The organism is Pelomonas dachongensis (genome assembly GCF_043555865.1).
In the GTDB taxonomy this organism is placed as follows: domain Bacteria; phylum Pseudomonadota; class Gammaproteobacteria; order Burkholderiales; family Burkholderiaceae_C; genus Pelomonas; species Pelomonas dachongensis.
In genome coordinates this window covers 1-57671 of sequence record NZ_JBIGHY010000008.1, presented here as the reverse complement: position 1 = coordinate 57671, position 57671 = coordinate 1, and the positions used below count along the sequence as shown (strand labels likewise).

At 67.1% G+C, this 57671-nt stretch carries 39 protein-coding genes and 4 pseudogenes (1 of these 43 running past the window's edge); 19 read left to right on the top strand and 24 right to left on the bottom strand.

Annotated features, from left to right (window positions below):
* From ACG02S_RS20010 to ACG02S_RS19960, 11 genes are all read right to left on the bottom strand, one after another.
* Positions 1–739, bottom strand: the 5' portion of a protein-coding gene (locus tag ACG02S_RS20010; RefSeq protein ID WP_394472251.1) for a type II secretion system F family protein. It extends 485 nt beyond the left edge of the window; the window shows 739 of its 1224 coding nt (coding positions 1–739); its start codon is at positions 737–739; its stop codon lies beyond the left edge, outside the window.
* A gap of 19 nt (positions 740–758) precedes the next feature.
* The gene (pilB, locus tag ACG02S_RS20005) at positions 759–2426 is read right to left on the bottom strand and encodes a type IV-A pilus assembly ATPase PilB (RefSeq protein WP_394472408.1); all 1668 of its coding nucleotides are present in this window, start codon (positions 2424–2426) and stop codon (positions 759–761) included.
* A 524-nt stretch (positions 2427–2950) separates the two neighbouring features.
* Positions 2951–4291, bottom strand: a complete 1341-nt coding sequence (locus tag ACG02S_RS20000; RefSeq protein WP_394472250.1) for a type II toxin-antitoxin system HipA family toxin — start codon at positions 4289–4291, stop codon at positions 2951–2953.
* Complete coding sequence (locus tag ACG02S_RS19995) at positions 4291–4527, bottom strand: helix-turn-helix domain-containing protein (protein ID WP_394472407.1); 237 nt, start codon at positions 4525–4527, stop codon at positions 4291–4293. Before ACG02S_RS19995 ends, ACG02S_RS20000 begins: the two co-directional genes overlap by 1 nt.
* Before the next feature lie 909 nt (positions 4528–5436).
* Complete coding sequence (locus ACG02S_RS19990) at positions 5437–7338, bottom strand: D-apionate lactonase family protein (protein WP_394472249.1); 1902 nt, start codon at positions 7336–7338, stop codon at positions 5437–5439.
* A complete protein-coding gene (locus tag ACG02S_RS19985; RefSeq protein ID WP_394472248.1) occupies positions 7325–8362 on the bottom strand; it encodes a Gfo/Idh/MocA family protein in 1038 nt (345 codons plus the stop codon). The genes ACG02S_RS19990 and ACG02S_RS19985 overlap by 14 nt, the downstream gene beginning before the upstream one ends.
* A 71-nt stretch (positions 8363–8433) precedes the next feature.
* Positions 8434–9498 carry an ABC transporter permease gene (locus tag ACG02S_RS19980; protein WP_394472247.1) on the bottom strand — a complete coding sequence of 355 codons (1065 nt, stop codon included), beginning with the start codon at positions 9496–9498 and terminating at the stop codon, positions 8434–8436.
* A gap of 29 nt (positions 9499–9527) precedes the next feature.
* Positions 9528–11060, bottom strand: a complete 1533-nt coding sequence (locus tag ACG02S_RS19975; protein ID WP_394472246.1) for a sugar ABC transporter ATP-binding protein — start codon at positions 11058–11060, stop codon at positions 9528–9530.
* Positions 11060–11731, bottom strand: coding sequence for a DUF2291 family protein (locus tag ACG02S_RS19970; protein WP_394472245.1), 672 nt, complete (start codon positions 11729–11731; stop codon positions 11060–11062). Before ACG02S_RS19970 ends, ACG02S_RS19975 begins: the two co-directional genes overlap by 1 nt.
* A 63-nt stretch (positions 11732–11794) precedes the next feature.
* Positions 11795–12736, bottom strand: coding sequence for a D-ribose ABC transporter substrate-binding protein (locus ACG02S_RS19965; RefSeq protein ID WP_394472244.1), 942 nt, complete (start codon positions 12734–12736; stop codon positions 11795–11797).
* A 188-nt stretch (positions 12737–12924) separates the two neighbouring features.
* The gene (locus ACG02S_RS19960) at positions 12925–13635 is read right to left on the bottom strand and encodes a transcriptional regulator NanR (protein ID WP_394472243.1); all 711 of its coding nucleotides are present in this window, start codon (positions 13633–13635) and stop codon (positions 12925–12927) included.
* A gap of 261 nt (positions 13636–13896) precedes the next feature.
* Here ACG02S_RS19960 and ACG02S_RS19955 point away from each other — a divergent pair, with 261 nt between their 5' ends.
* From ACG02S_RS19955 to ACG02S_RS19940, 4 genes are read left to right on the top strand one after another with little or no spacing between them, the layout of a single operon-like run.
* Positions 13897–14727, top strand: a complete 831-nt coding sequence (locus ACG02S_RS19955) for a phosphogluconate dehydrogenase C-terminal domain-containing protein (protein ID WP_394472242.1) — start codon at positions 13897–13899, stop codon at positions 14725–14727.
* Positions 14728–14748: 21 nt separating this feature from the next.
* On the top strand, positions 14749–15993 hold the full coding sequence (locus ACG02S_RS19950) for a ribulose-bisphosphate carboxylase large subunit family protein (RefSeq protein WP_394472241.1): 1245 nt from the start codon (positions 14749–14751) through the stop codon (positions 15991–15993).
* An 11-nt stretch (positions 15994–16004) separates the two neighbouring features.
* A complete protein-coding gene (gene oiaK, locus ACG02S_RS19945; RefSeq protein WP_394472240.1) occupies positions 16005–17369 on the top strand; it encodes a 3-oxo-isoapionate kinase OiaK in 1365 nt (454 codons plus the stop codon).
* On the top strand, positions 17366–19462 hold the full coding sequence (locus tag ACG02S_RS19940) for a hypothetical protein (RefSeq protein WP_394472239.1): 2097 nt from the start codon (positions 17366–17368) through the stop codon (positions 19460–19462). Before oiaK ends, ACG02S_RS19940 begins: the two co-directional genes overlap by 4 nt.
* Here ACG02S_RS19940 and ACG02S_RS19935 read toward each other — a convergent pair whose 3' ends face one another.
* From ACG02S_RS19935 to ACG02S_RS19910, 6 genes are all read right to left on the bottom strand, one after another.
* Positions 19463–20923: a DUF1593 domain-containing protein gene (locus ACG02S_RS19935; protein ID WP_394472238.1), complete on the bottom strand. Its 1461-nt coding sequence runs from the start codon at positions 20921–20923 to the stop codon at positions 19463–19465.
* Positions 20920–23691, bottom strand: coding sequence for an alpha-L-rhamnosidase (locus ACG02S_RS19930; protein ID WP_394472237.1), 2772 nt, complete (start codon positions 23689–23691; stop codon positions 20920–20922). Before ACG02S_RS19930 ends, ACG02S_RS19935 begins: the two co-directional genes overlap by 4 nt.
* The gene (locus ACG02S_RS19925) at positions 23688–24971 is read right to left on the bottom strand and encodes an MFS transporter (RefSeq protein WP_394472236.1); all 1284 of its coding nucleotides are present in this window, start codon (positions 24969–24971) and stop codon (positions 23688–23690) included. Before ACG02S_RS19925 ends, ACG02S_RS19930 begins: the two co-directional genes overlap by 4 nt.
* A 151-nt stretch (positions 24972–25122) precedes the next feature.
* The gene (locus tag ACG02S_RS19920; RefSeq protein WP_394472235.1) at positions 25123–26550 is read right to left on the bottom strand and encodes a DUF1593 domain-containing protein; all 1428 of its coding nucleotides are present in this window, start codon (positions 26548–26550) and stop codon (positions 25123–25125) included.
* Between the two features lie 8 nt (positions 26551–26558).
* Positions 26559–27851 (bottom strand): nucleoside hydrolase-like domain-containing protein, encoded by a 1293-nt coding sequence (locus ACG02S_RS19915; protein WP_394472234.1) that lies wholly within the window; start codon positions 27849–27851, stop codon positions 26559–26561.
* A gap of 18 nt (positions 27852–27869) precedes the next feature.
* Complete coding sequence (locus ACG02S_RS19910) at positions 27870–29381, bottom strand: glycoside hydrolase family 140 protein (protein ID WP_394472233.1); 1512 nt, start codon at positions 29379–29381, stop codon at positions 27870–27872.
* A gap of 142 nt (positions 29382–29523) precedes the next feature.
* On the opposite strand from ACG02S_RS19910, the gene ACG02S_RS19905 reads away from it, so the two are divergent.
* The 3 genes from ACG02S_RS19905 (at position 29524) to ACG02S_RS19895 (ending at position 37558) form a co-directional block, all read left to right on the top strand.
* Positions 29524–32451 carry a TonB-dependent receptor domain-containing protein gene (locus tag ACG02S_RS19905; protein ID WP_394472232.1) on the top strand — a complete coding sequence of 976 codons (2928 nt, stop codon included), beginning with the start codon at positions 29524–29526 and terminating at the stop codon, positions 32449–32451.
* A gap of 466 nt (positions 32452–32917) precedes the next feature.
* Positions 32918–35851 carry a TonB-dependent receptor domain-containing protein gene (locus ACG02S_RS19900; protein ID WP_394472231.1) on the top strand — a complete coding sequence of 978 codons (2934 nt, stop codon included), beginning with the start codon at positions 32918–32920 and terminating at the stop codon, positions 35849–35851.
* A 306-nt stretch (positions 35852–36157) separates the two neighbouring features.
* On the top strand, positions 36158–37558 hold the full coding sequence (locus ACG02S_RS19895) for a pectate lyase family protein (protein ID WP_394472230.1): 1401 nt from the start codon (positions 36158–36160) through the stop codon (positions 37556–37558).
* 138 nt (positions 37559–37696) lie between these two features.
* On the opposite strand, the gene ACG02S_RS19890 is transcribed toward ACG02S_RS19895, so the two are convergent.
* From ACG02S_RS19890 to ACG02S_RS19880, 3 genes are all read right to left on the bottom strand, one after another.
* Positions 37697–38494 carry a rhamnogalacturonan acetylesterase gene (locus ACG02S_RS19890; RefSeq protein ID WP_394472229.1) on the bottom strand — a complete coding sequence of 266 codons (798 nt, stop codon included), beginning with the start codon at positions 38492–38494 and terminating at the stop codon, positions 37697–37699.
* A gap of 91 nt (positions 38495–38585) precedes the next feature.
* The gene (locus ACG02S_RS19885) at positions 38586–39968 is read right to left on the bottom strand and encodes a pectate lyase family protein (protein ID WP_394472228.1); all 1383 of its coding nucleotides are present in this window, start codon (positions 39966–39968) and stop codon (positions 38586–38588) included.
* A gap of 5 nt (positions 39969–39973) precedes the next feature.
* Positions 39974–41617, bottom strand: a complete 1644-nt coding sequence (locus tag ACG02S_RS19880; protein WP_394472227.1) for a DUF5060 domain-containing protein — start codon at positions 41615–41617, stop codon at positions 39974–39976.
* A 118-nt stretch (positions 41618–41735) separates the two neighbouring features.
* Here ACG02S_RS19880 and pelA point away from each other — a divergent pair, with 118 nt between their 5' ends.
* From pelA to ACG02S_RS19840, 8 genes are all read left to right on the top strand, one after another.
* Complete coding sequence (gene pelA, locus ACG02S_RS19875; RefSeq protein WP_394472226.1) at positions 41736–42959, top strand: pectate lyase; 1224 nt, start codon at positions 41736–41738, stop codon at positions 42957–42959.
* Positions 42956–44419, top strand: a complete 1464-nt coding sequence (locus ACG02S_RS19870; RefSeq protein ID WP_394472225.1) for a DUF1593 domain-containing protein — start codon at positions 42956–42958, stop codon at positions 44417–44419. The genes pelA and ACG02S_RS19870 overlap by 4 nt, the downstream gene beginning before the upstream one ends.
* Positions 44420–44500: 81 nt before the next feature.
* Complete coding sequence (locus ACG02S_RS19865; protein WP_394472224.1) at positions 44501–45976, top strand: FAD-linked oxidase C-terminal domain-containing protein; 1476 nt, start codon at positions 44501–44503, stop codon at positions 45974–45976.
* Entirely contained in the window at positions 45973–47043 is a 1071-nt protein-coding gene (gene glcE, locus ACG02S_RS19860) for a glycolate oxidase subunit GlcE (protein ID WP_394472223.1), read from the top strand. Before ACG02S_RS19865 ends, glcE begins: the two co-directional genes overlap by 4 nt.
* Entirely contained in the window at positions 47043–48290 is a 1248-nt protein-coding gene (gene glcF, locus ACG02S_RS19855; protein WP_394472222.1) for a glycolate oxidase subunit GlcF, read from the top strand. Before glcE ends, glcF begins: the two co-directional genes overlap by 1 nt.
* Positions 48291–48352: 62 nt before the next feature.
* Complete coding sequence (locus ACG02S_RS19850; RefSeq protein ID WP_394472221.1) at positions 48353–49411, top strand: DUF1593 domain-containing protein; 1059 nt, start codon at positions 48353–48355, stop codon at positions 49409–49411.
* Between the two features lie 76 nt (positions 49412–49487).
* Positions 49488–49898: a GlcG/HbpS family heme-binding protein gene (locus ACG02S_RS19845; RefSeq protein WP_394472220.1), complete on the top strand. Its 411-nt coding sequence runs from the start codon at positions 49488–49490 to the stop codon at positions 49896–49898.
* A 700-nt stretch (positions 49899–50598) separates the two neighbouring features.
* Positions 50599–52044 (top strand): Fic family protein, encoded by a 1446-nt coding sequence (locus ACG02S_RS19840; RefSeq protein WP_394472219.1) that lies wholly within the window; start codon positions 50599–50601, stop codon positions 52042–52044.
* A 72-nt stretch (positions 52045–52116) separates the two neighbouring features.
* On the opposite strand, the pseudogene ACG02S_RS19835 reads toward ACG02S_RS19840, so the two are convergent.
* Positions 52117–52377 (bottom strand): annotated as a pseudogene (locus ACG02S_RS19835) (integrase core domain-containing protein); the annotation flags it as partial.
* Positions 52378–52442: 65 nt separating this feature from the next.
* Here ACG02S_RS19835 and ACG02S_RS26460 point away from each other — a divergent pair.
* Positions 52443–52728, top strand: a pseudogene (locus tag ACG02S_RS26460) (IS30 family transposase); the annotation flags it as partial.
* Positions 52729–52797: 69 nt separating this feature from the next.
* Here ACG02S_RS26460 and ACG02S_RS19830 read toward each other — a convergent pair.
* Positions 52798–53943: a Fic family protein gene (locus ACG02S_RS19830; RefSeq protein WP_394472218.1), complete on the bottom strand. Its 1146-nt coding sequence runs from the start codon at positions 53941–53943 to the stop codon at positions 52798–52800.
* 329 nt (positions 53944–54272) lie between these two features.
* Between ACG02S_RS19830 and ACG02S_RS19825 the strand changes: the two are divergent.
* The 3 genes and pseudogenes from ACG02S_RS19825 to ACG02S_RS19815 form a co-directional block, all read left to right on the top strand.
* Positions 54273–54575 (top strand): annotated as a pseudogene (locus ACG02S_RS19825) (ATP-binding protein); the annotation flags it as partial.
* A gap of 53 nt (positions 54576–54628) precedes the next feature.
* Positions 54629–54826, top strand: coding sequence for a hypothetical protein (locus ACG02S_RS19820; RefSeq protein ID WP_394472217.1), 198 nt, complete (start codon positions 54629–54631; stop codon positions 54824–54826).
* Complete coding sequence (locus ACG02S_RS19815) at positions 54826–55899, top strand: IS3 family transposase (protein ID WP_394472216.1); 1074 nt, start codon at positions 54826–54828, stop codon at positions 55897–55899. The genes ACG02S_RS19820 and ACG02S_RS19815 overlap by 1 nt, the downstream gene beginning before the upstream one ends.
* A 70-nt stretch (positions 55900–55969) precedes the next feature.
* Here ACG02S_RS19815 and ACG02S_RS19810 read toward each other — a convergent pair whose 3' ends face one another.
* Together ACG02S_RS19810 and ACG02S_RS19805 are read right to left on the bottom strand one after the other, a co-directional pair.
* On the bottom strand, positions 55970–57070 hold the full coding sequence (locus ACG02S_RS19810; protein WP_394472215.1) for a Fic family protein: 1101 nt from the start codon (positions 57068–57070) through the stop codon (positions 55970–55972).
* 109 nt (positions 57071–57179) lie between these two features.
* A pseudogene (locus ACG02S_RS19805) lies at positions 57180–57671 on the bottom strand (hypothetical protein); the annotation flags it as partial.

Genomic DNA, 57671 nt, shown 5'->3' with positions numbered 1-57671 from the left:
GCTTCCAGCTCTGGATGAAGAAGTAGCCGCCGCCGCCCACAACAATGGCGATCGCCCACCACCAGGCGACAAAGAACTCCGACATCGCGATGACCATCAGCGTCGGGGCGGGCAGGTCGGCGCCGAAAGACTGAAACACGTCTTTGAATGACGGCACGACGAAGATCATGATGACCGCGACGACGATGAAGGCGACCACCATGACCGCGATGGGGTAGGTCAGGGCCGACTTGATCTTGTTCTTCAGCGCGACCGTCTTCTCCTGATAGATCGCCAGCCGATCCAGCAGCGCCTCCAGAATGCCGCCTGCCTCGCCGGCCTCGACGAGGTTGCAGTACAGCGCATCGAAGTAGATCGGATGCTTGCGAAACGCGGAAGACAGGCTCGTGCCGGTCTCCACGTCCTGGCGGATGTCATTCAGCAGCCGTGTCAGGCGCGGATTGGTCGCGCCACGGGCCACGATGTCGAAGGACTGCAGCAGCGGCACGCCGGCGCGCATCATGGTGGCGAGCTGGCGCGTGAAGATGGCGATGTCTTTTTGCTTGATCGCCGAGCCGCCGCTGGCGCGACGCTTCTTGACCTTGTTGACGAGAATGCCCTGGCGGCGCAGCGTCGCGCTGACCATGGCCTCACCCCCCGCACGCAGTTCGCCCTTGACGATCTTGCCGTTGCGGTCCTTGCCCTCCCACTCGAAGACAAAGTCCTTGACGCCTTTTGCTGCAGCGGTGGCTGTGGCCATGCGCTCTCCTCGCGACTGATTATTCGTTGGTGGCCGACAGGACTTCTTCCAGCGTGGTCACGCCGACGCGCACCTTCACCAGCCCTGACTGGCGCAGATCACGGACGCCTTCCTTCCCGGCTTGCACGGCGATATCCATCGCCGTTCCCTCAGCCAGGATGATGCGCTGGATGGCCTCGGTAATGGGCATCACTTGGTAAAGGCCGACCCGGCCTCGGTAACCATTTGTGCAATTGCTGCAACCAACGGCGCGGTAAGGTTTCCAACTGCCATCGAACTCATCCTCGCGAAAGCCCGCCTTCAACAAGGCGTCTCGAGGATATTCGGCCGGCGCCTTGCAGTTCTCGCACAGGCGGCGCACCAGCCGCTGGGCCGTGATCAACAGCACGCTGGACGCGATGTTGAACGGCGCCACGCCCATGTTCAACAGGCGGGTCAGCGTCTTGGGGGCGTCGTTGGTGTGCAGCGTCGACATCACCATGTGACCCGTCTGCGCTGCCTTGATCGCGATGTCGGCCGTTTCCAGGTCGCGGATTTCGCCCACCATGATGATGTCGGGATCCTGGCGCAGGAACGACTTCAGTGCCGCCGAGAAGTTCAAGCCGGCCTTGTCGTTGACGTTGACCTGGTTGATGCCGGGCAGGTTGATTTCGGCTGGGTCTTCGACGGTCGAGATGTTGACGCCCGGCTGGTTCAGGATGTTCAGGCAGGTGTACAGCGACACCGTCTTGCCCGAGCCGGTCGGGCCTGTGACCAGCACCATGCCATAGGGCCGGTAGATGGCCGCCAGCAGGCGGTCCTTCTCAATCTTCTCGTAGCCCAGGGCCTCGATGCCCAGCTTGGCCGACGAAGAATCCAGGATACGGATGACGATCTTCTCGCCGAACAGCGTGGGCAGCGTGCTGACGCGGAAGTCGATGGACTTGCTGCCGAACTTCAGCTTCATGCGCCCGTCCTGGGGCACGCGCTTCTCGGCGATGTCCAGGCGTGAAATCACCTTGATGCGGGACGACAGCTTGTCCTTGATCGCAATGGGCGGCTGTGTGATCTCGCGCAACTCGCCGTCGACGCGGAAGCGAACGCGATAGTGGAACTCGTACGGCTCGAAGTGCAGGTCGGAGGCGCGCAGGTTGATGGCGTCGACGAGCATCTTCTGCAGGAAGCGCACCACCGGCGCATCCTCGACATCGGCCAGTTCGGCCGCTTCCTGCTGAGGGCTGGCGTCCTCTTCGGCAATGTCGAAATCGAAGTCGCCGCCAGCGATGCTCTCCAGCGTCTCGGTGGCCGTTGCACCGGTGCTGGACAGAATCTTGGCGAGCTTGTCGTGTTCGACGATGACCCACTCGGGCTGCAACTGGGTCGCGAACTTGATCCGCTCGATGACCTCAAGATCGGTGGGATCGGCGCCGCCCACGAACAGACGGCTGCCACGCCTCGACAGCGCCACCACTTGGTATTGCTGAGACAGCTTGGCATCGATGACGTTCTGCGGCATGCGCTGGGGGTCCATGGCGGACAGGTCCAGCAGCGGCAGCGCCAGGGCGCTCGACAACGTGTGCGCCAGATCCGACGGCGTCACCTGTCCGCTCGCGATCAACGCGTTGACGAAACTGATCTTCTTCTCGCGCGCCAGCTTGACGAGGTCTTCGGCGGCTTTGGCCTGAAGCTTCCCGGCATGCACCAGCATGCGTGCGACCCCGGATAGGGCGGATTGCGGCGGCTCGGCGAGCGTGGTTTCCACGAATGGTGACGTCGGCGACGGCAGGAGTGAGGTCGACTGATTGTGCCAGCGACACGCGAGCCGTGACCGAGGAAGAGCCCGGGTGACCGTGGCGGCGTTTCCAGGCGAATCTGACGCCAAATGCAAAGAAGCCGCGGAGTTCGCGGCTTCTTTGCATCCCTGGTGCAAGGGAAATTCCTGGTCGGGGTGAGAGGATTTGAACCTCCCGCCTCTACGTCCCCGAATGGCACCTCAGGGCTTCCAGGAGCTTGGGCGGACCTGCCCGCCTCCATATGAATCAACAGCTTAGCACAGGCTTCCAATGGCTTCGTGCGGTGTCCTGAGGTTTTCTGCTGCCGCGAGATTGCCGCATTGCCGCAAATTTGCCGCACGGAGGACCCTGAAAAGTGAGCTTTTGAGGCGGGTCGAGCCCCCTTCTTCTGGGGCGATTCGGCAGCTAGTTTTGAGGGCAGGCGCGTCGGATGTGAACCTCAGTTCGCAGGCATTTCTGCCAGTCGTTGTGCGGCTGCTTTCAGCCCGTCGAGGATGGCGTCCGCGACGGGTTGGTTGAAGCCTTCGGGGAGCGCGTTGCGCACTTCGGCGATGACGGCGGGCGTGCGTTCCAGGATGTGTTGGATGAGGGGCTCCGCACTGTCCCCATAGCCGACCTTGCGTGCGGTGCTGTTGAAGTGCCTGCGCTGGATGCTCCTCACGCTGTAGTGCTTGCTCTTGTCATGCAAGGCCATCGCCAACTTCAACTCGTACGCGGACCAGCGGTTGGGGCCTTCGCCGAGGACCGGGTAGGCCGACATCACGTCGTAGAACTTGGTCAGTTGAAAACGTCCGCCCGGCAGCAACTGGATGCTGAAGTTCTTTGCATGGCCGTCCGGCGCGCGCAGCAGCCAGAAGAGGATTTGCGAGGTCAGCAGGGTGGCCTGGTCTTCCGGACGGACCGACTGCCGCAGGATGTCGAACAATTGGACCAGGCCGGGACCACCCTGGTTCTCGTACTTGATGAGCGGGGAGACGCCGAGGGCTTGGCAAAAGTCTTCCTGTGGCAGACGCAACAGCCAGCCGCCATCGGGATGCTCGCGGCGGTCGAAGCGCTCGACCACCAGCACACGTTGCTTGCCGAACGTCCCGATGCTGGCCTCAGCGGTGTCGAGGCCGTAGGCCCGCAGGATGCGCAGGCACAGCCACTCGTTATCGACCGAGGTTCTGAAGTCGGCCTGGCGTCCTCCGACAAAGCCGAGGGGGAGCTTGAAGATGTGCGTCGTTGGCGTGGCGCCGTGCGGGCGCAGCCACTGGCCCTTCCAACGCAGGAACGCATCTTTCTCTTGCGCGCCTGCAAGCGAAATCCTGAAGTCGTCTTCAGCGTTGTGACCCGCGTTGAACTTCTCGTCGCTCACGGTGTTAAGCAGATGCCGCTCGACCTCCTCGTCGGACAGCGGTGTGCCCTCTACCTGGTCGTAGCCCTCCGGCGTTCCATCTTCCGCAAGAAGCTGCACGGCACCGACGCAGTCTCTACCAATGGCCTCAAGCAGGTCGAAGGCTTCGATGGAGCCCGTTTTGAAGCGGGTCGCAATGCGCTTGCGGATGGCATCGCTGTCCGGCAACAGGTTGTCGAAGAAGTTGTGAACCGCGGCACCTTTGTGGGACAGGTTGCCGAACTGGAAAGGCAGCGACAAGGACAGAGGTCGGCCTACTTGCGAGCTCATCCAGGCTGCGTCGTACTGCAGTTCCATCTCGCCCCGTGCGGGCATGGCCCAGGTGCCGACCCGGACACCGTTCGTCCAAATGGAGAGAGCTCGGCGATGTGACTTGCGACCCATCACCACACCGAAGTCGAGCTGGAGGCCGCTGGGGCGCCTCGGTGACCAATGCTGACTTCGAGGCCAAGCGCAGCGCACCACGCCATCAACTGAGCCACGCTCATTTCCTCAGCATGTTGCTCAAGGTGAGAGACGCGGCTTTGGCCTACGCCGACCTTGGCGGCTAGGTCGTTCTGCGAGAGTCCTTTGGCTTTGCGTGCCGAGTTCAGCAGCCTGCCTAGCTGCAGGGCTGTCATCAGAGGCTGTTGGGCGGCGGTCATGGGCGTATCTGGTATTCGGATATTTTGACAATATCTCAATGTCAGATATATTGCAAAGATCTCTATTGGAGATAAATTGCAAATATCTGATTCTGCGATATTTCACCGTAAATCGGGAAGTTGGGCGGTATTCCGCCGGATACGAGGGAATCTGCTTCGATGTCTTGCTGCAGCGACTGACAGCAGTAGCCGTTGATGTCTTGCGCCGTGATGGCATTGAGCCGCTTATGAATTCACTCAAGCTCCGTGATGGACTCGCGCATGGTGTGCTTGAGTTGGGGTAGGGGCTTGTCCTCTGGCTTGCGCTCGATCCGAAACTTCTCGAGCAACCTCTGGCCGTGCGGCCCGCTGTCGTTCAGCCAGGCGGCAATTTTGTAGAAGTCGCGCGTTCGACCCTGGTTCTTGCTTGGTGGCTAGAGGATTCGGTGCTTGTTTGATGCCAGATTCTTCAGTTCACATCGAGCGGGCTGGACGGTCTGCCGCCGGGGTTCAATGCTGATTCCATGCCCGTTCAATGGGACTTTCTTGGGGGGCTAGCTCGGTGGCGCGGTGCTGCTTCGGTGTGTGGAAGAACCGGGATGTGCGCCTTTTGAGCGCGGGCTGCGGTTCTTCCCACGCCTCCTGCGTCTGCAGCTCTCTGAGCGCCCGATCTGGAAGGGAATGCGCGGCAACGCCGCGCCCTGGTGAGCCTGCTGCGCAACTGAACTGGCAGCACAACCGGAGGTAACTGGGATGGTGGTGCTACAGCGGTGCGGGAACCGGCGACAAGCACGACCTGTAGCTGCTCAGGTGATGCACGGCGTCAATGTGCGCCCAGGGCCGGCAGCAGGCTGCCGGCGCATCGCGGAGGTCGACCCCCCCTCACTACACGCGGCGATCTGCCAACTAGCCAGTGGCGGGAGATGGGTTCACATCGAAGGTAAACCCGCAGGTCTGATAGGCGCCCAGCACTTCGACCGTGGTTGTCACATCGGGCAGAGTGAGGGGACGCTGTTTCCAGCGGAGCGAAACAGGACGGTGGCCCAAGTTGGCAATGACCCCTTGAGCGATGACGTCGTCGTGCGTCCACGCCATGCCGACGACGCTGTCGGGGAGGTTGAGCAAAGGCAGATAGCGTGCCCCCACGGCCGAGGCCAGGTACTGGAGCACGACCCATGCTTGAGTCAATGAGCCGGCAGGCAGGCCGCACGGCAGGTGAGGCTTCGGCCCATGTGGGCCGTGGCTGTCAAGCAGCGCCAGAACCTCGAGACCCAGCGGTGCCACCGACGCCGCGTAGCCCACGGTCCAGGCGGCGCCAAAGGAGGCGCCGTGCCGGGGGTCCGCGCTTGCGAGGGGGAGTCGGCGGCCTGCCGCATTGAGTGCTGTGTTCTGGCCATACGGGTTGCGCCTGGGCGCGATGCTGCTCGGGCCCAGGCGGTAGGGCAGCGTGGGCCACAGGTTGCGCACGCTCCGCACGATGTGCGGCAGGCATTCGTGGGTCTGCATCACGGAATGGTCGTCCGCCCCGTGAACGGTCGGGCACGTCAGGTGGCCGATGAAATCGAGTTCGGTGTCGCTTGGGCGTCGGCGGTTTAGCTCCGTGAAGCTGGTGTACATGCCGCCGCCAATCTGTGCCCCGGGGAAAGCGTGACGAGCAGCAGCGGCGTAGGCCTCCAGCGGCGGGAGAGATGGCCAGGGGCCTTCGGGCTGGAAGCTCTTGAGGTATGCCGCTGGCAGCAGGCGCACTGCATCGGCCCGCAGACCAGCGGCCTCGCAGAGGCGCGCGGCGTGTGCTGCGGCTGCCTCGGGGCGCTCTGCGTCATCAGCGATCAGGTCGAGCTGGACGCGCACGTCCAGGCCGCTGCGATGTATGGCCAACGCCTGCAGATCGGCGGTGAGGGCGTCTTCGCGGAGGTCAGCCTCCGCGATCCACCAGCTGGCGCCGAGCCCCCGCAGTGCGGCGACCTCTTCAGGCTGGGCACGCGCCAAGCCAGGCGGCACGCCGATACCCAACGCCGGCATGCGGCAGTGCGAGGCCGGGCCGATGACGATGCCCGGTGTGTCTCGCGGCGTCGAGGCCGGCCTTTGGTTGCCGCTCACGACGAGCTCAATTCGTTGTGTCAGGGCCTGGCCGGCGGGAAGCCTATAGGGCCAGGGATCGCGCAGGGAAGCGACGTAGGTCTTGAATGAAGCGTCGCTCCAGTTGCGCTGGTCCTCCATCTCGAACTTGCCCAGAGGGTCGTGGGGCAGTTCGGCCTGCAGAAGCAACTCAACTTCGATGCCATCTCGTGGCGCATAGGCAAGCCTGCGGATGGCGAACACGGGTTGCGACGGACTGATGTCGCGTGGGAATTGGGTGTCCGACACTGTCCCGTCGCAGTGCCCGACGCGCAGGCGTCGACCCGCCGCGTCAGCAGGATGGAGCACCACGAAGCCGCAGCGGTTGGTGGCAAGGTCGGCATCTGGCGTGGCGGAAACCTCGAAGCGGAGAGAGCCCGTCTCATGCGCCGACAGACATGCAGCGGCTCGCAACTCGCCCTGCGGCGTCGTCATGCGCAGCATGCAGCGTGCGCTGAAAGAGTGGGCTTGCTGCTCGACGTGCAGCGCTTCCACGACCGCGGCCACCGTGCCCCAGTCCTGGTCACGCAGCAAATAGGAAATGCCACGCACGACCTCCACATCGTCCCAGCGCACGTTCCGTACCTGTCCATCGACCAGCTCGCAGCTCAAGCGGCCGGCCTGCAGCAACTGGACCGGCGGCGTCGGCTCCAGGGTGCCGAACAGGGTGAGGCGGTCAGCGTCCTTCATCGCAAGAGAGCGACACGGCCTGCTGACCGCTGCCCGCGGAGCGGTAGGCCGCCTCGACAAGTGCCAGCGTCCGAAGGTTATCTCGCCCAGAGGTCTGCGGCTCGCAGCCGGTGGCGAGACAGTCCAGCCAGTGCGCCTGGATGTTGAGCACGCTGTCCTGGATGTTGAACCAGGGACGCTGCGCCCAGGCATGCAGTGGCGGCTCGCAGTTCTGGGTGGATTGGACGCCCGAGCGGCTGTAGACGTGCAGCCGGTATCCGGCGTCGACGCGCAGCGATCCGTCGCTGCCGTCGATCTCCAGCAGGGTCTGCGGGAAGAGTTCCTCGGCGCGCGGCGAGGCGTAGCTGCAGTCCACGACGCTGGTGGCGCCGCTGGCGTGGCGCATCAGCATGGTCGCGACGTCTTCGCCGGCGATGCGCGGGTTGACTCGCTGGGTCGTCGCGTTGAGCGTCGTCACGTCGCCAAGCAGGAAGCGGGCGATGTCCAGCACATGGATGCCCAGGTCTTCGATGATGAATCGCTGGCCCTGGGCCAGGTAGGGCTGGGTGCGGTAGACATCGAAGGCCGAGCGGAAGCTGAAGCGGCCCCAGAACGGCGTGCCGATGGCGCCCGAGTCGAGCACGCGGCGCGCGGCCTGCACGGGCGTCTGCCAGCGGAAGTTCTCGTGCACCATCAGCGGCACGCTGGCCGCGGCGCAGGCGGCCACCATGGCCAGGGCGTCATCCAACGTCGGCGCGAAGGGTTTCTGGCAGATGCAGGGCACGCGCGCCGCTGCGGCCAGCTCGACCAGCGCGCGGTGGGTGTGGACGGTCGTGGCGATGTCGACAAAATCCAGCTGCTCCCGGGCGAAGAGTTCGCCAGCGTCGGTGTAGGTCCGGGCGATGCCGAAGTCCTGCGCCGCCTGGGCCAGGCGGGCCGTGTCGCGGTCGCACAGCGCGACGATCTCGACGCCTTCCAGCTGCTGCCAGGCATGCAGGTGGTTGTACGAAAAGAAGCCGCAGCCGATCAAGGCGCCTCGTTTCATGTGGTGGGCTCCGGTGTTCTTTCTTGATGCGTGCCTGCCGCTGAATCGCGGCCAGCGCACGTTGCGACGGCTCATGCGGTGGCGGCGCTTTGTTGCAGGGCCAGGCGTTGCTGCATGCGCTGCTGGGCCTGGTCGACCACGACCGCCGCGATGATGACCACGCCCTTGATGACGGTTTGCCAGAACGAGCTGACGCCCATCATGACCAGGCCGTCGGACAGGATGCCGATGACGAAGGCGCCGACGATGGTGCCGCCGATGCGGCCCCGTCCGCCCGACATGGAGGTGCCGCCCAGCACGGCTGCGGCGATGGCGTTGAGCTCGAAGGTCTCGCCGGTCAGCGGGTGGGCCGCCTCCAGCTGCGACGCGATGATGAGGCCCACCAGCGCCGCCAGGCCGCCGGAGATCATGTAGACCACCATCTTCACGCGCCGTACCTGCACGCCTGACAGCTGCGCCGCGCGCTCGTTGCCGCCCACCGCGTAGATGTGTCGGCCGATGGGCGTGCGCAAGCCCAGGTAGGTGGCGGCCAAGCCGATGACGACCAGCAGCCACAACACCAGCGGAATGCCCAGCGGGCTGAGCGTGCCCAGCAGCGGGAAGCCGGTGCTGCTGGCGGCATCCTTGCCGCCGAGGTTGGCGAAGGTGGCGCCGTCGGAGATCAGCAGCGCGGCGCCGCGTGCGACGTAGAGCATGCCCAGCGTCGCGATGAAGGGGGCCACGTTGAGCCGCGTGATGAGCAAGCCATTCGCACCGCCGATGGCCACGCCCAGCAGCAGCGCGATGCCGATGATCTCGAAGATGTTGAACCAGATGACGTAGTCGCCGACCGGCAGGCCATTGAGGATGAGGAAGCCCGCAACCATGCCGGCTAGGCCCACCGTGGAGCCCACCGACAGGTCGATGCCGCCGCTGACGATGACGTAGGTCATGCCGATGGCCAGGAAGGCGTTCAGCGCCACATGCTTGGCCATGATCAGCGCGTTGTCGGCCGACAGGAAGTTGGGGGCGGCTGCCGAGAAGAAGCCCACCACCGCGAACAGCGCGATGAATGTGCGCAGCTTGAACAGCAGGAAGAGCGCCTGGTCGCTCTTGCGTGCGGGGGCGGCGGGGGTGATGGCGGCGGTGGCGGACATGATGTTCAGGACTGCAAGGGGATGGGGGCTCAGGCGGCGAGCGGCTGGCCGGGTGCAGAGGCGGCCACCAGGGCGGCCTGCGTGGCCTGGCCCTCGGCGAACTCGGCGCTGACGCGGCCGTTGCACATGACGAGGATGCGGTCGGACAGGGCCATCACTTCCTCCAGGTCGGACGTGACGAAGAGGATGGCCATGCCGGCCTTGGCCATGTCGCGCATGGCCTTGAAGACCTCGGCCTTGGCGCCGATGTCGATGCCGCGGCTGGGCTCGTCCATCAGCAGCACCTTCGGGTTCGTCATCAGCGCGCGGCCGATGAGCACCTTTTGCTGGTTGCCGCCTGACAGAGAGCCGATGGGCAGCTCCGGGCGCGGTGCCTTGATGTGCAACTCCCGCACCTGCTGCGCCACGGCGCGGCGCTCGGCGGCAGGCCCCAGCCAGCCGCGTCGCGCCAGCCGCCAGAGGCTGGACAGCGTCATGTTCTCGGCGATGGACTGGGTGTGCACCAGGCCGTCGGCCTTGCGGTCCTCGGGGATCAGGGCGAGACCTGCGCGGATGCAGGCCTGGATGTCGCGGCCCATCAGCTGCTGGCCTTGCAATTGCACGCTGCCGCTGGCGCGGCCTGGGTGGCAGCCGAAGATGCACTCGAACAGTTCGGTGCGGCCGGCGCCCATCAGGCCGTAGATGCCGACGATCTCGCCGGCGCGCAGCTGCAGCGAGACGCCGTCCACCAGCCAGCCGGGCAGGTTGCGGCGCGGCAGCCGCACGTTCTCGACCTGCAGCACCACGTCGCCGAACTGGTGGTCGTCGGTGCGGGCGAAGTCGCGCGTGCTGGCGCCCACCATCTGGCGCACGATCCAGGGCACGTCGACCTCGGCCATGCGGGCCGAGCCGGTGATGCGGCCGTCGCGCAGCACGGTGATGTAGTCGCCGATGCGCACCAGCTCTTCCAGCCGGTGCGAGATGTAGACGATGGCCACGCCGCGCGCCTTGAGGTCGGCGATAACGCGGAACAGCACCTCGACCTCGGGCTGGCTCAGCGCCGAGGTGGGCTCGTCCAGGATGAGGATGCGGGCGTCCTGGGACAGCGCCTTGGCGATCTCGACGATCTGCTGCTGGCCCACACGCAGGTCGCCAACGAGGGTGTCGGGGTCCAGCTCGTGCGCCAGGTCGCGCAGCAGCGCGCGGGCGCGCTCGCGCTGGGCCGGCATGTCGATGGCGTGGCGTGCCTTCACCAGCTCGCGGCCGATGAACAGGTTCTCGGCGATGGACAGGTTGGGGAAGAGGTTGAGCTCCTGGAAGACGATGCCGATGCCGTGGCGGCGCGCCTCCTCGCAGCTGCGCAGGCTCACTGGCCGGCCGTCCAGCAGCAGCTGGCCGCCGGTGGGCTGCTCCACGCCGGCAATGATCTTCATCATGGTCGACTTGCCCGCGCCGTTCTCGCCGACGAGCACGTTGACCGCACCGGCCTTGAGCTCGAAGTCGACACCCTTGAGTGCCTGCGTGCCGAGGTAGGCCTTGCTGACGCCCACCATGCGCAGCACCACGGCGTGGTCGCCCGCCATCACTTGGCCCCCAGCGTGAGCTGCACGGGTGTCAGCGTGGGCAGGTCGGCGTTGTCGTCGTCGGTGAAGACGCCCAGCAGCTCGACCGAACGCCCCTGGAGCTCCTGCCGTGGCAGGGGCTTCATGACGAGCGCGTAGGCCTGGTCGTTGAACGCATTGGCCAGCTGGGCGAACTCGACCTGGTTGGCGTAGTCGGTGAACGAGATGAAGGGCAGGCTGTCGCGCAGCGAGGTGCCGCGCACGACGGGGCCGATCTGGACGAGCGCGTCGGCCTGGCCGTCGCCGTCAACGTCCACACCGACGGTGCCGGCGCTGACGTCGGTGTTCACCGTCACCACCCGACCCTTGACGCGGGCGACGAAGTTCCATGGCGCACCTTCGGCCGGCTGGCGCTGGCCCATCTTTTCACCGGCCTGGTCGACGTCGGCGACCATCGCCTGGCGCAGCGCGGGGAAGTCCACCGCCTTGGCCTGCAGCGCGGGCAACACCTTGGCCTCCCAGATGTCGGCGACCTGGGCCTTGGGGTCGAACGCCTGGTTGACGAATTTGTCGGCCTGGTCGGCCGATGCGGCCACGGTGCGCTTCTCGATGCGGCAGGCCGAGAGGCCGAGGGCGAGCGCGAGCAGGCATGCCAGCGCCGCGAGGCGTGGCGGGTACAGCAGGGACGGCATGATCGGGTGCGGTGAGCTGAGGAGCGAGCGAGGGCGGGAAGCCCCAGAGGTCGTAGGCGTGGCCTACTTCTTCTTCAAGTTGAAGCCGTCGAGGCGGGCGGCGTTCCTGGCGGTGATGAGCACGCAGTCCATCAGCTGTTTCTCCGGCAAACCGGTGCTGCCGGTTTTCAGGTATTTGTCGGCCTGCTCCACGGCCAGTTCGGCCTGGCGGTAGGCCGGCTGCAACACCGTGGCTTTGATGCCACCTTTGAGAATGGAGTCGCGCACATCGTTGCTGCCATCGAAGCCGACGACGATGACGTCCGTGCGCTTGGCGGCCTGCAGTGCAGCCCAGGCGCCCATCGCCATGGTGTCGTTGCCGGCGATCACGCCCTTGATGTCGGGGTTGGCCTGCAGGATGGTTTCCATCTTCTTGAAGGCCTCGGGCTGGCTCCAGTTGGCGGACTGGCGGGCCACGAGCTTCATGCCGGGGTACTTGCCGATCACGTCCTGGTAGCCCTTGCTGCGCACGCCGGCATTGATGTCGGCCTCGCGGCCCAGCAGCTCGACGTAGTTGCCCTTTTCGCCCATCAGCCGCACGAACTCCTCGGCGCCCAGTTGCGCGCCCTGGTAGTTGTTGCTGACGATCTGCGTCACGGCCACGCCGGTGGTGTTGATTTCGCGGTCGATCAAGAAGGACGGGATGCCGGCCTTCTTCGCCTTGGCGACGGCGGCCACGGAGGCCTCGCTGCCGGCGTTGTCCAGGATGATGGCGCGGGCCTTGCGGGCGATGGCGGCGTCGAAAAGCTCGTTTTGCTTGTTGGCGTCGTCGTTGTGGACGAGCACCAGCGTGTCGTAACCCAGCGCCTTGGCGCGCGCCTGGGCGGCCACGGCCTCGGCCTTGAAGAAGGGGTTGTCCGGCGACGGCACGATGATGGCGATCAAGTCCTTGGCGGCGGCCATCTGCGTCGCAAGACCGGCGAACAGCGCCACCGCCAGCGTCTTGAGCTTTTGCTTGGATGTCATGGGCTATGTCTCCTCAGTTCGCTGAGTGATTTTGGTGCGTCTCAACCATTGGCTGGACCGCGCTCGTGGCTGCATGGTTGGCCGGGCTGTCGCCTCTACCAACACATATGTTGTGTTGGTGTGATGGTATGACATGTTGGGCGAGTCGCAGGCTCTGGTTTTCCCTGGCGCCGGGCGCCAGCCGTCGATCAGGCCGGTCGGATGAGCCGCTGGTAGAGCGTGTTGGCGCGCGTCAGATGCGCTTCCATCGCGTCGGACGCCGCCTGCGGATCGTGCGCCGCAATGGCGTCGACGATGCGCTCATGCTCGCTGAGCGTCAGCTCTTCGGCGCCAGGCGCTCGCACCAGCGTCTGGTAATACTCGCCTGCCCACCGGAACAGGGCCTCGGCGATGGACGGAAAGATGGGGTTGCCGCTGATGCCGGCGATCTCGCGGTGGAAGGCCATGTCGCGCTCGACGAACAGCTCGAAGTTCGACATCGCCGCGCGCTGTTGCGCGATGGCCAGGCGCAAGCGGGCGATCTGTTCCTCGGTCGCGCGTTCAGCTGCCATGCGGGCGGTGCCGCACTCCAGGAATACGCGGGCTTCCTTCATGTGCTCCAGGCTGCCGGGCTGGCTGCGTAGCAAGTGCATCGCGCCGCCAGCCAACTGCGACACGAGGCGCTCGGCCGTTGGTACGACCACACGCGCTCGCTCGCCATGAATGATCTCGACGATCCCCGAGCGTTCCAGCGCCTGCAAGGCTTCACGCACCGCAGGGCGGCCGACGCCGTATTCATCCATCAGCTCCCGCTCCGAGGGCAACTGGGCGCCGGCTGGGATGGCGCCTGACCGGATGCGGTCCATCAGCCGGTCGAGGACCTCTTGATAGATTTTTCTGCGCTGAATCGTCTCGCTCATGGTGGGGCTCCGCCTGCCATCTTCAGGATGGCAATGTGGTCATATGACGATACCACGCTCCCATTGGCGAGCGCTTCAGGCGCAGTCAAGGCTGCGCGGCCACCGTCCCCATCATTTTCTGGACATGATGATATCAACTGGTATGATGAGTATGTCTACATGTCGTTTAAGTTGACGTGTGGGGCGGGTGGCATTGCTGAAGACGCGATGCCGCCCGCGCTCGACTCTCTCTTCCCTGCAGATGCCAACGGAGCCTCAGTCATGAATCAAACCATCGCCCTGTTCGGAGCAGGCGGCAAGATGGGCGTGCGCCTGTCCAAGAACCTCCTCAATTCCAGTTTCCGAGTCCGCCACGTCGAACCCAGCGAGGTCGGCCGCAAGCGTCTGAAGGACGAACTGGGCCTGGACTGCGTGGACACCGACGCCGCGCTGGACGGCGCCGATGTCGTGATCCTGGCGATCCCTGACACCGTCATCGGCAAGGTGGCGCACCAGATCTCGCCCAAACTGCCGGCCGGCACCATGGTCATGCTGCTGGACGCCGCAGCCCCCTTCGCTGGCCACCTGCCGGACCGCAAGGATCTGACCTACTTCGTGGCCCACCCCTGCCACCCCACCATCTACAACGACGAGACCGACGCTGCAGCGCGCAAGGACTACTTCGGCGGCGTCGCCGCCAAGCAGTCCATCACCAGCGCGCTGATGCAGGGGCCGGAGTCGGCCTGGGACCTGGGCGAGGCGGTGGCCAAGGCGATCTACGCGCCCATCAAGGACTCCTACCGCCTGACCGTCGAGCAGATGGCGCTGCTGGAGCCAGGCCTGTCCGAGACCGTCTGCGCCACGCTGCTGGCCGTCATGCGCGAGGCCATGGACGAAGTGGTGCGCCGAGGCGTGCCGCAGCCCTGCGCGCGGGACTTCCTGCTGGGCCACATGAACATCCTGGGCGCGGTCATCTTCAACGAGATCCCCGGCGCCTTCTCCGACGCCTGCAACAAGGCCATCACCTTCGGCAAGCCGAGGCTGATGCGCGATGACTGGCTCAAGGTGTTCGACCGCGACGAGATCGCGGAGAGCATCCACCGAATCACCTGATCCCCGGCCGAGGAGCGCACCTTGAGCGAACGCATTCATGCCAGCTACTGGCTGGAGACCGGTGACGACCCCGCCCGCGCGGCGGAGGTCATTGCCGGCGAGCAGTCCAGCGGCACCTTCGTGGCGCTGCCTAACGAGACGCCCGAGCTGAAGGCGCGCTCGGGCGCGCGGGTGGAGCGGCTGGAGGTGCTGGACACCTCGTCCTTGCCCAGCCTGCCCACGCCCAAGCGCAGCCCGCGCTACACGCGCTGCAGGCTGGAACTGTCCTGGCCCATCGAGAACCTGGGGGCCTGCCTGCCCACGCTGATGGCGACGGTGGCGGGCAACCTGTTCGAGCTGCGCGCCGTCACCGGCCTGCGGCTGACCGACCTGCAGCTGCCTGCCTCGTTCGCGGCCGCCTACCCCGGCCCGGCCTTCGGCATCGCGGGCACCCGGCGGCTGGCCGGCGTGAATCGCGGCCCGCTGATCGGCACCATCATCAAGCCCAGCGTGGGCCTGTCGGCCGACGAGACAGCCCAGCAGGTGCGCGAGCTGGTGGACGGCGGCATCGACTTCATCAAGGACGACGAGCTGCAGGCCGATGGCCCGCACTGCCCCTTCGAAGACCGCGTGCGCGCTGTGATGCGCGTCGTCAACGAAGCCGCCGACCGCACCGGCAAGAAGGCCATGGTGGCCTTCAACCTGACTGGCGACCTCGACAAGATGCGCCGCCGCCACGACCTGGTGTTGGCGCAGGGCGGCACCTGCGTGATGGTGTGCCTGAACTCGGTGGGCCTGGTGGGCCTACACGAGCTGCGCCGCCATGCGCAGCTGCCCATTCACGCCCACCGTGCCGGCTGGGGCTATCTCAACCGCAGCCCGGCCATCGGCTGGGATTACGGCCCCTGGCAAAAACTCTGGCGCCTGGCCGGGGCCGACCACCTGCACGTCAACGGTCTGCGCAACAAGTTCAGCGAGCCGGACGACAGCGTCATCGCCGCCGCGCGCGCCGTGCTGGCGCCGGCCACGGACGCGGCGGCCATGCCCGCGATGCCGGTGTTCAGCTCCGGTCAGACCGGGCTGCAGGCGCACGACACCTATGCGGCGCTGGGCTGCACCGACCTCATCCACACGGCGGGCGGCGGCATCTTCGGCCATCCGCAGGGCGTGTCGGCGGGCGTGGAAGCGCTGCGCGCTTCATGGGAGGCTGCAATGAGCGGCGTGCCGCTGGCGGAGCACGCCCGTCGCGTGCCCGCATTGACCGCCGCATTGGCGTTCTGGCGATGAGTGTGGCAGCCATGGACTGGCCGGAGGGCCTGCTGCTCAGCTACTACGGCGACGACTTCACCGGCTCCACCGACGCCATGGAGGCGATGACGGCCGCTGGCGTGCCCACTGTGCTGTTCCTGGACCTGCCCACGCCCGAGGCGCTGGCGCGCTTCCCCGGCGTGCGATGCGTGGGGCTGGCGGGCTCGTCACGCGGCCGCAGCCCGGCGTGGATGGACGAGGTGCTGCCGAAGGCCTTCAGCGCACTGGCGGCACTGGGCGCGCCCATCCTGCACTACAAGGTCTGCTCCACCTTCGACTCGTCGCCCCGCATCGGCTCCATCGGCCGGGCCATCGACATCGGCGTGCGCCAGATGCCGGGTAACTGGTCGCCCACCATCGTCGGCGCGCCGCGGCTCAAGCGCTACCAGGCCTTCGGCAACCTCTTCGCCGCCGTCAACGGCGTGGGCTACCGGCTGGACCGCCACCCCACGATGTCGCGCCACCCGGTCACGCCCATGGCCGAAGCCGACCTGCGCCGCCACCTCGCGCAGCAGACGGAGCGGGACATCGAACTCATCGACCTGGTGCAGCTGCGCCAAGGTGAGGCCAACACATTGCGGCAGCAGATGGAGCGGGACGACCCGCCCGTCGTGCTGATCGACGTGATGGACGAAGAGACGCTGCTCGAAGCGGGCCGGCTGGTCTGGCAGGGGCGTGGCGCGGGGCTTTTCAGCGCCTCGTCATCCGGCCTGCCTTACGCATTGACGACGGCCTGGCGCGCGGCTGGCCTGCTGCCGGCGCAGCCGTCGCTGCCCGTGGCGCCGCCGGTGGACCGGATCGCGGCGGTCAGCGGCAGCTGTTCGCCGGTCACGGCGGCACAGGTCCAGTGGGCGCGCCAGCATGGCTTCGAGACCGTGCGGCTGGCGCTGGCCCCGGCGCTGGGCAAGGCGTCGCGCGAGGGCGAGATCGAGCGCGTGGTGTCGCTGGCCGGCGCGGCACTCGCCGAGGGCCGCAGCGCGCTGGTCTTCAGCGCCGAAGGCCCAGACGACCGCGACGTGCTGGGCTTCGACGCGCTTGCCGACGAAGCCGGGCTGACGCGCGACGCCGCCGCACGCATGGTGGGCAGCACGCTGGCCGAGGTCATGCGCCGGCTGCTCGACCGCGTGGACCTGCAGCGCGTCGTCGTGGCCGGTGGCGACAGCTCCGGCGAGGTGACCAGCGCGCTGGGCATCGACGCGCTGACCGTGACCGCAGCCATGAGCCCCGGCGCGCCGCTGTGCCGGGCCTGGTCTCGCAACCCGCGCCGGGACGGGCTGGAGATCGTTCTCAAGGGCGGGCAGATGGGCGAGGCGTCCTTCTTCGGCCGCGTGCGGGACGGCGCGGCTGCATCGTGAACGCCGTCGTGGCCGCGTGGCGCCGCATGGCCTGTGGGCTGGCGGCCCTGCTGCTGGCCCTGGCCACTCCCGCAAATGCGCTTGAGCCTCTACCGCTGCCGCCGGACTCAGCTCAGGCGAAGACCCTGCTGCGCGAGTTCCCGCTGCTGGCCAAGCTGTTGATGGCCGAGCGCCCGTGGGAGCAGTCGCCGCAGGCGCTGGCCGGCGCCATCGCGGCGCGCAAGCCTCAGCTCACCCAGGGCAGCCCCGAGCTCCCACTGCTGCTCGGGGACCGGCGCGGCCCCGGCTGGCCGGGTGAGCCCTTGTTCGGCCTTCAGGCCTACGAGACCGAGTTCTACAGCTTCGACCGCGAGCGGCCACTGGTGCGGCTGCATGTCGGCCGGCCGTTGGTGTTCGCGCTGCAGCACGGCCGCGTCGAGGCGCGCGCGGAGGGGCGGCAGCTGGTGTCGCAGTTCCCGGTGCTGGCGGCCGATGCCGTGACCCGCCTGCGGGCGCAGCTGGAGGGTGCGGCCGAGTCGCTGGCGCCCTTCGGCGCGCAGCGCGAACCCTGTGCGTCGGCATTGGTGGCCTGCTACCGGCTACCCAACGATGTGCGCATGACCGTGACTGACCTGAGCGGCTCGACCAACGGCACGCCCTACGTCGAGATCAGCCTCACGCCCCAGGCGCCGGTGGCCCGGTTCGCCGGCACGCAGACGCTGGCCTTCCCCGGCGCCGAGGGGGCGGGGCGTTATGCCCAGGGTGGGCGAGGCGGCAGAGTCTTCATCGTGACCACGCTGGCGGACTACCTGCCCAAGGGGCGCCTCGGGCGGCCTGCGGGCACGTACGGCCAGGCCAGCGCTCACGCACTGACGCTGGGCGAGGGCAACTGGGTGCCTTTCGTCGATGCGCTGGGCCGGCCGGAGCCTGGTGTCGGCAAGCCCCTGCTGCCGCCGTTTGAAGCCCTGCCGCCCGAGCCGGTGATCACGGGCAGCCTGCGCGAGGCCGTCGAGGCGGCGGGCCCGCGCACCATTGTGTTCGCCGTGTCGGGCACCGTCGAGCTGAAGGACGAGCTGGTGGTCCGCAACCCCTACCTCACCATCGCCGGGCAGACCGCGCCGGGCGAGGGCGTGCAGATCAGGAACTTCGGCTTGATGGTCGAGACCCACGACGTCATCGTGCGCCACCTGCGCATCCGCGTGGGCGAGATCAAGGGACCGGGCAACCTGCAGCGCACGCTGGGCGAGCAGACCCACGGGCTGGACATCAGTGGCATGAACGTCATCGTCGACCACTGCGACATTGCCTACGCCAACGACCAGGTGTTCAACACCTACGGCGTGGAGCGCCGCGAGGCGGCCACGCTGCAGTGGTCCTATATCTACGGCGGCCCCAAGGCCTCGACGCACGAGAAGGGCGACCACTCCATGGCTGCCGTGGGCGTGGGCTGGGGATTCGTCTCACTGCATCACAACCTGTTCGCCCACATGCGCACGCGCAATCCGAGGGTCGACATGCTGACCTACGATTTCCGCAACAACGTCATCTACAACTTCGGCGCGGCCGGCTACGGCTCGCCCAACGACAACCTGCGCTTGAACTACGTGGGCAACACGCTCAAGCGCGGGCCCGACACCAAGCGCAAGGACTTGTACGCCTTCGGCGACCGGCAGTTCTCGACGCCCTTCGGCCAATGGTATGGAGCGGGCAACGCGCTGCCCGAGGGCTTTGCCGGGCTGTTCGATGCGCCGGCGCAGACCGTCGTGAGCCAGCCCCATGACGTCCCGCCGGTCACGACGCATGCCGCAGCCGATGCCTATCGCCTTGTGCTGAGCGAAGGCGGCGCGAGCAAGCCGGTGCGCGACAGCGTCACCCGCTACGTTGCGGGCACGGTTGCCGAAGGCGCCGGCTTCATCCCGGGCACGCCGGCCGACTGGCCAGACGGTGGCTTTGCCCGCTACCCCACGGCGAGTGCACCGGTCGATGAAGACCGCAACGGCATTCCCGATGCCTGGGAGCGCGCTCGCGGCCTGAGACCCGGCACGGTGCGCTCGAACGGGCGCGACCTCGATGCGCGTTACGACAACCTCGAGGTCTACATCAACTCGCTCTGACTACTCGACCCGGATGACCACGCGCCGGTAGCGGGTCAGCCTGGGCGTGCCGTCGTCGGTGACCTCGGCCACCACGTGGATGCTGCTGCCCTGAGGCGCGTCCTTGGGCACGGTGAACGATGCGCGCTCTCGGCCGGCGTTGGCGATGCGCACCGGGCCGCGGTAGCTGCCGGCATCGTCGTCATGCCACCACAGCGTCTGCAGGCGGTGGCCGTCCGGGTCCGTCGAGCCCTGCGTGCTCAGGCGCACGGTCTGGCCGGGGCGGGCGCGGATGTCGGCCTGGGCCACCCGCACCTGCGGCGGATGGTTGGCCTGCGCGTAGGGCAGCACATTCCAGTCGGCGCGCGCGGCGAAGTCGTTCTGCAGGGCCTGCGTCCAGCGCCATATAGGTTTGAAGTAGGCGCTGCGCTGGGCTTCGGTGGTGGCGGAGCCCTTGCGCAGGCTGCTGCGGCCCCAGGCATTGCCCGTGTACCAGCGACCTTCGGGGTAGACGTAGCCCGCCACGGGCACCGGGTCCAGCCAGGTGTTGTCGCGCACCCGCACATAGCGGCCGCCCCAGCCGCCCCAGTCGGGGGACTCCAGGTTGCGCAGGCCGGTGTCGATGAGGTGCAGGAAGGCGGGCGAATCGCCCTCGGAGCGGAACTCGCCGGGCTCGAAGTCGGTGTCGCCCAGCAGGCCGTAGCTGCCGGGCACATGGGCCTTGTAGAGCGCGGCCAGCGGGCCGTGGCCGTTCAGGATGTGGGTCTTCATCCAGTCGGCCTTCAGGTAGGGCAGGTTTTCGGCGGGCTGGATGCGCTTCCACTCGTAGGCCAGCGCCCAGAATTGGTCCGAGATGATTGTGGGGATCTGGTAGTGGCCCCAGCGCGGGCGGATGTAGCGCTGGTAGGTGTCGTCCTGTTCCCAGATCAGGAAGAGGCGCAGCCTGGCCGCTACCGCGGCCATCTTCTCGGGGTGTTCCTCCTCGATGGTCTTGAGTGCGCGGGCCAGCGTGTTGGTGCCGCCCCAGGCCTGCACCCAGACCGGGCGCGGGTCGCTGTCGTCCAGCAGCACCCGGGCGATGAGCTCAGAGCCGGGCGTGCGCTCGGCCATCTCGCCTTCGGCCTTGACGTTGCCGAGCACGGTGCGCGCCTGCAGGTACTCGGCGCTGGGATAGCGCGGGTCGTGCTTGAGCAGGTTGGGCTGGACCTGGGCGTAGGCCTTGAGGATGGGCTGTGCCCAGTCGTCGCCCGCCCACTTGTGGCCCTGCCAGTGGTACTGCGAGCTGGTCGTGACGATGCCCTCCACATCCCACTCGTTGGCATACATCAGGAAGCGCACCAGCGAGCATTCATCGTCCACCTCGCCGTCGGTGGTGACGATGACGCGCGGCCTGTCGGGCGGCGCTGGTGCGGCGGCGGCCGTGATGCAGCAACTGCCGAGAGCAGCGGCCAGCAGGGACAAGGCCAGCGGTTTGTGTTTCATGACTGTGGCTCCTCGGGTGATGCCAGGTGGAAGCGCGCGCTGAACGAGTAGCTGCCGGACAGCGCCTCGCAGACCAGCCGCCCGGGGGCCTCGCCCAGCACGCGCAGGCCCTCGGCCTGCCGCACCGGCGTGCCGCCCTCCGTCACGTCGGCTGCGGAGCTGCAGGGCACGAAGACCTTGGCGCGGGTGTTGGCCGGGATGCTCACCTGCCAGCTCAGCCGGTCGCTGTCCAGCCGCCATTCGCTGTGGATGAGGCCGTGCATCGTGCGGTAGCTGGCGCGGGCGAAGTCCAGCCCCTCGCCGACGAAGGGGCGCAGCACGAACTGCTGGAAGCCCGGGTGCTCGGGGTCCAGCTCGATGCCCGCCACATGCCGGAACAGCCATTCCCCCACCGAGCCCAGCGAGTAGTGGTTGAAGGAGTTCATGTGTGGGTTGAAGAAGCCGTCTTCTTCGGTCCAGCCGTTCCAGCGCTCCCAGATCGTCGTGGCGCCGTGGCGCACGGGGTAGAGCCAGGAGGGGTAGTCGTCGCGCAGCAGCAGCCGGTAGGCCACGTCGTTGCGGCCGGCCAGCGTGAGCTGCGGGTTCAGGTGGCGGATGCCGATGAATCCCGTGCTGAGGTGGCCGCCCAGTGCCTCGATGTTGGCCACGAGATGCGCTGTGGCGGCTTCGCGCAGCGGCTCGGGCAGCAGGTCGAAGGCCAGGGCCAGCAGATAGCCGGTCTGGGTTTCGGTGGTGATGCGGCCGTCGGGTGTCAGCCAGGTTTTCTGGAAGGCGGCGCGCACCCGCTCGAACATGGCGTTGAAGCGGCGCGCGTCGTCGTCATGGCCCAGTTCGCGGGCGATCTCGGCGAGCTTGGCGCAGTCGTCGGCCCAGTAGGCGGTGGCCAGCAGCGTCTTCATCGGCGACTGGGTGCCGAAGGAGGTGTCCGCCGGGATGCACAGCCAGTCGCCGTAGTTGTTGGACAGCAGCTTGGCGCGCAGGCCGCCCGGGTTGTGGCTGGCGATCCAGTCCACCCACTTCACCATGGCGGGGTAGTGCCGCTCCAGGATGCGCCGGTCGCCGTAGACCTGCCAGATCGTGTGCGGGATGCTGACGCCGCCATCGGCCCAGCCGGCCGCGCCGCCGAGGTTGCCCAGGCCGGTGAAGTTCTTGCCCTCGCGCAGCCGTGGCGCGGTGTCCGGGAAGACGCCTTCGGGCGTCTGCGCGTCCTCGATGTCCACCATCCACTTGCTGAAGAAGGCGGCCACGTCCATGTTGTAGGTGGCGGTGCGCAGGAAGACCTGCGCATCGCCCAACCAGCCCAGGCGCTCGTCGCGCTGCGGGCAGTCCGTGGGCACGGACAGGAAGTTGTCCTTCTGCGACCACAGGCCGTTGAGCCAGAGCCGGTTCACCCCGGGGTGCGAGCACTCGAAGTGGCCGGCCTCGGGAGTGGCCGAGCGCAGCACGCAGCCGGTCACGGTGGCCAGCGTGGGCGCCTGCGGCAGGCCGCTCAGCTCCACGAACTGGAAGCCGTGGAAGGTGAAGTGCGGCTCGTAGACCTCGTCCTCGCCTCCGCCCTTGCAGATGTAGACATCGGTGGCCTTCGCGCGGCGCAGGTTGGCGGTGTAGAGCGTGCCGTCGGGGTTGAGCCGCTCGCCGAAGCGCAGCGTCACGCGGGTGCCGGCGGCGGCACGCACGCGCAGCCGCACCCAGCCGGCGATGTTCTGGCCGAGGTCGAAGACATGCACGCCCGGCGCGGCCTCATGCAGGGACACCGGCGCGATGTGCTCGGTGATGCGTACCGGCTCGGACCGTTGCGCCACCAGCGGCACGGGCGGAGGCACCACCTCCAGCGCGGGCAGCCAGGGCAGGGCGCCTTGGTCGTCGAACCCGGGGCGGTCCCAGCCCGGCTGCTCGCGGCGGGCGTCGTAGACCTCGCCCATCATGAAGTCGGAGCTGAGGATGGGGCCGGTGTTGACGGTCCAGGCACCGTCGCTCACCAGCGTGAAGCGCTGGCCGTTCTCCAGCTCCACTTCCAGCTGCACCAGCAGGCTGTTCTGGTGGCTGCCGTAGCGGGCTCGCGTCTTCTGCCAGCCCACGAAGCCGCTCCACCATCCGTCACCCAGCGTGGCGGCCAGGGCATTGCGGCCGGGCGCCAGCAGCGCCGTCACGTCGTAGCTGCGGTAGTGGATGCGCTTGTCGTAGTCGGTCCACTCGGGCGCGAGCATGTCCTGGCCGATGCGCCGGCCGTTGGCGCGCAGCTCGAAGACGCCGCGTGCACTCGCATGCAGCGTCGCCCGCCTGATGGCGCCAGGTAGCTCGAACTCGCGCCGCAGGCGCGTCGGCGTGCCCGGCCGTTTCAGCGTGGGCGTGGCCGCGTCAGGGTCGCGCCGCAGCACCTTCACCGGCGCGGCCAGCCAGCGGGCCTGCCAGTCTGAGGCGGCGAGCAGGCCCATGCTCCAGAACGACGGCGCCGAGCGCGTCTCGACGCCCAGCTCGTCCCAGACCTGCACCTGCCAATGGCAGGCCTGGCGCGACGTGAGTGGCAGGCCGGCATAAGCGATGTGCGTGCTGGCAGCGCCTTCGATGCGACCGCTGTCCCAGAGGTCGCCCTCGCCGGCGTGCAGGCGGGAGGCGCTGCTGGCCACGAGCACGCGCCAGGCCTGCTGGCGCGCGCCGCGCCGCTCGGCCAGCATCAGCCAACTCAGGCGCGGGTGGGGTTCGTCGATGCCCAGGGGCTCGACCAGGTATTCGCAGCGCAGTTGCTGGATGTTCACGGCCTGGCTCATGTGTCCGCCCGCTCGTTCTGGATCTGCTCCAGCGTCTTGCCCGAGGTGTCGGGCATGAAGAAGTAGCCGATGCCGCCACTGATGACGAGAAACAGCGTCAGCAGCGCCGCCAGCACCGCGATGCCCTGCTGAGCCAGCAGCGGCACGAAGAAGCTCCACAGGCCCACTGCCAGCCGTGCCACGCCGAAGGTGATGCCCTGTGCGGTGGCGCGCAGCATCGTCGGGAACAGCTCCTGGCTGAACACCTTGTAGAAAGCTTCGCCCGCCAGCGCGCCGCCGGCCGCGAACAGCACGATGTTGGCCACGATCACTGGCACGCTGAAGGGCAGCACCATCAGCAGCCCGTAGGCCAGGATCTGCAGCACCGCGCCCGCGGCCCACAGCAGCTTGCGGGTCTTGTGGCTGCGGTCCGAGAAGGGCATGAACACCGTGATGGCCACCAGCATGGCCGTGATGAACGCTGCGCTCGGCAGGCCCACGGCCAACGCCTGGTCGTCGGCGTTGTGCTTGATGATCAGGTAGGAGTTGAAGGCGCCCGCAGTGCCTGCAGCGAGATTCCAGAACAGGTAGATGGTGCCGGTCCACAGCAGCGCCTTCAGCGGCGGGCCGCGGAACAGGCGCGACACGCCCTGCCGCGCCGACGATGCAGCTTCCTTCCAGCGCGCCGACTCCGCTAGCCCGCGCCGCATCGCCCAGGTAACCAGGGCCACAACGAACAGGTGCAGGAAGACGATGCGGATGCCCAGCAGGCCCAGTGGCGCCAGCATCAACGCCAGCCACAGCACGATGGCCGGCCCGAGCGACCAGGCCACCTGCGTGAGCCCGAGCAGCCGGCCGCGCGCCTTGGCCGGCGCGAACTCGCCCACCAGCGCGAGCGAGGTCGGCACGTCAGCGCCCACCGCCAGGCCCACCACCACGGTGCCGATGAAGAGCATCTCTTTGTTCACCGCGCAGGCGATGCACAGGATGCCGGCGGCATAGACGAGCAGGTCGTACTGGTAGATGCGCTTGCGGCCGACCAGGTCGCCCAGCCGGCCGCCCAGGAAGGCGCCGATGGCACAGCCGATGGCATTCGGCCCGATCGCCGCGAGCGCGCCTATGTGGCCGTCGGTCAGGCCGAAGGCCTGCTGGAACAGCGCAAAGCCCGCGCCCAGCGCCACGATGGCGCCGGCGTCCAGGTAGGAGGCCATGCCTGCAAGCGCGGTCCAGCGCCATTGCTGGGGCGTGACGGTGGCCGGCGCCGGGCCGGGCTCCCCGGATGACGTTTGCTCTGAGGTCAAGTTGTGGCTCCAGGCGGGTTTCGCCCGCGTGCGTTCAATCGGGCAGGGCTCCGCAGCCCCATGCCAAGGCGTGGATGCCCGGCCAATAGGCGCAGGCCTATCGACCGTGCGGCAGGTTTCGCTTCAGGGCGCTCTTGAAAATGACGACTCGTCAGCGCGTGACGTTGACGATGACGCGCTGGTATCGGGTCAGGCGCGGCGTGCCGTGGTCGGTCACGGCCAGGATGATGTGCAGCGTGCCGGTGCCGGGCGGCATGACGCGGGTGGTGGGCACCTTGAACGAGGCCTTGGCCTGGTCGAAGCCCTTGATCTCCAGCGGCTGGCCCGAGCGGGCGCTTGACAGCGCCAGCGTGCCGGCCTCGGCATAACAGAACCATTCGTAGGACAGCGCGTCGCCGTCGGGGTCGCTGCTGCCGGCAGCGCTGAGCTCGACGAGCTGGCCGGGCTTGGCCTCCAGCGTGGCCGCGTGGCCGAGCTTGGCCACCGGCGGGTGGTTGGCCTCGGCGTAGGGCTTGATCGTCCAGTCCATGCGGGCTGCGAAGTCGTTCTGGAAGGCCTGGCGCCAGCGCCAGATGGTGGCGTGGTTGGTGGTGTGCCAGCGGCCGTCGGTGCCCAGCACCTCGTCCTGCGCGTCGCTCCAGATGGGCCGGGTTTCGGCCTGGAAATGCCAGCGCTGCAGGCGCGGCGTGTAGAGCTCATATCGACCGCCCCAGCCGCCCCAATCGGGGCGCTCGGGGGTGGCCAGGCCGTTGTCGATGAGGTTCATGAAGGACGGCGTGTCGCCCTCCATCAGGAACTCCCAACGCGGGTACTCGGCGCCCAGCGGGCCCTTGCGGTGGATGTTGCGCTCCAGCCATTCGTTGGTGACGACCGAGAAATCGGCACCGGCAAAGCGGCCGTGGAAGTTGTCGCCGCTGATGCCGCTCCAGGTGGCGTGGTGGTAGGCGCCGCCGGGCGCGTAGCCCGGGCTGACGATGTAGAACAGGCCGGGGAAGTTCTGCCGCAGCCACGGTCCGCTGTCGTCCTGGTCGGAGATGGCGTAGACGCGCAGCTTGGCGACGAATGCGGCCAGCGCCTCGGGGCTGCGCGTGGCGCGCACCTTCCACAGGGCCTGGGCCAGCACGTTGGGGCCGCCCCAGACAGGCACCCACAGCGGGCGTGGGTCGGCGCGGTCGACGGCGCGGATCAGCGCCTCGGAGCCGGGCGAGTCCTTGCCTTCTCCCACGCCCTGCATGCCGTAGACCGGCAGGCCTTCGGTGACCATGCCCAGCAGCTGTTCACCGGCGGGGAAGCCGCGTTCGTGCTTCTCCAGGTTGTCGCGCACCTTGGCGTAGGCGCTGACGATCTGGCGGATGCGCTGCGGCGCAACGCGGCTTTTCTGGTGGGTGGAGGTGGTGGCCACCAGGCCTTCGAGGTCGAACTGGTTGGCGTAGGTGAGCAGCCGCACCATGGACATGGCGTCGTCGGGCTCGTTCTCGATGTCAGTCAGCACCAGCACGCGGGGCTTGGCGGCAATGGCGGGCGCGGCCAGGGCAAGGCCCAGGGCCAGCATCAGGGGGGTGAATGCGCGTCGGAACATGATCGTGCTCAGGGTTGGGTGGCGGTGGGCGTGAGGGTGCGCAGTCGCTTGGCAAAGTCGCCGAGGAAATCGGCGCGCCAGCGGCTCAGCGTGCGGGCTCCCTGGTGGGGGCCTTCGCTGACGCGCGGGTCGGGGTCGTCGGTCCACCAGTTCGGCCAGCGCGGGTCGGGCTGGCGTGCCAGCGCGGGCGCCGGCATGCGGGAGGTGAAGCCGCCGGATTGGCCGTCCAGGCCGGGGTGGTTGCTGCTGATGCGATAGGCCCAGGTCTTGGCTTCCTTGGGCGAGAACAGGAAGCGCCAGCTGCCGTCGGGCTGGGCGAAACCAGGGAACTCCTGGCCGTCGACCACCAATGCCGCCTGTGCAGGCGAGGGTGCGGCCCCGGCTGGGCGGTAGACCAGCTCGACGATGGCGAAGGCCTCGACCACGTCCGTCGCCTTCGGCGGCTGCTCGAAGCGGGCGCGCGGCCGCGTCCAGGCGCGCACGTAGCGGCCGCCCCAGCCTTCGGCGGTGGGGTCGTCGCGTGTGGTGCTGAGCACATAGGTCAGCGACGGCGAGTCGCCCATCTTCACGAGCGGGTCGATGCTGGCGAAGTAATCGCCCAAGGCGCCGTGGCCCCTCACCTGGCGGCTCACGAAGGCCGCGTTGCCGAGGTCACCCGACTGGTTGCCGCCGACGAACCAACCCCGGTAGGTGGAGTTGCTCTCGATGATCCAGAGGTCAGGGTGCTCGCGGGCGATGTAGTCGTAGGCGGTGGTGGACCACTTCTTGTTCGGCCCGCCTATCCAGTGCACGCGCAACTTGCGCTTGATGGTCGGGTCGTCATGCAGCGCCTGGGCGAGGTCGTCGATGCCGCCCCAGACTAGCAGCCACAGCGGGCGCGGGTCGTTGGCGTGTGCGCGCTCGATGATCCAGCGCGAGCCCTCGGTGGGCTCGCCCCAGCCGCGCAGGTCGGCCGGGTCGCTGGCGCCCTGCTTGGCGATGGCGCGCAGCGCGTCGGGCGTGGGGTAGCGGGCCGACACCGCACGCAGCGCCGGGTAGTCGCGGGCATAGACGTCGATGAGCTCCAGCAGGTAGCGGCGGCGGTCGCGCGCAGGACCCCACGGCGAGGCGACCAGGCCTTCGAGGGTGATCCGGTCGGCGTACAGCAGCAGGTGCACGAGGGACTGGAAGTCGTCGAAGTCGGTGCCGCCGATGTCGGTGGAGACGATGACACGGGGCAGCGGCGCGGCGGGGGGCGTCTGCGCGGACGCAGCGAACGTCACGGACAGCAGCAGCAGCAGGCGCAGGCAGAAGGCTTTCACGGTGCGGGCTCTCACAGTTCAGGGCTGGCGCTGCAGCACGAGCAGCGCATCTTCCCAGCCGGCCGGCGGGAGTTGGGCACGGGTCTCGTCCTTGGCGAACGGCGCCGCCTTCACTTCGCGGCCATCCCGCGGGTCCACCCAGGTGGCGGCGGCAGCTCCGCTCAGCACGTTGCGCACCAGAGTGGCCGAGCGGTTGGAGAAGTACACCAGCGCCCGGGCGCCCGTGTCGTCGAGCACGGCGGTCTTCAGGCTCTCGCCCTCGCCGACGCCGTCGATCAAGGCGCCGTGCGGCACCCAGCGCCACCAGGCGTGAGCCTGCAAGATGCCCTTGGCCACGCCCGAGGCCTGCGCCGCGCCGGGGAAGTGCAGCGCCTGCTGCCAGGTGTAGCCGCAGTTGTAGTCGCCGCCCTGGCCGCGCATGGCCCAGACCGGGCCGGCGCCGTAGGTGTGGCCGGCACCGCCGCCGAAGAAGCTGTGATACAGCTGGCGGCGCACCATCACCGGCGTGACCCAGCCGCATTCGTGGCGGTAGGAGCCGTACTCGTAGGAGCCCTCCAGGAACAGGCTGGGCTTGGCCGGGGTGTCCCGCTGGTAGTCGGCCAGCATGGCCGCATGCACCTGCTCCAGCTGGCGCCAGACTTCCACGCCGTTGGCGTCCAGCCAGGCGTCGTCATGCAGCGAGACCGAGGAACTGTAGGGCGCGTCGCCGTCGGGGTGGTAGGTCATCAGCAGCCGGTCCCAGGCCGGGTCGGGCCGGTTCCAGGCCAGCGGCCGGCCGGTGACGCCCCGGCCGATGCCCTCGGCCATGGCGCGCACCAGCGGGCGGGCGTCGAAGCGCGACGGGCGCTGGTTCTTGTCGTAGCCCTGGCTGAACGGGCGGGTGTCGCCGCCGAGAATCCAGACGATGTGCGGCTGCTCGCGGTAGCGCTGGCCCAGGAAGGCGCCGAAGCTGGCAGCCGTCGTCGCGTCGTACAGCCGGCGCGAGCCTTCGGACGAGGCCGCCAGGTAGGCCCGTGCCCAGACCGGCAGCAGGCCCAGCACCATGCCGCGCTGGCGCACGGCGCGCACGATGTAGTCGGCGTGGTCCCAGTAGTCGTTGGGCGCGTCGGGGGTGCCGCCGGGCACGACCAGCGGGCGTGCCGTGTCGGGCGCGTCGTCCGAGCCGGCGAAAGGCCGGAAGCCATAGGCATTGGGCAGGTTGGCCGGGCCGCTCTTGAGGCCGCCACCGTGCGGATACCAGTGCGCCACGGTCTGGATGACGGTGAAGCCGAGTTGCTTGCGCTGGTCCAGGTAGGCATCGACCTCCTCGCGCTTCAGGTACTGGACCATGCCCCAGGCGGTGTCGCCCAGCCACAGGAAGGGCGTGCCGTCGGGCTGCTGCAGGTGGTGGCGGTTGGGGGCCACCTGTAGGGGGGCGACGGGCGAGGCATCGCCGGCAGCGCAGGCGAGCGGAGCGGCCGCAGCGAGGGCGAGCAGGCAGATCACAGGCGAGGCGGCGCGGGCCAGCGCACGCAGGAAAGGGGCAGTCATGTCTTGCGGTTGCTCCAGGAATGTGTGGTGGGGACGCCCACGCTCGGGTTCGCCCCAGGTGAATGGTATGACGAGATGGATGGATGATGACACCAGGTTAACCCATGTGAAGACCTGAATACCCACAATGACGGAGACAACCATGACCCAATTCCAAGTGCGCCGGGGCGCGCGACCCTTTGCGCTGTCGACAGTGGCCAGCGCCGTCTGTCTGCTCGGCCTGGTCGCGCAGACCCAGGCGCAGACCCCTGCGCCGGCGCCGACACAGACCATCGAGCGCGTGGAGATCACCGGCTCCATCTTCAAGCGCCTGTCCGACCAGACCGCGCTGCCCGTCAGCACCATCCGCGCTGAGGAAATCTCCGCCCGCGGGCATGTGGAGCTCAAGGACTTCCTGCTGGAGCTGCCCGAGTCGTCCACCATCGGCTTCTACTCGGGCACGGTGGGCACGCTGATCAACCTGCGCGGCCTGGGCCAGGCCCGCTCGCTGACGCTGATGAACGGCCGGCGCTTCGCCAACGAGCCGCTGACCGACCAGTACGTCAGCGCCAACACGGTGCCCAAGATCGCGATGAGCCGCGTGGAGACGCTACGTGACGGCGCCTCGTCCATCTACGGATCCGATGCCATCGGCGGCGTGCAGAACTACTACACCTTCAAGACCTTCACGGGCGTCAAGCTCAAGGCAGACATGATGGAGCCGCAGCGCAAGGGCGGCGGCGACACCCAGGGCTATGCGGTGCTGGCCGGCATTGGCGATCTGGCCAGCCAGCGCTGGAACGTCTACGGCGGTTTCGAGTACAGCAAGCGCAACGTGCTGTTCCGTCGCGACCGGCCCGAGCTGTCGGGCCTGGATGCCAACGGCCTGCCCAACACCAACCTGAGCCCCGATCTGATCGCGATGGGACTGGCCGGCTCGACGGACCTGAACTCCAGCACCAGCACGCCCGCCAACTTCCTGGTGTCGCTGGCGGCCAACGGCATCCCGAACGGCACGGTCTACAACCCTTATGCGACAACGGGCTGCAATTCACCCATCTCTGTTCGCAGCTCCGCCACCGCGACGACCTGCTCGCTGAACGTACGCAGCCTCAACCTCAGCACGTACGGCAACGGCACCGACCTGTCCAACTGGTACGGCAAGGGCACGCTGGCCCTGCCGGGCGACCATCAGCTCAGCCTGGAGGTCAACCACTCGATGAACCACATCTTCCAGTACAGCAACGTGGTGGGCATCACGAACCAGAACTACTACCTGTCCCTGCCCAAGACCAGCAAGTGGTACCCCGGCGGCACCGGGGGCGTGCCCATCACCCGCAATGCCAGTGGCAACGTGGTTGTCGCCAATGCTTCGCTGGCGTCGTCGCCGGCACGGCTGTACCTCCGCTGGGCGCCGCTGGATGCCGGGCTGCCCGAGATCCGCGAGGAGCATGTCAACGACCGCGTCGTGCTGGCATCGGAAGGCACGTTCCTGGGCTTCGACTACCGCGCCGGCCTGAACTGGGGCCGTGCAACGCGCAACACGATGCGCGACAACGTCTACCGCACGGCCGCTCTGCAAAGCGGCCTGGATGACGGCACGCTGAACCCGTTCGGGCTGCAGGACGCCGCCGGCATGAAGTACCTGCAGGACAACCAGATCGACAAGGACATCCGCCGCAAGGCGCAGACGACCAACACCAGCGTCGACCTCACGCTCACGCGCGAGCTGATGGACCTGCGCGGCGGCCCGCTGACGTTCGGCCTCGGGTTGGAACTTCGGCGCAACCAGTGGCAGGCCTGGGGCTTTGCCACCAACGACATGACGGTCGTGCCCGGCGCCATCCAGGCGGCCAACACGACGGCGGCCTACCTGGGCAAGGTGCCCACCACCTACGCCGAGGCCATCCCGAACTCCAACCAGCCCGACAGCACGATGAATGGGCAGGCCACGCGCAAGGTGCATTCCATCTTTACCGAAGTCGAAGCGCCCGTGCTGAGGAGCGTGACGCTGAGTGCCGCCGTGCGTGCAGACAGCTACAAGTATTCGCACCAGACCATCAACGGCGTGAACCCCAAGATCGGCGTGCGCTATCAACCGACGGCGAACATCATGCTGCGGGCCTCGGCGAACACGGGCTTCCGCGTGCCGTCGCTGCCAGAGCTGTTCGGCAATGCCGATGGCATCCGCTCCGGCCGCATCGACGATCCGCTGTACTGCGACAGCCTGACCAACACGTCCAAGAACCCGTCGTTGACCACCTCGCAGGTCTGCGATGTCGACATCTTCGAGGTGACTTCCACACGGTCCAACGGCACCAAGCTCAAGCCCGAGAAGTCGCGGGCCTGGACGGTGGGCTTCGGTCTGCAGCCCAGCCCTGACGTAGCGATCACGCTGGACTACTGGTCCACCACGGTCCGCAACATGCTCGGCACCGTCAATCTGGATACGCTGGTGGCCAACTACGGCTTCTATGAGGCGCAGTTCATCCGGCGTGCCGACGGCACCATCGAGCGCGTGCAGAACACCAAGGCCAATGCGGGCGACATGCGCGCCTCCGGCGCCGACTTCAGCTTCAAGCTGCGCCTGAAGACGGCCGACGTTGGCACCTGGACACCGAGCCTGGACGTGTCCTACACCAACGACATCGCGACGCGGCTGGTGGGCAGCACGGAATGGATCAGCGCGCTGGCCACCTCCGAGCCGCTGGGCATCACGACGCAGGACGGCCTGACCGGCAACCGCGCCACGATGCACCGCTGGAAGCACACGGCCAGCCTGAGCTGGCGCGGCGGTAAGTGGAGCTGGACGCTGGCCCAGCGCTACCAGAGCAAACTGCGCGACCGCAACGAGCCCGCCCGTGTGAACGCGGCAGGCTCGGAGGGCGCGCGCGACGTCCGCCCCTATGAAAGCTTCAACCTGACGGTGGGCTACAACGGCTTCAAGGGTCTACGTCTGACGGCTGGCATCAACAACCTGTTTGCCGAGAACCCGCCGCTAACCAACAACTCGCGCTACCAGGGCTACCAGACCCAGATCGCCGATGTGCTGGGCCGCGCCTACCGAATGAGCGCCGAGTACCAGTTCTGAGGTCAGCGGTGCGACCCGGGCCGGCGCCGTGGAAAGAGGGCGCCGGCACGCATCCATGTGGCGCGGCGCGGCTCCGCTCGTCTCGGCTATGCGCCGGCGCCGATGCTGCGTCGCAGGCGCTGGCCCCGTGCGCCTTCGCCGCCACCCACAGCATGATGTATCGACCTCCTCGCGCTTGAAGTACTGGACCCGGTCACCGGCGGTGTCGCCCAGCCGCAGCAAGGGCGGGCCGTCGGGCTGCCGCAGGTGGTGACGATGAGGTGCGTCCTTAAGGGGGGCAGGGCCGTCGGCCAGGTCGCGGCCGAGGCGCCGCAGGCCAGGCATGTCTCGCGGTTGCTCTAGCGGCGTAGGGTGCGGACACCCACGCTCGGGTTCGTCCCAGGTGCATGGTATGACGACATGGGTGGATGATGACACCAGGTTAGCCCATGTGAAGACCTGAGTACCCACAATGACGGAGACAACCATGACCCAATTTCAAGTGCGCCGGGGCGCGCAACCCTTTGCGCTGTCGACAGTGGCGAGCGCCGTCTGTCTGCTCGGCCTGGTCGCGCAGGCCCAGGCGCAGACGGCGGCGCCTGCGCCGGCGCCGACACAGACCATCGAGCGCGTGGAGATCACCGGCTCCATCTTCAAGCGCCTGTCCGACCAGACCGCACTGCCCGTCAGCACCATCCGCGCTGAGGAAATCTCCGCCCGCGGTCATGTGGAGCTCAAGGACTTCCTGCTGGAGCTGCCCGAGTCGTCCACCATCGGCTTCTACTCGGGCACGGTCGGCACGTTGATCAACCTGCGTGGCCTGGGCCAGGCCCGTTCGCTGACGCTGATGAACGGCCGGCGCTTTGCCAACGAGCCGCTGACGGATCAGTACGTCAGCGCCAATACCGTGCCCAAGATTGCGATGTCTCGGGTTGAGACCCTGCGCGATGGCGCTTCCTCGATCTACGGCTCGGATGCCATTGGCGGCGTGCAGAACTACTACACCTTCCAGTCCTTCAAGGGCGTCAAGGTCAAGGCGGACATGATGCAGCCTCAGCGTCGCGGCGGTGGCGACACTCTGGGTTATGCCGTGCTTGCTGGTGTGGGCGATCTCGGCAGTCAGGGCTGGAACATCTACGGTGGCTTCGAGTACAGCAAGCGTGAGGTGCTGTTCCGCCGCGATCGCCCGGAGCTGGCGGGTCTTGATGCCAACGGCCTGCCCAACACCAATCTGAGCCCCGACCTGATTGCGATGGGTTTGGCTGGCTCCACGGACCTGACCGCCAGCACCAGCTCGCCAGCAAACTTCCTGACCACCCTGGGCAGCAACGGCGTGCCCAATGGCACGGTCTACAACCCCTACGCCACCACCGGCTGCACGCCGCCGCTGAGCGTGCGCAGCTCGGCCACGGCCCTGACCTGTTCGCTGAACCAGCGCAACCTCGACCTGAGCACCTACGGCAATGGCACGGAGTTGATGAATTGGTATGGCAAAGGCACGTTGAACCTGCCCGGCGACCATCAGGTCAGCCTGGAGGTGCTTCACTCGGCAAACGACATCCTGGCCTACAACAGCCCCGTCGGCACCACCAACGCAAACTACTACCTGTCTCTGCCCAAGAGCAGTCCTTGGTATCCCGGCGGTTCCGGCGGCGTGCCCGTGGTGCGCAACGCTGCGGGCACTGTCGTTGTCGCCGATGCCAACCTGGCGAGTTCGCCAGCCCGGTTGTACCTGCGCTGGGCGCCGCTGGATGCCGGACTGCCCCAGTTGCGTGACGAGCACATCAACGAACGCGTGGTGCTGGCGTCGGAAGGTGCGTTCCTGGGTTTCGACTACCGCGCGGGTCTCAACTGGGGCCGTGCGCAGCGAAACACGATGCGCGACAAGGTCTACCGCACGCAGGCCCTGCAGACCGGCCTGGACAACGGCACGCTCAATCCGTTCGGCATCCAGAACGAAGCCGGCATGAAGTACCTGCGCGACAACCTGATCGAGCTGGACACCCGCCGCAAGGCTCAGACGACCAACAGCAGCGTCGACCTCACGCTGACGCGTGAACTGATGGACCTGCGCGGCGGCCCGCTGAGGCTGGGCCTGGGTGCAGAGCTGCGCCGCAACGTGTGGCAAGCCTGGGGCTATGCCACCAACGATGTGGTCGTTGTGCCGGGTGCCATCCAGGCGGCTAACACGACATCCGCCTACCTGGGCAAGGTGCCGTTTACCTACAGCGAGGCCATCCCGAACTCCAACCAGCCCGATTCCACGATGAACGGGCGCGCAGTGCGCAAGGTCAACTCGGTGTTCGCGGAGGTCGATGCGCCGGTTCTCAAGAGCCTGACGCTGAATGCCGCCGTGCGCGCCGACAGCTACAAGTACTCGCACCAGACCATCAAGGGCGTGAACCCGAAAATCGGCGTGCGATACCAGCCCGACCGCACATGGATGTTGCGGGCCTCCGCCAACACCGGCTTCCGCGTGCCCTCGTTGCCCGAAGTTTTCGGCAACGCTGAGGAGTTTCGCAACTCCTCCATCGATGACCCGCTGTACTGCAACAGTCTCACCAACACGTCGAACAACCCTGGGCTGACCACGGCCCAGGTGTGTGACTTCGAAGTGACCCAGATCGTCAAGTCGAAATCTGCAGGCACCACACTCAAGCCCGAGAAGTCAAAGGCCTGGACGGTGGGCTTTGGCTTGCAGCCCAGTCCCGACGTGACCATCACTGTTGACTACTGGTCCACCATGGTCCGCGACGTGCTTGGCACCGTGGCCATCGAGCAACTGCTCGCCAACTACGACAAGTACGCCGCGCAGTTCATCCGCCGTGCTGACGGTTCTATCGAGCGCGTTCTGAACAGCAAGGCGAATGCGGGCGACATGAGGGCGTCGGGCACAGACTTCAGCTTGAAGCTCCGCATCAAGACGGCCGATATCGGCACTTTCACGCCGAGCCTGGATGTGTCCTACACCAACGACATCGCCACCCGGGTGGTTGGAACGTCCGAGTGGGTCAGCGCCTTGGCCACCTCCGAGCCGCTGGGCGTCAGCACGCAAGACGGCCTGACCGGCAACCGCGCCACGATGCACCGCTGGAAGCACACGGCCAGCCTTTCGTGGCGCGGTGGCCACTGGAACTGGACCCTGGCCCAGCGCTACCAGAGCAAGCTGCGCGACCGCAACGAGCCCGCGCGTGTAAACGCGGCAGGCTCGGAGGGCGCGCGCGATGTCCGCCCCTACGAAAGCTTCAACCTGACGGTGGGCTACAACGGCTTCAAGGGCTTGAGGCTGACGGCTGGCATCAACAACCTGTTCGCAGAGAACCCGCCGCTGACCAACAACTCGCGCTACCAGGGCTACCAGACCCAGATCGCCGACGTGTTGGGACGCTCCTACCGCGCGAGCGCCGAGTACCAGTTCTGACGCAGCGAGAGTAAACCGTGCCGGTTGCGTGGAGACACGGCGCTGGCACGGCATTCATGCCGGTTGCGTGGTTTGTATGCCCGGCCTACTTCAGCCTAGCCGTTCTTGAGCGCGCGATTCTTGACGCTCAGTCAGGGAGCCACCATGTTCTTCGTACCCTCCAGGATGGCCTGGACTCTCTTCGCGGCCGTGCTCGTTTCGGCATGCGCCAGCAATGATGCTTCTCGGCAGCCGCAAGCCCCAGGGGTCTCAGCCGCTGCCACCGGCATCACGTTCGAAGAGCTGCAGCCGGGCCTTTGCAACCCCGTGCTCTTCGAGAAGCGCAACAACAGCCACACAGGGCCAGGCTACATCAACCCGCCCAACAATCTGTCGGCCCGCGTGACCTGGAGCGTTGCATCGCCTGCAGGCGGGCAATACACGGTGGCCATCCGGTTCTCCAACGGCGGCACAACGCCACGGTCTGGCGAGTTGCTGGTCAATGGCGCGGCCGACCCCAAACGCAAGGTGCCCCTGCTGCCCACGGGCGCCTGGACGCAATGGGAGACGGCCAGCTTCGTCGTCGACCTGGCACCGGGACAGAACTCGCTGGTGCTGCGTGCGACCTCCGACACGGGTCTGCCGAACATCGATTCGATGACGGTGACCGGCGCGAACCCGTCGCCCGGCAACTGCGGCAAGGCGGCACCGGGCATGGCCGCCAAGGCGCCGGTGGATGAGTCGCGGCTGAAAGCCGCGCCCGTCGGTTGGGTGACGCAGGGCTCGGGTGTCACCGGCGGTGGCAAGCTGGCCCCTGTCGTCGTGTCGACCCTGGAGGAATTGCAACGGCTTGCCGGCGACACGCAGCCGCAGGTGATCCATGTGGCGGGGCGGCTGAAGGGCACGCTGAGCGTCGGCTCCAACAAGACCATCGTCGGCTTGCCAGGCGCCGAGATCGCCAGCGACGGCGGCGCACTGCGGCTCAAGGGCTCGCGCAACGTGATCATCCAGAACCTGACCTTTGTGGGGGTTCACGCCAGGAACAGCCCCAACACAGTCCTGCACGACGTTGAGAACGTTTGGCTGGATCACAACACCTTTGTCGACGGCAACCCTGACCTCGTGGTCGTGTCCGGGACGTCGAACTGGGTCACGATTTCGTGGAACGTCTTCCGCCACACCTTGTTCGGACACGAACATGCCGGCGTCAACATCGGCGCCCGTGATACCGCCACCGAGAGCGTTGGGCGTCTCAAGGTGACGCTGCATCACAACTTCTTCGCCGAGTTGGTCAACGAGCGCATGCCGCGCGTGCGCTTCGGGCAGGTCCACAGCTTCAACAACTTCGCCGACGCTGGCACGGACGACTTGTCGCGTTCGTATTACGCCGTTCGCGCCGGCTTCGACGCCAACGTGCGGTCGGAGCGCAACGTCTACCGCAACTTCAAGGGCCCCTCCTGGTGGTGGTCCTCCGAGTTCCTGGGCGCCGAGAACGCCACGGTCTTCAACTACGCCCGAGGCAACCAGAACAGCATCCTGGAGTCCGTGGAGGATGTCTGCCTGCCGGCCTGCGTGGTCGGCCCCATCGACGTCAAGGAGCATGAGAGTGTGACGGGCAAGGCCGGCTTCTACAGCGTCGGTCGGGCCTTCGTGCCGCCCTACCGCTACGTGGCGGAGCCGACCGCCGGCCTGGAGGCCCGGGTGCGCGCAGGCGCGGGCGCCCGCTGACGCAGCAAGTGCCTCGGACGTGCTGCCAAGTGAACGCTGCGCTGGGCGCTGACGGGTTGTTCGAGCGCATGCCCAGCGACAAGGCCAGCCACGCCGCAGGTCATTGACCCAAGCAACTGGCCAGCGTGGCCTGGCGCCTTATTGCAGCCAGTCAGCGAGCGGGTGGCGCATGGCCTTCAGCTGGTCGGCGGCCAGGCCGGCCACGGCGCGGGCGCCGGCTTCGCTGAGATGGGTGTCGTCGCGGCGCCCTGCCGGCACGGTCGGCCAGGTGCCGGGCTCCACCCACATGAACATCGGCTTGGACGGCTCGGGGCCGAGGCCCTGCACCCAGCCCTGGGTGGCATGGTTGAGGTCCAGCAGCGGCACCTGGAGCTCGCGCGCCACGTCGCGGGTGGCGTCGGGATAGCCGCCCAGCGTCTGCGTTAGCCTGCCCTGCTCGTCGAACTTGCGTCGCACGATGGACGTGGCCAGCAGCGCGCTGGCGCCGCGGGCGCGGGCCTCGGTGACGAACTGGCGCAGCTGGTCCTTGTAGGTGGTGTCGGCGTCTGCGAAGCGTTTGGCGTCCTCGCGCTTCTGGTCGTTGTGGCCGAACTGGATCAGCACGTGGTCGCCCGGCTGCAACTGCGCGAGCAGGTGGGCCCAGCGGCCCTCGGCGCGAAAGCTCTTGCCGCTGCGGCCGTTGACGGCGTGGTTGACCAGGCGCTGCGGTTCCTTCAACCGCTCGCGCAGCAGCTGGCCCCAGCCGCGCTCGGGCTGGGGTGGGTCCAGCGGCTTGTCGGCCATCGTCGAGTCACCCACCAGGTGCAGGGCCGGGTGCATCGTGGCCACGGGGCCCATGGCCTGCCGGGGCGCGTCTTCCACGGCTGCCGGGGCTTGTGCGCGGGTGGTCTGGCAGGTGAGGGCGGGCAGGGCGGCGAGGAGGAGTCGACGGCGCATGGGATTGTGGTGGCAGGAGGAAGGTCAATGGTGGTCGCTGGCCTGCTGCAGCCAGGGGCGTGAGCGCTGGTCGTCTCCGCGGTCGCGCAGCTCAGCGCATGAGGTGGGCGACGAGACCGTTGAGATAGCGCTCCAGCTGCGTGTAGCCGCTGGCGGGGTCGATGGCGTTGGCGTCGCTGGCGTCGCGCGGATTCAGGCTGTGCGCCGCTTCCCAGGCGTCGGGCATGCCGTCGCCGTCACTGTCCAGCGGCGCTGGCTTGGACTGCAACACCGGCCATCCACCCACCTCGCTCTGGCTGTTGATGAGCTTGCCGCTGCGCTGGCGCACGTCGTTGACGATGCGCTGGTCCACTGCGTCGCGCGCCAGCGATGCGCCGACACCGGCCAGCACGCGCTCCAGGGTCTTGTCGGGCGCGTCGGTCGTGACCGGGGCGAAGGGCAGCGCGGCTGACAACTGGTAGCCGTCGGGCAGGCCCGCCGGCAGGTGCTGCCGGTCGGCGCGCACCAGGCTCAACGGGTTGGCGGGCACCACACCGTCCATGCTGTTGCCGGCGAAATACGCGCGCGTGGCAGCGTTGCTCTCCTCGAAGGCGAAGCCACCCTTGGAGCTGGGGCCGCGCAGGTAGACGTTGCCGACGAAGTTGTAGCTGGTGCGCTCGCCGGCGCGGTCCATGTTGTAGCCGGCGCGCTCCCTGCCCCAGTTGTAGAAGACGTTGGCACGGAAGTCGTAGAAGGCGCCCAGCTTGTCCTTGTCTGGTGGCAGGTAGCTGCCCGGGCGGGGCATGCGGTCCAGGTGATGGGCCCACAGGTTGTGGTGCATGGACAGCCGCGTGCCGTGCGCGCCGCGCAGCAGGCTGCCGAAGCCGTGGCAGGAACCTTTCTTGGCCTGGGTGCAGTTCAGCGACTCGCCGATGAGGCTCCACTGCACGGTGACGTGCTGATAGGCCGGGCGGCCCAGGTCTTCACGAGAGACCGACACCGACAGCGACTCGTCGCTGGACCAGCTGGCGGAGACGTGGTCCAGGATGATTCGCTGGCCCGAGCCCACGCTGATCGCGTCGTCGTCGGCAATGCTTTCATCGCCAAGGCGAGAGCGGATGAAGCGCACGACGACATCGTCGGCTTCAATGGCCAGCGCCTGGTCGCGCAGCGTGATGCCATCGCCCGGGGCGGTCTGGCCAGCGATGGTGAGGCGGCCTTGCGTGACGCGCAGCGGGGTCTTCAAGGCGATGGTGCCGGACACGGCGAACACGACGGTGCGCGGGCCGGTGACCTCGATGGCCGCGCGCAGCGAGCCGGGGCCGCTGTCGGCCAGCGTCGTCACGTAGATGGCGCGGCCACCGCGGCCGCCCTGCGAGATGGCGCCCTCGCCCTCGGCGCCGGGGAAGGCGGGCAGCGTAGCCGCTGTCGGCGGCACGGGCGTCGCACAGGCAGCAAGCAGCAGGGCGGCGGCGAGAGGGGTGAGTTTTTGCATGGTGTTCAGTCGTCCAGGGCAGGGCGCGCGGCGGCGCCGGCGGGGGTGTCCAGCGCGGTCAGGCGCAGGGCGATGCCAGGTTGGCCTGGCAGCTTGATGGGCTGGGCTGCGACGAAGTTGTAGCGGCCCTGCGGCTTGAACTGCAGCGATGCCTTGACCGGCGTGATGGTCATCGCCCAGGTGTCGATGATCTCGGCCTTGAAACGCTGGCCGTCGCGCAGGCCAGTGAGGTAGAGCTTGGGCAACCATTCGGTCGGCGCCCGGTCACCGAAGTAGACGAGGTAGTGGCGCCCGGGCTGGCCGGCGATGAAGAGGTCCTCGAAGGCGTCGATGGGGTCGATGCCCTCCAGCGGCGCGGCGTCGAGGATGGTCTTCAGGAAGGCCAGCCGTGGCGGGCTCTCCCCGCGCAACTGCTTGCCCTGCGCCAGCCAGATCGTGCCGTCCAGCGGATCGGGAATGAACTCGCTGTGGCCGCCGTAGCTGCCCGCGATGGTGACCGACCAGAAGGCATGCACCATCTGCCGGCCCGTCAGCTGGGCCCAGCGGCGGTCGTGACGGCCCTCGTACTTCAGTTCGTCGAACACGACCGGTTTGCGCCAGGCCTCGCGGAACAGCACGGCGCGGTTGGCCTCGGCGGCGGCCATGCCGTGCTGCATGCTGACGTGGGTGATCCAGTCCTCGGCCTGGTTGTACATGCGCTTGCCGTTGTGGATGGAGCGCAGGTGGCCGTAGGGGTCGATCTGCTGAATCAACCGGCCCAGGTGCTGCCAGTCCGCATCGGTCTTGGTGCGGATGAAGTCGAACTCGTTGGCCAGCGACCACCACACATTGCGGTAGGCCGCGAGCCGCGCGACCAGGTAGCGCGCGTAGCGGTCATCCACCTCGCGGGGCATGTTGTCGAGGCCCCACTCGCGCTTGTCGTCGTAGGGGTGGTGCAGGATCAGGTCGGCCTCGATGCCGAGGTCGCGCAGCTGGCCCACGCGCTGCTCCAGATGGCGGAAGAAGGCGGGGTTGAAGCGGGTGTAGTCCCAGTTCTTCGGCGGCGTCCCTGCGAAGGGCCACAGCGTGGGCGGGTGCTTGTCGACACCGGCCGTCTGCGGGAACACCAGCATGCGCACCTTGTTGAAGGGCGACGCGGCCAGCGCCTTCAGCGTCTGCGTCTCCAGCGCCTCGCCGCGGTGTGCCCAGCTGTACATGGTGGTGCCGATGGACTTGTACGGCGTGCCGTCGGCGTAGCCGAAGTGATGCTGGAAGCGCACGCCCACGGGGCCATGGTTGCCGGCCTTGGGCGGCGAGGCCGTGAACTCGCCCTGCTTGTTGGTCAGCGGCCAGCGGTTGCTGTGCGTCACCCAGGTCCAGCGCCCCTGGCGCGGCGGCATGAAGCGCAGCTTGTAGACGCCCTCGCCGTCGTAGAAGCCGTCCACGTCGACGGTCTGCGTTCCGTTCGTGAAGCGGCCTGACAGCTGCACCTCGGTGAACGGGTTGCCGTCGGCCGGCCCGGGCAGGCTGATCTCGAACAGCCCCCACTGTTCAACGACCGCCGGGGGGCTGGGCGGCTGTGCGGGCTGGGTCGTTGCCCCGGCCGGCGCCAGCAGGCCACTCAGTAGGCAGGCCATCCATAGCCAGGCCGTCAAACGTATCTGCATCATGGTTTCACCTTGTCTCGGAATGCGCGAAAGCGCTTTTGTCGTTGGTATGATAAGTATGCCAAGACATTAGACCATTAGTGAACAGCCCCGCTGCATTGCGATGCGTATCTCCGCCCTCATGCTGTCAGCGCTCTTGCTGGCCCATTCCGCCCAAGCCGCCGTCGTTGGCCGCACGGTGCCGGCCACCGCGCTGACCGAGTCCCGAGTGGCCGGTCAGCCCGAGTGGCTGGCGTATCTGGCCAGGTCGAAGGCACTGATGGCGACGGACAAGGCCACGTTCTTTGCCGAGAAGCCGAACGGGCCGGCGCCTGTGCCCACGGCATACAGCGCGCCTGCGAAGACGATGCCGCTGAGCCGTGACCCCGCCTGGTACGCCTCCGCCGAGGCGCGCCATGTGGCGGACGTGATCGTCAGTTTCCAGACCCCGGCTGGCGGCTGGAGCAAGAGCTCGCCGCGCGACGCTGGGCTGCGCCGGCCCGGCCAGTTCTATCTGCTGGGCCGCACGCCCACGCCGGGCGACAGCAACTGGGGTTGGGTGGGCACCTTCGACAACGACGCCACCACCACCGAGATGGCCTTTCTTGCCCGCGTTGCCGCGCAGGCCCCGGGGGCCGAGGGCGATGCCTACCGCAAGAGCTTCCTGCGCGGCCTGGACTACGTGTTCAACGCCCAGTTCCCGACCGGCGGCTGGCCGCAGGTGTACCCGCTGATGGGCGGCTACCACGACGCCATCACCTACAACGACGACGCCATCGGCAGCATCACCCGGCTTCTGGCCGACGTGGCGCGGGGGCAGGGCGACTACGCCTTCGTGCCCCCCGCGCTGCGCGAGCGCGCCCGCCAGGCCGAGGCCCGTGCCATCGAGTGCATCCTGGCCACGCAGGTGCGCGTGGAAGGGCGCCCCACCGTCTGGGGCCAGCAGCATGACCCGCTGACGCTGGCACCCGTGGGGGCGCGCAACTACGAGCCGGCCTCGCTGGCCAGCGCCGAGAGCGCGGGGATGCTGGTCTACCTGATGTCCATCGAGTCGCCGTCGCCGCAGGTCGTGGCCGCCATCGAAGCCGGCGCTGCGTGGTTCAAGGCCTCGGCTCTGCGCGACAAGGCCTGGCAGCGCAGCGCGGAAGGCAGTGCGCTGGTCGACAAGCCCGGCGCGCCGCCGCTGTGGGCGCGTTACTACAGCCTGAGCACGGGCCTGCCCATCTTTGGTGATCGCGACCTCAGCATCCATGACGACGTGAGCGAGATCTCGGTCGAGCGCCGCAACGGCTACAGCTGGTTCAACACCGGCAGCCAGCGGGCGCTGGACGAGTACCGCACGTGGTCGGCCCGGAGCAAGCCATGAGGCGGCAGCCACGCCTTGCGGCGCTGGTCGCCGCCTGCCTGATCGCCGGCTGCGCCTTGGCCGCCACGCCGGCTGTGTCGGTGGCGTCCGTGCCCCAGCCCGAGCGGCCGCGCGTCTTCGTGCTCACCGACATCGAGAACGAGCCCGACGACACGCAGTCGCTGGTGCGCCTGTTGCTGTACGCGAACGATCTGGACCTGCGCGGCCTAGTGGCAACGACGTCGGTGCACATGAAGCAGGGCACACATGCCGAGTCCATCCGCCGCGTGATCGCTCGCTACGACCAGGTGCTGCCGCGGTTGCGCCGGCACGATGCGGGCTACCCCGACGCGGCGCAACTGCTGGCTCGGGTGGCCGACGGTCAGCCCGGCTACGGCATCGGCGCCACGGGCGCCGGGCGCGACTCGGCCGGCGCGGCGGTGCTTCTGCGCGAGCTGGAGCGCGATGATCCGCGCCCGATGTGGGTCAGCGTCTGGGGTGGCGCCAACACGCTGGCGCAGGCTCTTTTCACGCTGCGCCAGACACGCACGCCGCAGGCGGTCGAGCGGGCAGTCAGCCGGCTGCGCGTCTACACCATCTCCGACCAGGACGACGCCGGTGCCTGGCTGCGCCGCGAGTTCCCGGGCCTGTTCTACATCGTCAGCCCCGGCGGCTACGGCAATGCCACCTGGGGCGGCATGAACCAGGTCGTGGACGGCATCGACAACAGCCCGGTGAGCAACGCCTGGATCGCCCGCCACATCCAGCAGGGTCACGGCCCGCTTGGGGCCGCCTATCCCGACGTCGCGTACGGCATGGAGGGCGATACACCGTCCTTCCTGGGCCTGATCCCCAACGGCCTGAACGTGCCCGAGCGCCCCGACTGGGGCGGCTGGGGCGGCCGCTACGAGCGCTACACACCGCGGCGCGAGAACACCGATCCCACCGGCTTCAACGGTGGCGTGCCGATTGAGCAGGAGACACGGCCGATATGGACGAATGCGGTCGACCGCTTCAAGCCCTACGTGCCCGCACCCTACGGCCGTTCGGTGAAGCCTGCCGAGCGCGAGTTCAGCGGCAACAGCGTCACCGTCTGGCGCTGGCGCGAGGCGGTGCAGAACGACTTTGCGGCGCGCATGCTCTGGACGACCCAGGAGCCCTCCCAAGCCAACCATGCGCCCGTGGTCAAGCTCGCGCATGCGGCCGAGTTGTCGGTGCGCAGCGGCGAATGGCTTCAGCTCGATGCCAGCCCCAGCACCGACCCCGATGGCGACAACCTCAGCTTTCTGTGGTTCACCTACCCCGAAGCCGGCACGCTGAAGGTGCCGCTGGTGCTGGGCACCGAGAACATCGCGTGGGCGCGCTTCTATGTCCCCAAGGTGGATGCGCCGGCGACTGCGCATGTCATCGTGCAGGTCACCGACAAGGGCAGCCCGGCGCTGACGCGCTACCGCCGCGTGATCCTGAACATTCGCCCCTGACCCTGCAGAGCCGTACCAGCCGCCGCGCCCAACGTCGGCTGAGGCGGCCTTGCCGTTGACCGAACCGAGCGAGCCCATATCTTGAACGCGCCAGACCCCGCCGTCCCGCGAGCCGCCGTCATCGCGGCCCTGCAGCGCCTGCTGCCGGCCCACGCGCTGCTGCACCGCGCCGAGCAGACCACGCCCTATGAATGCGATGGCCTCACCGCCTACCGCCAGCGCCCGCTGGCCGTGGCGCTGCCGGAGACCGAGGCCCAGGTGGGCGGCGTGCTCAAGGCCTGCCACGCACTCGGCGTGCCGGTTGTCGCGCGCGGCGCCGGCACGGGGCTGAGCGGCGGTGCGATGCCGCACGAGGCCGGTGTGACGCTGGCGCTCGCCAAGTTCAACCGGATCATCGCCATCGACCCGTTCGCCCGTACCGCCCGCGTGCAATGCGGCGTGCGCAACCTCGCCATCAGCGAGGCCGCGGCGCCGCACGGGCTGTACTACGCCCCCGACCCCAGCAGCCAGATCGCCTGCACCATCGGCGGCAACATCGCCGAGAACAGTGGCGGCGTGCACTGCCTGAAGTACGGCCTGACACTGCACAACGTGCTGCGCGTGCGCGGATTCACGGCGCAGGGCGAGCCTGTCGAGTTCGGTAGCGAGGCGCTGGATGCGCCTGGGCTGGACCTGCTGGCGCTGGTCGTCGGCAGCGAGGGCATGTTGGCGGTGATCACGGAAGTCACCGTCAAGCTTGTCCCCAAACCCCAGCTCGCGCGCTGCGTGATGGCCAGCTTCGACGACGTGCGCAAGGCGGGCGACGCGGTGGCGGCCATCATCGCGGCCGGCATCATTCCGGCTGGCCTGGAGATGATGGACAAGCCGATGACGGCGGCCGTCGAGGACTTCGTGCATGCCGGCTACGACCTGAATGCCGAAGCCATCTTGCTGTGCGAGAGCGACGGCACGCCCGAAGAGGTGGCCGAGGAGATACAGCGCATGGAAGCGGTGCTGCTGGGCAGCGGCGCGACGGCCGTGCAGGTCAGCGCCGACGAGGCCCAGCGCCTGCGCTTTTGGAGTGGCCGCAAGAACGCCTTTCCGGCAACCGGGCGGATGAGCCCGGACTACATGTGCATGGATTCCACGATCCCGCGCAAGCACCTGGCCACCATCCTGCTGGACATCCAGCAGATGGAGAAGAAATATGGCCTGCGCTGCGCCAACGTCTTCCATGCCGGTGACGGCAACCTGCATCCACTGATCCTTTTCGATGCCAACGACCCCGACCAGCTGCACCGCTGCGAGCTGTTTGGCGCCGAGATCCTGGAGCGCAGCGTGGCGCTGGGCGGCACCGTGACCGGTGAGCACGGCGTGGGCGTCGAGAAGCTCAACTCCATGTGCGTGCAGTTCAGCGCCGAGGAGCGCGAACAGATGCTCAAGCTCAAGGCCGCGTTCGACCCTGCCGGGATGCTCAACCCGGGCAAGCAGATTCCCACGCTGCACCGCTGCGCAGAGTACGGCCGCATGCATGTGAAGCGCGGGCTGCTGGCCTTTCCGGAGCTGGAGCGGTTTTGAATCTCGCCGACCTTCAACAGCAGCTGCGCGATGCGCGTACGCCGCTTCGCATCACCGGCCACGGCAGCAAGGACTTCTACGGAGGTGCGCTGCAGGGAGAGCCGCTGTCCACGCTGGCCCTGAATGGCGTGACGGCCTACGAGCCCAGCGAGCTCTTCGTGAGCGTGTTGGCCGGCACACCCATTGCCGACGTCGAGGAATTGCTCGCCGAGCAGCGCCAGCGCTTTGCCTTCGAGCCACCGCGCTTCGATGGCCGTGGCACCGTGGGCGGCATGGTGGCAGCGGGCCTGTCCGGCCCCAGCCGAGCGGCGCTGGGCTCGGTGCGCGATCACGTTCTCGGTGCGGTTGTCATCAACGGCGCGGGCGAACTGCTGAGTTTCGGCGGCACGGTGATGAAGAACGTGGCCGGCTTCGACGTCAGCCGCGTGCTGGCTGGCTCGCTCGGGCAGCTGGGGCTGATCACCGAAGTCACCCTGAAGGTGCTGCCGCTGCCCGCCGCCACGGCCACGCTGCGCTTCGATCTGACACAAGCGGATGCGCTCCAGGTCCTGAACACCTGGGGCGCCCAGCCCCTGCCGATCGAGGCCAGCGCCTGGTGTGACGGCGAGCTGTTCCTATGCCTGGCGGGTGCTGAAGCGGCTGTCCAGTCGGCCCGCACGAGGCTCGGCGGTGACGCCATGCCGGCGGACCACGCTGAGCGCTTCTGGACGAGGCTGCGCAACCAGGCCGACGAGTTCTTTGTCGGCGCCGAGCGCGCCGTGACCGGCGGTGCGAGGTTGTGGCGGCTGTCGCTGCCCAGCACTGCGCCCGAACTCAGTCTGAGCGGCGAACAACTCATCGAATGGGGCGGCGCCCAGCGCTGGGTGGTGACGCCCATGGAGCCCGCCGCCATTCGCGATGCCGCGACTGGCGTCGGCGGCCACGCGACGCTGTATCGGGCGCTGGACAAGTCGACCGATGCGTTCACGCCCCTGCCGGCACCGCTCGCTGCCATCCACCGCCGCCTCAAGACCAGTTTCGATCCGCACGGCGTCTTCAACCCCGGACGCCTCTACCCCGACCTCTGATGCAGACCACCCTCGCCCCCGAATACGCCGGCACCCGCGATGGCAGCGAGGCCGAGGCCATCCTGCGCCGCTGTGTGCACTGCGGCTTCTGCACCGCCACCTGCCCGACCTACCAACTGCTCGGCGACGAGCTCGACGGCCCGCGCGGCCGCATCTACCTCATCAAGCAGGTGCTCGAAGGAGACGCGCCCACGCGCGAGACGCAGCAGCACCTCGACCGTTGCCTCACCTGCCGCAACTGCGAGACGACCTGCCCGTCGGGCGTCGAGTACGGGCGCCTGGTGGATATCGGCCGCCGCGTGGTGGATGCCAAGGTCGAGCGCCCCGGAGCCGAAAGGGTTGTGCGCTGGCTGTTGAAGGCGGGCCTCACGTCGCCGCTGTTCAAGCCCGCGATGACGCTTGGCCAGGCGCTGCGTCCGCTGGTGCCGGCTGCGCTCAAGGACAAGGTGCCAGCCAAGGCGTCACCCACCGCGCACGACTGGCCCACACGCCAGCTCAATCGCAAGGTGCTGCTGCTGCTGGGCTGCGTGCAGCCGGCCATGGCCCCCAACATCAACAGCGCCACCGCCCGCGTGCTGGATGCCGCCGGTATCCAGAGCGTCGTCGCCGATGGCGCGGGTTGCTGCGGCGCCATCCACGAACACCTGGGCGACCACGACGGCGCCCTGGACGACATGCGCCGCAACATCGACGCCTGGTGGCCGCTGGTCGCCGGGCCGGGCGAGCGGGTGGAGGCCATCGTCATGAATGCCTCGGGCTGCGGCGCGACGGTGAAGGACTACGGTCACGCGCTGGCGCATGATCCCGCCTATGCCGACAAGGCCCGCGTCATCAGCGAGGCGACCCGGGATTTGAGCGAACTGCTGCCCGACCTGCTGCCAGCGTTGAAGACGCGACTCAAGGCCACGCCCGCCGCGTTGGCCTACCACCCGCCGTGTACCTTGCAACACGGCCAGAAGCTCAAGGGTGGCGTGGAGGCGGGGTTGCGCGAACTGGGCTTCAAGATCGAGTGCGCACCGACCGACAGCCACTTGTGCTGCGGCTCGGCCGGGACCTATTCGGTGCTGCAGCCCGAGCTGTCCAAACAGCTGCGCGACCGCAAGCTGGCCGCGCTGGCGCCGCTGCAGGCCAGCCAGATCGTGTCGGCCAACGTCGGCTGCATCCAGCATCTGCAGGCCGGCACGCGCACGCCGGTGCGGCATTGGGTGGAAGTGCTGGACGATGCGCTGGCGGGGCGGCCATGCTGAACCTCCAGCCGAGGTCCTTTGGAGCGTTCGTGGCAGCTGGCGCAGTCGCTTGGCTGGCTCTGATGTTGCAGCCCAGCGCGCCGGCGCACGCAGCACCGCCGCCCGTGCCAACGGCGCCGCGCGTGGTCGTCATGACAGACTTCCCGCCGCTGGACGTCATCCCGGTCAAGGCCTGTGGCCCCGCCAGCCCGCGCGAGCGCTGCAGCGATCCCGATGACATCCAGTCGATGGTGAGGCTGCTGCTGTATGGCAACGAACTCGACATCGAAGGCCTGGTGGCCTCCGCTGCCACGCTGGCCAACGTGGCGCGAAAGCGGCCGCTGCTTGAGCTGCTGGATCGCTACGCCCAGGTGCAGCCCGCCCTGGCCCAGCACGATCCCCGGTATCCGGCAGCCGCTACTTTGAAGCTGCGTACCTGGCAGGGGCTGGACGGCGCCTGGGGCACCCCCAAGTTCGGCACACCGGCGCGGCCGCTGGAACAACTGCTCGGCCCCGAACTCGACACGGAGGCGTCGGACGCATTGATTCGCATCGTCGACCGCCCGGACCCGAGGCCGGTGTGGGTTCTGGGCTGGGGTGGCTCACGCGAGATCGCGCAGGCGCTGTGGAGGGTGCGTCAGACACGCAGCGCGGATGCGCTGGCTCGCTTCGTCGCCAAGTTGAGGCTGTATCTCGTTGCTCGCCAGGATGGCACGACCGACTGGCTGCTCGCCGAGTTTCCCTCCCTGTTCATCATTCTCAGCGAGCGCCACTACATGGCCATGTTCTCTCAATCTGGCCCGGACCCGCGGCTGACCGACCTCGATTGGCTTGACCGTCATGTCCGACGTGGCCACGGCCCGATGGCCGCCGCCTATCCCGCCAGCGGCTGGGACCCTGCCGCGACGGGTCAGCAAGAGGGCGATTCACCGTCGTTCCTGCATCTGGTTGGCGCGTTACGCGGCGTCAACGACGCCGAACGCCCGGGCCAGCCCGGGTGGGGTGGGCAGTTCCAGCAACCGGACCCGTCTCGCAATCACTGGTTCGACCATCGACAGGGCGACAAGGCCATCCTGCGCGCCAAGGCGCAGATGCAGGCCGAGTTTGCGGAGCGCACGAGCTGGATGCGAGACGTCCCTTGAGCTTTTGACCGCCGCCCGGATGCTGCGTTGCTGGCTTCCTGGCGCAACACCTTCACAATCACCTGATCTGCTGAACATGATCTCCAAGCCCGCCCTGACCAAAGACGATGCCATCCTCATCCTGAACGCTGCAGAAGCCGAGGCGGTTCGGAATGGATGGAAAGTGTCCCTGGCTGTTTGCGACGAAGGTGGGCATCTGCTCGCATTCGTGCGTCTGCCTGGCGCCAACATCGCATCGACGGAAATCGCCCAGGCAAAAGCCCGCACGGCAACGCTTCTGAAGCGTGAGACCAAAGGTGTCGAGGAAATGATCAACCAGGGGCGCCCTGCGTTTCTCTCCGCGCCGAGTATTGATGGGCTCCTTGAAGGAGGAGTGCCGGTGCTGGTAGGCGAACACTGCCTGGGCGGTGTGGGCGTCAGCGGCGTGCTTGCGGCTCAAGATGCCCAGGTCGCAAAGATCGGGCTTGCAGCCCTGCAGGTCGCTTAGGGAGGGAGTGGCTGCCGGGTCTGGCCATTGTTCGAAGTTTGGTGGCGCCCGCTGAGCGACCCCGGTGGCCACCCAAAGTGCCCCACTTATGGCCACTCAAACTTCTCCACTCCCCCGAGGCGAATTGACCCACTGAACACGGTCGGTCAGGCGCCTCAGCATTGACGAAAACAGGACGTAACTTCCGCCCCTCGACAGAGGGGGGAACCACGAGGTGAACCGCCCCGGGTTTGAGGAGGCTCAACACTCTGAGAGGATTGAGCCATGAGCAAGTCGAACAAGTTCTCGCGCGAGGTGCGTGAGCGCGCGGTGACGGCGGCCGTCAAGGCAGTTGTCGCGTGAGGGTGTTAAATCAAGCGGCCATGCCTGCCTTGTAGCGCTTTGAGCTCCGCCTTGGTCTCGCGCCTTTCTTGCGCAGTCTCCGGGGCCGCACTGCCAACAAACGCCTCGCGCCAGGCCGTCAACTGGTGCTCGAACAAGACCTTCTCACGGCACCAGGCGTGCAGCGCCTCACCCGCTGGGTCTGGAGACACGACAACTGTTCTGCCGTGGGGGGCTGAGGGCCGTGACTCGGGTCCAGGCCTCCGCGTGCGCCGAGTGGCTGAACCACCGCTCCAAGAGACTTCTTGTTATGCCGGGCTTAATCTTGTCAGTAATCCTATCAATCTGGTGGGCATCGAGATAGGATTACGGCCTATTCTTGTCATTTGACGAGATTGAGCCCGAAATCTCCTCAAGTGACAAGCTTGATGAGATTGACGAGATTCGCTGCCCCATGACAACTCCCTCGCTGTCGTCCCGCCATGAAGCGCTGCTGCGCCGAGTCCTGGCAGCTGGGGAGCCGGTTGCGCCAAGCGCGCTGGAGCACGCTCTTCAAGTCTCACGGCCCACCATCAACCGGGACTTGCGGGACCTTCTTGCCGCTGGCTTTCTGGAGAAGCGCGGGAACGGCCGCTCGACCCGCTACCTGGCCACGGCAGCGGCCCAGGCAACACTGCGCGCTTTGCCCGCTGGCGCCCAGGTGCCGGCCGGGTCTGGGGGCCTTCAGTGGTCGGCCGCTGCAAAGCCCCTGGTCGAGGCGCTGCGCGAACCCTTGGGCACCCGCACCGCTGTGGGCTACGACAGCGGGTTCGTGAGCAACTACATCCCGAACCAGTCCAGCCTGCTGCCGCCTCAACTGGCCAGTGACCTCTACAACGCCGGCCGCAGCCAGGACCAGCAGCCCGCAGGAACTTACGCGCGCGAAGTGCTCGAGCAGTTGCTCATCGACCTGTCCTGGTCGTCGTCGCGCCTCGAAGGCAACAACAAGAGCTTGCTGGACACCAAGGAACTTTTCGAGCTCGGCCAACGAGGCGGCCCACTCGATGAGGACACGCTGATGCTGCTCAATCACAAGAGCGCCATCGAGTTCATGGTCGATGCGGTACCGACGGAGGGCATCACCGTGCCTGTCATCGTCGACCTGCAGGCCAACCTGATGCGGGACCTTCTGCGTGACTCACGCGACATCGGCAGCATCCGCCGGCGCGTGGTGAATATCGACGGCTCGGTCTACACCCCCAGCAGCATTCCCTCGCTCCTTGAGGAGACGCTGAACGCCATCGTCGACAAGGTGCGGAACATCCGCAATCCCGTTGAGGCCGCCTTCTTCCTGTGGGTCAATCTGGCCTACCTGCAGCCCTTTACGGACGGCAACAAGCGCACGAGTCGTCTGAGCGCCAACATGCCGCTCATGCTCTACAACTGCGCACCACTGTCATTTCTGGACGTGGAGCGTTCGGACTACGCGACCGCCATGCTCGGTGTCTACGAGCAGCGCAGCGTGGCTGCGGCGGTGGACCTGTTCGAGTTCATTTACCGCCGCTCGATTCAGAAGTACAGCGTGCTGCGCGCGTCTCTGTCAGTGCCCGACCCGATTCGGACCAAGTACCGGCAGGCCCTGAACGAGCTGATGCAGTTCGTGGTCTTTCATGGCCGAACGCTGGACGCCGCATTCGCCGATGTGCAAGTCGATGCCGCTGACAGCGCGGCGCTGCGCCTCATCGCAAATACCGAGCTTGACCAGTTGGAGCAGCACAACTGCGCCCGGTACAACCTCGCACGAGGTATGACGCAGCGATGGATAGTTGCGGGGCGGCGCCGATGATGGGCGTTGCGGCTGGTGGTCGCGACATGCCTGTGACCTTGCCCCTGTTGCCCGTAGTTCTTAGCAACCTTGTTACGCGGCGATATTGAGCTGTGCCGCGTGCCAGCTTTTCTCGAACTGCATCGGGCTGACATAGCCCAGCGACGAGTGGAGTCGGCGGTGGTTATAGAACGTCAGCCAGGCTATGACCTCGTCCATCGCTTGTCGGCGTGTGGCGAATTTTCTCCCATGAAGCCTGCCCACCTTCAGCCGGCCCCACAGGCTCTCGGTCGGCGCGTTGTCCCAACAATCGCCCTTGCGACTCATCGACGAACGCATGCCGTAGTCGCTCAGCTGAGCACGAAATTCCCGACTTGAATTCAACCAGTCGTCGCAACACGTCCTGATTGGAGGTGTTGATGAAAACGAAGAACTTGAACTCGGGCCGATCGCTACGCGCGAAGTTGCGGTCGCCAGGCAGGCCACCCGGTGTTGCATCGCGCCGAGCGATGGCCGTTCTGGATGGCGATCGCGCGGGGGCAGTCCAGCGAGGACGCAGCTGCGACTGCAGGCGTCTCCCCAGCTGTGGGCAACCGCTGGTTTAGACAATGCGGGGGTATGCCGCCATCAAACCTCGCACCATCCGCGCCGGCCCCGACAGGGCGATACCTCGACTTCTCAGAACGTGAGCAGATCGCAGCCGCGAGCGTGTTCCCGACGGCACAACCTTGCTGAAGTTCCGCCAACCGGTTTGATACTGCTTCGCAGGCGAGTCTAGACCGCCTCGTCAGGGCCCCAACCGAGCAGGTTCACGTAGTACCGTGTCGAGCGCCCAGCGCCTGTCCGGGCAAGCAATTTGAGGCCTTCCAACTCGATGAGTTCTCGCGACGCCGTGGCGCGGGACGTGCCTGCGATGCTCTCGTACTTCTTGGTGCTCATGCCACCTTCGAAGCCGTTGGGGCCAGCGTCGAGCAGCAAGTTCACGACCTTGCGTTGACGCTCGCTCAGGGCTTTGTCGCTGTGGTCCATCCAGAACCTCGCTTTGGCCAACGTGTCGTCGACGGTCCTAGAGGACTCCTCGCATGACACCTGGACCTGATGCACGAACCACAACACCCAGTCGGTCACATCGAGCCCGCCGTGCTGGGCGCGCTCAAGCTGCTCGTAGTACTCGTTTCGGCGCTCCAGTAGGCGCTGCGACGTGCGAATCAGCCGGCTGGCCTCGCCGCTGTCCCTGGCCAACACCAAGTCCACCCAAACCCGTCCGACGCGGCCGTTGCCGTCTTCGAATGGATGGATGGTCTCGAACCACAAGTGGGTCAGTGCTGTACGAACCAGGGTGTCCGGCTCGGTGCTTGCGTTGAACCACTGCAGAAGTTGGCTCATTTCCTGCGGCACCTTCTCAGAAGGTGGTGCCTCGTAGTGCACGCGCTCGCGGCCGACCCTTCCGCTGACGATTTGCATGGGTTGCGCATGCTCGCGGTAGCCGCCGACGCGAATTTTGGTCATCCCGGAATAGCCGGTCGGAAAGAGTGCCGCCTGCCAGGCATGCAGGCGCTCGTCCGTGACTGCATCTGCACACCGAGTCACCGCGTCGTTCATGATGTCCAGCAGGCCCTCGACGTTCCGAGGGGCGTTGGGGCCATCTTGCTTCCCCACGCCCAGGCGCCGCGCTACGGAACTGCGTACGGCAGCGAGGTCCAACCACTCGCCCTCGATGGCAGCCGTGGCCACGGCTTCCTGGCTCCAAGCTTCGGCCGCCAGTTCGAGGCGCTGCTCAAATCCCAGCGCGGTCAGCTTCCCCTCGACCACGCCCTGCGCCCGTCTGGCGGTGGCCAGCGCTACGCCGACGCGAACTGGGTCGTAGTGCAAATCTGGCCAGGATGGCTGCTGCCAGATGTAGGTCGCTTCCGTTGCCATGGCGATAGATGAGTCGATTAACGATATTTTCGACTTGGATTTTGAGTCGATTTGAAAGTGTAATCGACTCAAGGTGCGTTTTCTCTGTATTCGACTTAGATTTTGAGTTGATTAAGGTCGCTAATCGCCTCACCCATGCAAAGTAGGGTTCCAACTCAGCAGGCGACAAACATTCCGCGCTACTCGTTGTCATCACCCTAGGCCACATCCGATGACGATTCCCATCCCACTCCCACCACCCCACTGCGCACCCTTTGTACCGGTATTGAAGGCCGACGCCGCGAAGCTTTTGCAGGGCACGACGAGGACCATCGACAACTACATCTCCCAGGGGCTGGGTCGCCGCAGACCTGCTGCTGCTGGACGACCTGTTCCTGGCCCGCAAGATCGGCGAGCACGCCGCCGAGCTGCTGCAAGCGCTGGTGCACCAGCGCTACAAGCTGCGCCGCTCCATCGTCATCACGTCCAACCGGATCGTGCAGGACTGGGGCCGCTACCTCGGCGACGCCACCACGGCCACGACCATCCTGGACCGCCTCATGCATCGCTGCGCCATGCTCGAGTTCGAGGGGAAGAGCTACCGGCTCAAGGAGGCCTCGGCCCGCCTGGCCGTCACGTCAGACCCCACATAAGTCCCTGGTCCTGCCTGGAGCAGTTTGGGTGGCCACGAGTGGAGCAGTTTGGGGTGGCCATCGGGGTTGGCAGTGCGGCCCCGGAGACTGCGCAAGAAAGGCGCGAGGCCAAGGCGGAGCTCAAAGCGCTGCAAGGCAGGCATGAAGTGCTGCAGCGAGAGCTGCGCCGAAAGGAGCGCGCGCTGGCCGAAGCGGCAGCGCTGCTGGTGCTTCAAAAAAAATTCCAGGCGCTGTTGGGGGACGAGGACTGATGACCTGTACCCAACAGCGCCAGGCATTGCTGAGGTTGATTCAAGAAGCCTGCGACGCCGGTGCGAGGCTGGAGATGGCGTGCGCGCAGATTGGCCTGTCGGCGCGGACCGTGCAGCGCTGGCGTCACCCTGACCAGTGCAGCGGAGATCGGCGTGTGGCTGGCCTGCAGGAGCCCTGGGAGCCGACCAACAAGCTCAGCAAAGCCGAGTGCGAGACCGCCATGGCGGTACTCAACGGCGAGGAGTTCAAGAACCTCCCGCCGAGTCAGATCGTGCCTCGCCTGGCCGATCAGGGGCGCTACGTGGGTAGCGAATCGACGCTGTATCGGTTGCTGCATCGGGCCGGGCAGATGCGTCATCGCCGCCTGGAGCGCGTGCCGCAAAAGCGCACCAAACCGCGCGCGTTGACGGCGACCCGGCCCGATCAAATCTTTTGCTGGGACATCACCTATCTGCCAACGTACGTGCGCGGCGTGCACTTCTACCTGTACCTGTTCGTCGACCTCTTCAGCCGCAAGATCGTGGGCTGGCAGGTGTTCGACTGCGAGAGTGCGGAGCTGGCCGCGGGGCTGCTGCAGGACATCTGCGCCAGACAGGGCATCGCTGCGGGTCAGCTCGTCGTGCATTCGGACAACGGCTCTCCGATGAAGGGCGAAACGATGCTGGCGACCATGCAGAGACTGGGCGTGGCACCCAGCCGAAGCCGCCCCAGCGTGTCCAACGACACCCCTTACTCCGAGGCCCTGTTCCGCACCCTGAAATACCGTCCGGACCTGCCCGTCAAACCGTTCGAGAACCTGCTGCAAGCGCGCCGCTGGGCTATCGAGCTGGCGCGTTGGTACAACGAAGAGCACCGCCACAGCGCCATCGGCTTCGTGACGCCCAGTCAACGTCATGCGGGGCAAGACGTGGCCCTGCTCGCCAACCGCGCCGCCGTCTACGGAAACGCTCGACGGGCCAACCCGCACCGCTGGTCAAAGCAGACGCGTGACTGGAGCTACGTCGACCAGGTTCATCTGAATCCCGAAAAACCGAACGTCACGGAGGCCGACGCCTACAGGAAAGCCGCTTGATTTAACACCCTCACGCGACAACTGCCTGACGGCCGCCGGAGGTCGTTGAAGAATTGTTGTTCGATGGGGTTCACGGTTTTTTCCCTGATGAATTTGCCTGGGCATGGGGAGCTTGCCCGATGGCTTGCGGTATCTGTTCCCACTTGGCCGCACGGCCTTTACCCGTTGGGGTGATCAGCCCTTCGGCTTTCATGGCCCGCAAAACAACGCGGACCATGTCGCGGCTAATGCCGGGGCAGGCTTCCTCGATCTCCGAGATCGAGAAGGGCAGTTGGCGTTTGAGAATTTCAGAGCGAACTCGGCCGCCCTTGGCGCCCCGGCCGCGCTCGATGGTGCCGACGCGCTCTTCAAATTCCTTGTAGGCGCGCAGGAGGGCACCCCAGAAGTAATCGAGCCATGGGGCGATGTTGTGTGCAGCTTCGTGCCAGCCTTGGGAGCTGGCTTCCAGCGTTTCGTAGTAGCTCTCCTTCGACTCTTCGAAGATGCGCTCCAAGCTGATGAAGCGGCCCACCGCATAGTCGAAGTGATAGAGCAGCTGCAGGGTGAGCAGACGTGCCATGCGGCCGTTGCCATCCGGGAACGGGTGGATGCACAGGAAGTCGAGGATGGCCAGCGGCACCAGCACCAGGGGGTCTGCCAAGTGCTGATCCAAGGCCAAGCGGTAGCGCGCGATCAGGTCCGCCATCGCGATGGGTGTGAGGTGCGCGGCAACCGGACGAAAGCGGATGCGTGAGCTGCCATCGGGGTGGCGCTCGACGATGTCGTTGTTGGTGGCCTTCCAGTGCCCGCCTGGTTGGGGCATGTAGCGGTACAGCATGCCGTGCAGCTGCAGGACCGTGCCTTCGGAAAACGGCATCTGCTCACCGCTCTCATGGATCAGACCGAGGGCATCGCGGTAGCCTGCCACCTCTTGCTCGGAACGGCTTTGCGGCGTGGCATTCTTGAGCACCAGGGACTTCAGCCGGTGCGCGGCGACGACCACGCCTTCCAGGCGGTTCGACGACTCGGTGGACTCGACCACTGCCACCTGCCGCAGGTCGCTCAAGACCTCCGGCGATTGCGCCACGAAGAGCTGCTGCTTGCCCCTGTACTCACCCAGGGCGCGCAACGTCGCCAGCTGCTGCGCGTCGAAGCGCAGCTTGGCGAGGTAGTCTTGCGAGAGTGATTGCATGCGGCAGCATCCGGACGAGGAAGAATGGGGTAATACTACTGCAAATTGGGGTATGTTTGATCTTCATTGCCCCAATAACTCGATGTTTACCCCAATTGGCCTTGTCGGATCAGCTGGCGGACTTCGGTTCGTCGGGATCGGTAGGCGTCACTTCAGGCGCCGTGCCCTTGACCGGCCTATCTGCTTCGATACGCAGTGGCTTCAGTCTGTGTGCTTTGCTGTCCTGTGCTGCGGTGCCATAGCGCCTCTGCGTCATTCCAGACAGATGGCCCAGGCCTCGGCTGACTGAGCTCACATCGCCGTTTCGCTTTGCATCGGCACTCCATTGGTGGCGGAGACAGTACCCCGTCACGGCCTGCGGGTGGGATGGCCACAAGTACGCTGCCAAACGCTGAACCTCTGCTGAGAAGTTGCCGGCACTTTCAACTCGAACGACGAGCGGGGCGTCGGGCGTTGCGGGGGTGAGCGCCATGATGCGTATTTCGGCCCAACGTGACCGCCGATTTCGGCATCGTGACCGGTGATTTCGGTCATCGTGACCGACACCCCATTTCGGCTCATCGTGACCGACCGTTTCGGCATCGTGACCGCCCATTTCGGC

Excerpts from the sequence above, each read along its gene's own strand:
- pilB (WP_394472408.1), bottom strand. The coding sequence starts at position 2,426 with ATGCTGGTGCATGCCGGGAAGCTTCAGGCCAAAGCCGCCGAAGACCTC.
- ACG02S_RS20000 (WP_394472250.1), bottom strand. The coding sequence starts at position 4,291 with ATGGGTCGCAAGTCACATCGCCGAGCTCTCTCCATTTGGACGAACGGT.
- ACG02S_RS19995 (WP_394472407.1), bottom strand. The coding sequence starts at position 4,527 with ATGACAGCCCTGCAGCTAGGCAGGCTGCTGAACTCGGCACGCAAAGCC.
- ACG02S_RS19990 (WP_394472249.1), bottom strand. The coding sequence starts at position 7,338 with ATGAAGGACGCTGACCGCCTCACCCTGTTCGGCACCCTGGAGCCGACG.
- ACG02S_RS19985 (WP_394472248.1), bottom strand. The coding sequence starts at position 8,362 with ATGAAACGAGGCGCCTTGATCGGCTGCGGCTTCTTTTCGTACAACCAC.
- ACG02S_RS19980 (WP_394472247.1), bottom strand. The coding sequence starts at position 9,498 with ATGTCCGCCACCGCCGCCATCACCCCCGCCGCCCCCGCACGCAAGAGC.
- ACG02S_RS19975 (WP_394472246.1), bottom strand. The coding sequence starts at position 11,060 with ATGGCGGGCGACCACGCCGTGGTGCTGCGCATGGTGGGCGTCAGCAAG.
- ACG02S_RS19970 (WP_394472245.1), bottom strand. The coding sequence starts at position 11,731 with ATGCCGTCCCTGCTGTACCCGCCACGCCTCGCGGCGCTGGCATGCCTG.
- ACG02S_RS19965 (WP_394472244.1), bottom strand. The coding sequence starts at position 12,736 with ATGACATCCAAGCAAAAGCTCAAGACGCTGGCGGTGGCGCTGTTCGCC.
- ACG02S_RS19960 (WP_394472243.1), bottom strand. The coding sequence starts at position 13,635 with ATGAGCGAGACGATTCAGCGCAGAAAAATCTATCAAGAGGTCCTCGAC.
- ACG02S_RS19955 (WP_394472242.1), top strand. The coding sequence starts at position 13,897 with ATGAATCAAACCATCGCCCTGTTCGGAGCAGGCGGCAAGATGGGCGTG.
- oiaK (WP_394472240.1), top strand. The coding sequence starts at position 16,005 with ATGGACTGGCCGGAGGGCCTGCTGCTCAGCTACTACGGCGACGACTTC.
- ACG02S_RS19935 (WP_394472238.1), bottom strand. The coding sequence starts at position 20,923 with ATGAAACACAAACCGCTGGCCTTGTCCCTGCTGGCCGCTGCTCTCGGC.
- ACG02S_RS19930 (WP_394472237.1), bottom strand. The coding sequence starts at position 23,691 with ATGAGCCAGGCCGTGAACATCCAGCAACTGCGCTGCGAATACCTGGTC.
- ACG02S_RS19920 (WP_394472235.1), bottom strand. The coding sequence starts at position 26,550 with ATGTTCCGACGCGCATTCACCCCCCTGATGCTGGCCCTGGGCCTTGCC.
- ACG02S_RS19910 (WP_394472233.1), bottom strand. The coding sequence starts at position 29,381 with ATGACTGCCCCTTTCCTGCGTGCGCTGGCCCGCGCCGCCTCGCCTGTG.
- ACG02S_RS19905 (WP_394472232.1), top strand. The coding sequence starts at position 29,524 with ATGACCCAATTCCAAGTGCGCCGGGGCGCGCGACCCTTTGCGCTGTCG.
- ACG02S_RS19900 (WP_394472231.1), top strand. The coding sequence starts at position 32,918 with ATGACCCAATTTCAAGTGCGCCGGGGCGCGCAACCCTTTGCGCTGTCG.
- ACG02S_RS19890 (WP_394472229.1), bottom strand. The coding sequence starts at position 38,494 with ATGCGCCGTCGACTCCTCCTCGCCGCCCTGCCCGCCCTCACCTGCCAG.
- ACG02S_RS19885 (WP_394472228.1), bottom strand. The coding sequence starts at position 39,968 with ATGCAAAAACTCACCCCTCTCGCCGCCGCCCTGCTGCTTGCTGCCTGT.
- ACG02S_RS19880 (WP_394472227.1), bottom strand. The coding sequence starts at position 41,617 with ATGATGCAGATACGTTTGACGGCCTGGCTATGGATGGCCTGCCTACTG.
- pelA (WP_394472226.1), top strand. The coding sequence starts at position 41,736 with ATGCTGTCAGCGCTCTTGCTGGCCCATTCCGCCCAAGCCGCCGTCGTT.
- ACG02S_RS19870 (WP_394472225.1), top strand. The coding sequence starts at position 42,956 with ATGAGGCGGCAGCCACGCCTTGCGGCGCTGGTCGCCGCCTGCCTGATC.
- glcF (WP_394472222.1), top strand. The coding sequence starts at position 47,043 with ATGCAGACCACCCTCGCCCCCGAATACGCCGGCACCCGCGATGGCAGC.
- ACG02S_RS19850 (WP_394472221.1), top strand. The coding sequence starts at position 48,353 with ATGTTGCAGCCCAGCGCGCCGGCGCACGCAGCACCGCCGCCCGTGCCA.
- ACG02S_RS19845 (WP_394472220.1), top strand. The coding sequence starts at position 49,488 with ATGATCTCCAAGCCCGCCCTGACCAAAGACGATGCCATCCTCATCCTG.
- ACG02S_RS19830 (WP_394472218.1), bottom strand. The coding sequence starts at position 53,943 with ATGGCAACGGAAGCGACCTACATCTGGCAGCAGCCATCCTGGCCAGAT.
- ACG02S_RS19815 (WP_394472216.1), top strand. The coding sequence starts at position 54,826 with ATGACCTGTACCCAACAGCGCCAGGCATTGCTGAGGTTGATTCAAGAA.
- ACG02S_RS19810 (WP_394472215.1), bottom strand. The coding sequence starts at position 57,070 with ATGCAATCACTCTCGCAAGACTACCTCGCCAAGCTGCGCTTCGACGCG.